The organism is Pseudomonas sp. 10S5 (assembly GCF_035019745.1).
GTDB lineage: Bacteria > Pseudomonadota > Gammaproteobacteria > Pseudomonadales > Pseudomonadaceae > Aquipseudomonas.
Genome location: NZ_JASJVL010000006.1, coordinates 57,672 through 115,342 on the forward strand (window position 1 = coordinate 57,672; position 57,671 = coordinate 115,342).

Genomic DNA, 57,671 nt, shown 5'->3' on the forward strand with positions numbered 1-57,671 from the left:
AGGCTTTGGCGATAGACAACTTTGTAGGCTCGGCGTAGCGCGTGGATAGCCTCTTCACTGAACCCACGACGACGCATACCTTCGAAGTTCATGCTACGTGCCTGCGCAGGGTTGCCGAACACAGTCACGAACGCGGGGACATCCTTGCCAATCGCGGTGCCCATACCTGAAAAACTGTGGGCACCGATATGGCAAAACTGATGCACAAGCGTGAAACCAGACAGAATCGCCCAATCATTAACATGCACATGACCCGCCAACGCAGTGTTGTTGACCAGAATGCAATGATTGCCGATGACGCTGTCGTGGCCGATATGCACATAGGCCATGATCAAGTTGTGATCACCTAACGTGGTCTCCGCTCGATCTTGAATAGTTCCGCGATGGATTGTTACACCTTCGCGAATGACATTGTGATCGCCGATGACCAAGCGCGTCTCTTCGCCTTTATATTTGAGATCAGGCGTGTCCTCACCTATCGATGAAAACTGATAGATATGGTTGTGTTTGCCGATCTTCGTAGGGCCTTTGAGAATCACATGTGGCCCAACGATTGTACCCTCGCCAATTTCCACACCAGGTCCGACGATCGACCAAGGGCCGATCTCTACGTCGTCGGCCAGAATGGCCGTCGGATCGATGATTGCGCGAGAGTCAATCAAACTCATAGTTTACGTTCCGCGCAGATGATTTCTGCGGAGCAAACCGGCTTGCCGTCGACCGAAGCCTGGCATTGAAATTTCCAGATCTGACGCTTGCAGCTAATAAACGTAGCTTCAAGAATCAACTGATCGCCGGGCAAGACTGGCTGCCGGAACCGCAATTTGTCAGAGCCCACGAAATAATAAAGCGTGCCGTCGGATGGCTTCACATCGAGCATTTTAAAACCAAGGATGCCGGCAGCTTGAGCCATTGCTTCAATGATCAATACACCCGGCATAATAGGATGCTGGGGAAAGTGACCGTTGAAAAAAGGCTCATTAATGCTGACATTCTTATAGGCACGAATGCTTTTGGCCTCGACATTCAACTCGACTACCCGATCCACCAGCAGGAACGGGTAACGGTGAGGCAGGTATTCGCGAATCTCGTTGATGTCCATCATTTCGGGGGAAGCCTGTAGTAAAGATGGGGAGTGCGCGGATAACGCGCGGCACTCCTCTTGCAAATCAAGGAGGCAGTTTATCGGCTGTGCACGCTTGATATAAAAAAGTTATCAGCCATCAGATGTAGCTTTACCGCCCGAGGTCACTGCCTCAACAACCTTTTCCAGATGCTGCAAGCGCCGCGACATGTCATCCAACTGACGAATACGCGCCGCGCTCTTGCGCCATTCCGCAGCAGGCTGCATCGCAGTCCCCGAAGAATAAGCGCCGGGTTCGGTGATCGAACGGGTCACCATGGTCATCCCCGTGACAAATACCCCATCACAGACTTCGATGTGCCCAACCATGCCTACACCGCCGGCAATGGTGCAATGCTTACCAATTTTCGTGCTTCCCGAGATTCCGACACATGCCGCCATGGCCGTGTGATCGCCAACTTGCACGTTATGGGCGATCTGGATCTGGTTATCCAGCTTGACGCCATTGCCGATAACCGTGTCGGCCAGGGCACCCCGATCGACAGCGGTATTTACGCCGATCTCAACGTCATCACCGATCAAAACACCGCCGACCTGCGCGATTTTCTGCCAAATGCCTTTGTCATTGGCAAAGCCGAAGCCTTCACCACCCAGTACTGCGCCAGACTGAATTACAACTCGCTTGCCTATGCGTACATCGTGATAGAGCGTGACCCGTGGTGCTAACCACCCGCCTTCGCCTATTTCGCTGCGAACGCCGACAAAACAGTGGGCCCCTACAGTTACGTCTGCGGCGATACGGGCACCACTTTCGATAACGGCGAACGCACCGATACTGGCGGTAGGATCAACCTGAGCATCCGCAGCAATCACTGCGGACGAATGAACCCCCGGCATAGCCTTGGGTTTCGGGTCGAATAAATGGGATATCTTTGCGTAAGCCAGATAAGGATCTGGCACCAGTAACGCATCACCTGCAAAACCCTCTGCATCAGCCGGTTTAAGCAACAGGGCGGCTGCATGGGTAACAGCAAGGAATTTTCGGTATTGAGGATTGGCCAAAAAACTTACCTGACCAGGGCCAGCCTCTTGCAAAGTGGCTAGCCCGGTGATGTCCCTATCCGCAGAGCCACGTAACGTGGCGCCGAGGAACTCGGCCAATTGGCCGAGTTTGATGGTTACGGTCATGATTACTTCAGCTGATTCATGCGCTCGATGACTTGCCGAGTGACGTCGTACTGAGGTTTGACATCAATCACGGCACCGCGCTCGAACACCAGATCAAAGGCTCCTTTCTTGATAACCTCTTCTACCGCCTGATCAAGCTTTGGCTTCAATTGCTTGAGCATTTCGCGGTCAGCAACGGCCTTGGCTTCGTTAAGCTCTTTGGATTGAAACTGAAAATCTCGAGCCTTTTGCTTGAATTCAAGCTCAAGGCGCTCGCGCTCAGGTTGCGCCATCTTGTCACCGCCGCTAACAAGGCGATCCTGAATACCCTTGGCACTGCTCTCAAGGCTTTTCAGCTTGGTCAGTTGTGGACCGAATTTCTTCTCGGCATCCACAGCATATTTCTTTGCAGCGTCTGACTCGAGCAATGCCATTTGATAATTCAGAACAGCAATTTTCATTTCAGCGAATGCTGGGGTCGCTATCAAGGCGGTAGCCAAAAGAACCAGTTGGGTCAACTTACGCACGATGCACTCCTACAAAATCTGTTGTCATTATCATTGATCAGACGATTAAAAGGTCTGACCGAGGGAAAATTGGAAAATCTGGGTGTCTGCGTTATTCGGTGTCTTGACCGGAACAGCCAAGGCGAAACTCAACGGACCCAGCGCGGTTACCCACGTGACGCCTACACCGACAGAACTTGCCAAGCCAGCGAGGCCGACGCTGTCGCATTTAGTTTTCACATTTGAGGCTGCGATAGTGTTGCTGCCAGACGAACCACAGTTTGTATCGAATACGTTACCTACGTCCCAGAATAGCGACGTACGCAACGACTTCTGATCCTTGATAAATGGCAGAGGGAACATCACCTCTACGCCCCCCTGAACCAGCAAGTTACCGCCGAAAGGAAGCGCCTTCCCATCTGGATCAACCTGGGTTCCGGCGTTGCCGGTCACAGATTCACCACGACTCGGGGTGCTGCGAGGACCGAGACTGCTGTCCTTGAAACCGCGCACCGAGTTGAAACCACCACCGTAGTAGTTCTCATAGAATGGAAGACCGGAGGTCGAACCAAAACCGTCGCCATACCCCAGTTCCGTGTGCAGACGCAGGGTGTAGTTGTCAGTCAGCGGGTGAAAATACTGAGCTCGGTAATCCAGTTTAAAGAAAGACAGATCGCTGCCTGGCGTGGTTGTTTCAAAGACCAGACTTTGAGAATGCCCGCGGGTAGCCAAGACACCTTTGTTTAGGGTTGACTCGGACCAGCCAGCGGATGCCTTGAAGTTAAGGTATTTGTTGCCCTGCCGGTTAACGAAATCGAAAATCTCGTCAACGGTATAAACACCCGTCTTGATTTCGTCCTGTTGCACGGTCAAGCCGAACGTCAGACGCGACGTTTCGTCAATTGGGTAGCCAAGACTGACACCTGCACCCAGGCTGTCTACCGCATAGCTGGCGACATCTACGCTGAGGTTTTTGTAGTCGGTGGTGCGATAAAATGCGTTATAGCCCAAGCTAACGCCATCGGGGGTGAAATAGGGGTTGACGTAACCGAAGTTATAACGTGTTTGGTATTGGCTTTTCGTCAGACCGATGCTGACTTTGTTGCCTGTACCTAGGAAGTTGTTCTGACTGATTGAGCCGCCCAGGATTAAACCCGCGCTTTGAGCGAAACCGACGCTCGCCGTCACTGAGCCGGAAGCCTGCTCTTCAACGGCGTAGTTAACGTCAACTTGATCATCAGTGCCCGGTACTGCCGGCGTTTCCACGTTTACTTCTTTAAAGAAGCCGAGGCGATTCAAGCGGGTTTTCGATTGGTCGATCAGGTAGGTCGAAGCCCAGCCGCCTTCCATCTGACGCATTTCACGTCGCAGCACTTCATCCGCGGATTTGGTGTTACCACGGAAGTTGATACGGTTGACGTAAGCTCGCTTGCCTGGATCGACGGCAAACAGAATGTCGACGGTGTGATCTTCGTTGTTCGGGGTCGGTACGCCGTTAACGTTAGCGAACGTATAGCCTTCGTTACCCAAGCGACGAGTGATCAGCTCGGACGTTGTGGTCATGACCTTGCGCGAGAACACCTGACCAGGTTTGACCAGCAACAGCGCCTTGACCTGATCTTCAGGCACTTTCAGGTCACCGCTCAGTTTGACTGACTTGACCGTATATTTTTCGCCTTCGTTCACGTTAACCGTGATGTACACGCTCTTTTTGTCAGGCGTGATAGAAACCTGCGTCGAAGCGATATCCATATTGATATAGCCGCGATCGAGATAATACGAACGCAGACGCTCCAAGTCGCCAGAAAGCTTTTCCCTAGCGTATTTGTCGTCGTTTTTGAAGAATGACAGCCAATTGGTAGTCTTAAGCTCGAAAAGCCCGATCAAGTCTTCGTCAGGGAAGACGCTATTGCCGACGACGTTGATGTGCTGAATCGCAGCAACCGCGCCTTCATTGATGTTGATCTTCAGGCCCACTCGGTTACGAGGTTGAGGTACGACTTCGGTAGAAACTTCTGCCGAGTAACGACCCTGGGCAACGTATTGACGTTGTAGTTCGTTACGTACGCCCTCAAGCGTCGCACGCTGAAAGATTTCTCCTTCGGCCAGACCGGACTGTTTAAGCCCTTTCATCAGGTCTTCAGTGGTAATCGCCTTGTTGCCGTCGATTTCGATACTCGAAACAGACGGCCGCTCGACCACCGTGATGACCAGAACATTGCCGTCACGGCCCAGTTGGATATCTTGAAAGAACCCGGTTTTGAACAACGCACGAGTAGCATCCACCAGACGACGATCATCCGCAGACTCGCCGACGTTCAGCGGCAAGGCGCCAAAGACGCTGCCAGCGGAGACCCGCTGGAGGCCATTGACACGGATATCGGAGATAGTGAAGGACTCGGCGTGAACTTCGGCGATCATCAGTACGGCAAGAACCGCAGTTAGCAGCAGACGTTTCATGAAGTCCTTTCTTATTCCAACTGGCAATAAACAAACTGCCGCAAAATGCGGCAGATTCGCAACACAGCGAAGCTTTATAGTCGACCCAGATCGTTGACCAAGGCGAGTAGCATTACCCCGACCACTAAGCTAATCCCGATCTGAACCCCCCAACCCTGCACCCGATCAGACAATGGGCGACCCCGCGCCCACTCGACCAGGTAGAACAATAGATGCCCCCCATCCAATACTGGAATAGGCAACAAATTGAGAACCCCTAGGCTAATGCTCAGATAGGCGAGGAAATTTATAAAATCACCTACCCCCGACTGGGCCGAAGCGCCCGCCACTTTAGCAATGGTTATCGGTCCGCTCAAGTTTTTTACAGATAGCTCGCCGAACAACATTTTTCTCAGCGAATCAAGGGTCAACACGCTCATGGTCCAAGTGCGCCTGACGCCCTCACCAATAGCGGCCACAGGCCCGAATCTAACCTCACGCAACATCTCCGGTGGCCAATCGACACCTTTGACGCCAGCCCCGAGATAGCCGGTCGTAGCCTTACCGTCGCCTTTAGTAGCCAGCGTCACAGGTAGTTCTAATTGCGCACCATCACGTTCAATACGCAGGGAAATCTTTCCCTCCGGTTTCAGACGAACCGAATCAACCACTTGCTGCCAATCACTCACAGGTTGCTCGTCGATCGCCAGGAGAAGGTCGCCAGTCTTCAGACCAGCGGCTTGCGCCGGGCCTTTCGGATCCAACTCCGCCAACACCGGCGCCAACGCTGGACGCCAAGGTCGAATACCCAACGAACGAATCGGGTCCGGCTCATCGGCACCTTTAAGCCAATTATTTAGCGTCAATTGGTGCGGAGAATCAACGGTCGAGCCCTGCTCGTGTACTTGCAAAGCGATAACTCCGCTTTCACCCAGGCGCCGCACCAGCTGTAGATTAACGGCAGCCCAGCCCGAGGTCGGCTCGCCATCGACCGCAACGATTTCTTGCCCCGAACTCAAACCAGCTTTGTCCGCAAGACTGCCTGACTCAACCCCGCCGATGACCGGACGTACTTGCTGGCTACCAAGCATTGCCAAAAACCAGAAAAACACAATAGCCAACAAAAAGTTCGCAGCCGGCCCGGCAATAACGATGGCAATACGCTGATAAACGGTTTTACGATTGAACGATTGGTGGACTAAATCCGGGGGCACTTCGCCTTCGCGCTCATCGAGCATTTTTACATAGCCGCCCAAGGGAATGGCAGCTAACACATATTCAGTGCCTTTACGGTCATGCCAACGAAGAAGCGGCATGCCAAATCCTACCGAGAAACGCAAAACTTTGACGCCACAACGCCGGGCTACCCAAAAGTGGCCAAATTCGTGAAAGGTCACCAGCACGCCTAGTGCGACCAGGGTGCCAACAATCATATAGAGCGCGCTCATCAACTTCCTCCGTGCCGAACTGTACCTGTAGCCAATTGCCTTTATCGCCCGCTACGAGTGAGCCAATGCTCAGCCAAAGCGCGAGCTTTCGAATTAATCTCGAACACTTCATCCAATTCTGAAACTGCGATGACGGGTTCAAGATTCAAAACCTCGTCAATGATACTCGCGATCTCGGGGTAGCGGATGCGTCGATCAAGAAATGCTTCCACTGCAACTTCATTGGCTGCGTTTAGCACAGCCGGCGCGCTATTACCGGCATCTGCCGCTTGCCTGGCTAAACGAAGACACGGAAATCGATCTTCATCCGGCGCTTGAAAATCCAAACGCGCGATGCTGAATAGATTAAGCGGCGCCACACCTGAATCAATCCGCTGCGGCCAAGCCAAAGCATGGGCAATCGGCGTGCGCATGTCAGGGTTGCCCAACTGAGCCAACACCGAACCATCCACATAATCAACCATGGAGTGGATGACACTTTGCGGATGGATCACTACTTCAATCTGGCTAGGCCGGGCATCGAACAACCAACAGGCCTCAATCAATTCGAGCCCTTTGTTCATCATGGTTGCGGAGTCTACAGAAATCTTGCGCCCCATCGACCAATTTGGATGAGCACACGCCTGCTCAGGTGAAACGCTCATCAGCTCTGCCAGAGGCGTTTCACGAAAAGGACCACCAGATGCGGTCAGTAGGATACGGCGTACGCCGACCGCGCCCAAACCACTGGAACAGTCAGCAGGCAAGCATTGAAAAATAGCGTTGTGTTCACTGTCTATCGGCAACAGCACGGCGCCGCTACGACGCACCGCCTGCATGAACAGAGCACCAGACATAACCAAGGCTTCTTTGTTAGCGAGTAAAACCTTCTTGCCCGTCTCTACCGCTGCCAACGTCGGACGCAACCCAGCTGCGCCAACAATGGCTGCCAGCACCGTATCAACTTGTGGGTGAGCTGCGACCTCACAGAGACCATCCTCTCCCACCAGCACTCGTGTATCGAGACCAGCTGCCGCTAAGGCATCCTGTAGCCCGCGTGCCAAGTGCAACTGCGGGACCACAGCAAACCGTGGAGAATGGAGCACGCACAGCGCAAGCAGCTCTTTCAATCGGCTGAAGCCTGTTAGAGCGAACACCTGATAGAGATCCGGATGGCGAGCAATAACGTCCAGCGTGCTAAGGCCCACCGAGCCGGTGGCACCCAGCACGGTGATCTGTTGAAGCTTTTTCACATCACACCCCAGTTAGCGGACCAGAGCAGCACCGCAAAAACTGGAATAGCGGCCGTCAAACTGTCAATTCGATCCAGTACCCCGCCGTGGCCGGGAAGCAGGTTACTGCTGTCTTTGACCCCGGACTGACGCTTGAACATGCTTTCGGTCAAATCACCGACCACCGAAATCAGTACCACTACGGCAGCGCCAAGCAAACCAAGGGCAAACTGCGAGCCGGACCAACCGCGAAAGATACCAACGACAGTGGTGATCAATAAACTGGCAAGTAAGCCGCCAAACAATCCCTCCCAACTCTTGCCTGGGCTGACTTTCGCCGCTAGCTTGCGCTTGCCGAAGGCCTTGCCTGAAAAATACGCACCGATATCTGCGCCCCAGACCAGTACCATGACTGACAGGATCAACCAGTTACCCAGTTCCCACTGCTTGATCAGTACCAGTCCCTGCCAGGCCGGCAGCAGTATCAATAAACCGATCACCAACTTGCAGGCCGCGCTAGACCAATGACGACTGGTCTCAGGGAAGGTCAACACAAGGAACGTTGCCAATAGCCACCATAGAACTGCAGCACCCAGAACCCAAGGCGCCAGATCCGGCAATACGTACATAAGCCATAACAATGCAGCGATCAAAGCCGCGTAAATGATTCGAGCGACCTGAGCGGTAAACCCTGCCAAACGTGCCCATTCCCAAGCACCCAGTGTCACAACCACACCGATGAACACCGCAAAACTCGTACCTTCGAGGAGAAAAAAGCCAAACAAGGCAATAGGCAATAGGATCAGCGCTGTGATTATTCGTTGTTTCAACATTAAGCCCGGGCTCCAGCTTCTATTTGCTCACTCGTTTTACCGAAGCGACGTTGGCGGGAAGCAAAATCTGCCAGTGCCGTGCGCATGGCATCGTGCTTGAAGTCCGGCCAAAACAGGTCGGAGAAATACAGTTCTGAGTAGGCAAGCTGCCAAAGTAAAAAATTGCTGATGCGATGTTCGCCACCGGTACGGATGCATAAATCCGGCAACGGCAAATCGCCGGTTGCCAAACAGGTTTGCAACAGTTCCGGCGTGATGTCTTGCGGCTGAAGATGCCCGGCTTGAACCTCGCGAGCAAGGCGCTGCGCCGCCTGAGCGATATCCCATTGCCCACCGTAATTGGCCGCAATTTGCAGCACAAAACGATCGTTGCCGGCAGTCTGCAATTCAGCTTCGCGCATAGCAGCCTGCAGCTCGGGGTGGAACCGAGAACGATCTCCGATAATTCGCAGGCTGATGGAGTTATCGTTCAGGCGCCGTGTCTCACGGCGCAAGGCGGTGAAAAAAAGCTCCATCAAAGCCCCGACTTCTTCGGCCGGGCGCTGCCAGTTCTCACTGGAAAAAGCGAACAAGGTCAATACTTCGACCTTGGCTTCAGCGCAAACCTCAATGACCGCACGAACGGCGTCTACGCCAGCTTTGTGCCCGGCGATACCGGGTAAAAGACGCTTCTTCGCCCAACGATTATTACCATCCATGATAATCGCGACATGTCGCGGTATCGATGACAGTAAAGCCTGTTTGGTCTTATCCATAAAAACGCACTGACCCTTTATACGGCCATCAGGTCCGCTTCTTTTTGTTTCACAGCGGTTTCGATATCCGCCACAAACTTGTCGGTCAACTTTTGGATGTCATCAGCGGCACGACGTTCTTCGTCTTCGCTGATTTCTTTCTCTTTAATAAGATCCTTGAACTGACTCAGCGAATCTCGACGAATGTTGCGCACCGCCACCCGAGCATCTTCCGCTGCATCGCGTGCTTGCTTGGTGAAACCCTTGCGGGTCTCTTCGGTCAGGGCAGGCATGGAGATCAGCAACAACTCGCCCAGGTTCGTTGGGTTGAAACCTAACCCTGAACTTTGAATCGCTTTGTCAACGGCTCCCAACATGTTGCGTTCAAACGCAACGACTTGCAGGGTGCGTGAATCTTTGACCGTAACGTTCGCCACCTGATTCAGCGGAGTATCTGCACCGTAGTAAGGCACCATCACCCCACCGAGAATACTTGGGTGGGCCTGGCCAGTACGAATACGACTGAATGCATGAGCCAGAGACTCAAGGCTCTTCTGCATACGGGCTTGGGCATCTTTCTTGATTTCATTGATCATTGTTGGCCTTCCTCGATCAGAGTTCCCTCAGCGCCGCCGTGCACAATATTCAGCAGGGCGCCGGGCTTATTCATGTTAAATACGCGCAACGGCATCTTGTGGTCACGGCACAGGCATATGGCCGTCAGATCCATCACGCCCAGCTTACGATCCAGCACTTCATCGTAGGTCAGATGATCGAACTTCTCGGCATGCGGGTCTTTGAACGGATCTGCAGTGTAAACGCCATCGACCTTAGTCGCTTTGAGCACTACGTCTGCGTCAATTTCGATTGCTCGCAGACAGGCTGCCGAATCGGTAGTGAAAAAAGGGTTACCGGTACCGGCAGCAAAAATCACAACGTCTTTGGCATTGAGGTGGCGCATGGCTTTGCGACGATCGTAATGATCCGTCACGCCAACCATAGAAATAGCGGACATCACGATGGCTGAAATATTGGCACGTTCCAGCGCATCGCGCATGGCCAAAGCGTTCATCACAGTGGCCAGCATGCCCATGTGGTCCCCTGTGACTCGATCCATACCGGCAGCACTTAAGGCCGCCCCACGGAAAAGGTTACCGCCGCCAATTACGAGACCGACTTGCACGCCGATACCAACTAACTGGCCAACTTCAAGGGCCATGCGATCCAGGACTTTCGGGTCGATGCCGAACTCTTCCGAGCCCATCAGGGCCTCGCCGCTAAGCTTGAGTAGAATGCGTTTATAGCGAGCCTGATAACCACTGCCCTGCTGAGCCATTGCGAATCTCTCCTGCCGCGTTTTAAAAAAATTCTGTGCGGGCTGTTTTCAGCCTGTGCTAACTCTAGTTGACGCTGTGACAGCGTCAGAGGGGATGCAGCCTTGTAAGCCACTTCCTCAAGGAAAACAAATTCGTTTTACCTATTTGAAGAAGAGGCTGCGCGCGTAAGCGGGCAGCCTCTTCTTGGCGACAGTTAAAAGCCGCCTTACTTCTTGCTTGCAGCAACCTGTGCGGCAACTTCCTCAGCAAAGTTGTCAACTGGCTTCTCGATGCCTTCACCCACTGCAAAGCGAGTAAAGGAAACGATTTCAGCGCCGCCCTGCTTGGCCAATGCGCCAACGGTCAGCTCAGGGTTTTTCACGAATGGCTGATTGACCAAGCTGGCTTCAGCGAGGAACTTGCTGATACGACCGGCAACCATTTTTTCAACGATTTCAGGTGGCTTGCCTTTGATCTTGTCTTCGTTGAGGGTCATGAACACACCTTTCTCGCGTTCAATGGCTTCAGCGGACACTTCGGTAGGCAGCAAGAACTCGGGAGCACTCGCAGCAACATGCATGGCAATGTCTTTAGCCAGCTCGACGCTTCCGCCTTTCAAGGCAACAACAACACCGATCTTGTTGCCGTGCAGGTACGAACCTACAACATCACCTTCAATACGTGCCAGACGGCGAATGTTAACGTTCTCGCCTACTTTACCTACTAGTACCAAACGATCAGGCTCTTGAGCGGCGATCAGTGGAGCAACGTCAGTCAGTTTGTCAGTGAATGCTTTTTCTACACTGGCAGCGACGAACGCCTTGAAGTCGTCCTGTAGAGCGAGGAAGTCGGTCTGCGAGTTGACTTCAACGATAACAGCGGCTTTGCCGTCATCCTTGATGCTGATCGAGCCTTCAGCAGCGATGTTACCTGCCTTTTTGGCGGCTTTGATCGCACCGGATGCGCGCATGTCGTCGATGGCTTTTTCGATGTCGCCGTCAGCCTTAGTCAAGGCTTTTTTGCAATCCATCATGCCTTCGCCGGTGCGCTCGCGCAGTTCTTTAACCAACGCTGCAGTAACTTCTGCCATTTCAAAATTCCTCTTGGATAGGTCTTAAACCATTCCACCCGAACGGACGGGCGTTCAAATTCTTGAAAACTATTGCTGGCTGCGGCTCATGACTGCGGGCGGCGCCAACAGGGTTTTCGAGGTGGCAAAAAGGGGGCTAAGCCCCCTTTTCGCGTACTGAGTAAACGCTAGGCGTTTGCTACTCAGCCTTCTACTACTGCTGCTGCTGGAGCCTCTTCGACGAATACGTCGGTGCCGCCATTAGCATTGTTACGACCACGGATAACTGCATCAGCCATCGAGCCCATGTACAACTGAATAGCGCGAATCGCGTCATCGTTACCTGGGATGATGTAGTCAACACCTTCAGGGCTGCTGTTGGTGTCGACTACGCCGATAACCGGGATACCCAGTTTGTTGGCTTCGGTGATCGCGATGCGCTCGTGATCAACGTCGATGACGAACAGTGCGTCAGGAAGACCACCCATGTCCTTGATACCACCCAGGCTACGGTCCAGCTTTTCCAGATCGCGAGTACGCATCAGCGCCTCTTTCTTGGTCAGCTTGGTGAACGTGCCGTCTTCTGCCTGAATTTCAAGATCACGAAGACGCTTGATGGAGGCACGGATGGTTTTGAAGTTGGTCAGCATGCCGCCTAACCAGCGGTGATCCACATACGGCGAACCGCAACGGGCAGCTTCTTCAGCGACGATCTTGCCAGCGGAACGTTTGGTGCCGACAAACAGAATCTTGTTTTTGCCCGAAGCCAGTTTTTCAACAAAAGCCAAAGCTTCGTTGAACATAGGCAGTGTTTTTTCAAGGTTGATGATGTGGATCTTGTTACGTGCGCCGAAAATGTACTTACCCATTTTCGGATTCCAGTAACGGGTTTGGTGACCGAAGTGGACACCGGCTTTCAGCATATCGCGCATATTGACTTGGGACATGATAGTTCCTTGATAAGTCGGGTTAGGCCTCCACGTATCCCAATGACCAACCAACAGCTTCAAGCTGAGGGCACCCAGGTCATCGTGTCGACACGTGTGTGGGTTTAAGCTCTCGGGGCATACCCCGTAAAGCGGCGCATTTTATATCATAAAAGGCCGGACAACGAAACCCGAAATATACGCCGCGGAAAACGTGCTCTGCAGGGGCAGCCAGGCCGCTGCGACCGGCTCCTTTTTTAGGGTGAGGAAAAGCGATGATCACCTCGGACCTAGCGCTCTGTTAGAATCGCGTCTTTACCCGCTGAGCCGCGCTCTGTCGCGCCGAGAGAATTCTATGACTGTCACCATCAAAACTCACGAGGACATCGAAAAAATGCGCGTCGCCGGCCGCTTGGCTGCCGACGTACTGGAAATGATCGGTAACTATGTCAAACCTGGCGTGACCACCGACGAACTGGACCGCATTTGCCATGATTTTATCGTTAATGAGCAGAAGGCGATCCCGGCGCCCCTGAACTACAAAGGCTTTCCCAAATCCATTTGCACCTCGATCAACCACGTCGTATGCCACGGCATTCCTAATGAGAAGCCGCTCAAGGATGGCGATGTACTGAACATCGACATTACCGTTATCAAGGATGGCTACCACGGCGATACCAGCAAAATGTTCCACGTCGGCAAAGTGCCTGAATGGGCCGAGCGTCTGTCGAAGATCACCCAGGAATGCATGTACAAAGGCATTGAGGTAGTGCGTCCAGGTGCTCGTCTTGGCGACATTGGTGAAGTCATTCAGAAGCACGCTGAAAAGAACGGCTTTTCTGTGGTCCGTGAATACTGCGGCCACGGCATCGGCACGGTCTTCCATGAAGAACCGCAAGTATTGCATTATGGCCGCGCTGGCACCGGCATGGAACTAAAGGAAGGGATGACCTTCACCATTGAACCGATGATCAATCAAGGCCGCGCCGAAACACGGCTGCTGGGCGACGGCTGGACCGCGATAACCAAGGATCGCAAGCTGTCCGCTCAATGGGAACACACTATTTTGGTGACCGCCGACGGCTACGAAATCTTTACGCTGCGTAGCGATGACACTATCGCTCGAACATCGGCATTAGCGTAAATAACTCTTCTAAAGTTTGTCGATTGAACTGGCCAGATCAATATAAGGAAAGCTGCTCGATGCCGCAGGTGGATCCAGAGTTATTCGACCGCGGCCAGTTCCAGGCCGAACTGGCGTTGAAAGCAAGCCCCATTGCCGCTTTCAAAAAAGCCATTCGTCAGGCCCGCGAGGTACTTGACGCGCGCTTCCGTTCGGGTCGCGAGATTCGGCGCCTGATCGAGGACCGCGCCTGGTTCGTCGACAACATCCTGCAACAGGCTTGGGACCACTTCGACTGGAGCGAAGAAGCCGATATCGCGCTGCTGGCAGTGGGCGGTTACGGTCGCGGTGAGCTGCACCCGTATTCGGACATCGACCTGCTGATTTTGCTCGACAGCGCCGACCATGAAATTTTTCGCGAGCCAATAGAGCGCTTTCTTACGCTGCTGTGGGACATTGGTTTGGAAGTGGGCCAGAGCGTCCGCTCGGTAGACGAATGCGCCCAAGAAGCGCTGGCCGATCTAACCGTCATTACCAATCTGATGGAAAGCCGGACGATTGCCGGACCTGAACGCCTGCGTCGACGAATGCTAGAGGTCACCAGCCCCGAAAGAATGTGGCCGAGCAAAGAATTCTTTCTGGCCAAACGCGCCGAGCAGAAGACTCGCCATCACAAGTACAACGACACCGAATACAACCTCGAACCGAACGTCAAAGGTTCGCCCGGCGGCCTGCGTGATATTCAGACGATTCTTTGGGTAGCCCGCCGCCAGTACGGCACCTTGAATCTGCACGCGCTGGCAGGCGAAGGCTTTTTGCTGGAAAGCGAAAATAAATTGCTCGCCTCGTCCCAAGAATTCTTGTGGAAAGTACGTTACGCACTGCACATGCTAGCTGGGCGTTCAGAGGACCGGTTGCTGTTCGATCATCAAGGCAGTATCGCCGGTCTCCTCGGCTACGAAGACAGCGACGCCAAATTAGCCATCGAACGCTTCATGCAGCAGTATTACCGCGTGGTGATCAGCATCGCTCAACTCAGCGAGCTGATCATTCAGCACTTTGAAGAAGTCATTCTTTCGCCGGACGAAAGCGGCAATACCCAGCCGATCAACTCAAGATTCCAGTTGCACGACGGCTACATCGAAGCGACTCACCCGAACGTGTTCGCGCGCACGCCGTTTGCGATGATTGAAATCTTTGTGCTCTTGGCTCAACACCCGGATATAAAAGGGGTTCGCGCCGACACCATTCGCTTGTTGCGCGAAAACCGGTATTTGATTAACGACGAGTTCCGCCACGACATTCGCATCACTAGCCTTTTCATTGAGCTGTTCAAGTGTGAATTCGGTATCCACCGCAACCTTCGGCGGATGAACCGTTATGGCATTCTCGGCCTGTACCTGCCCGAGTTTGGCCATATTGTTGGCCAGATGCAGCACGACCTGTTCCACATCTATACGGTCGATGCCCACACCCTTAACCTGATCAAGCACTTGCGCAAGCTGCAATACACACAGTCCTCGGACAAGTTTCAGCTCGCTAGCAAAATCATGGGCAAACTGCCCAAACCCGAACTTATCTACTTGGCCGGTTTGTATCACGACATTGGCAAAGGCCGTGGCGGCGATCACTCGGAATTAGGTGCAGTGGACGCCCAAGCATTTGGTCAACGTCATCACCTGCCGGCCTGGGACACTCGCCTGATCGTCTGGTTGGTACAAAATCACTTGGTGATGTCTACCACCGCCCAACGCAAGGACTTGTCGGACCCGCAGGTCATTCATGACTTCGGGTTGCTTGTCAGTGATGAAGTTCACCTGGACTATTTGTACGTGTTGACCGTGGCCGACATCAACGCAACCAACCCCACACTCTGGAACTCTTGGCGCGCCAGCTTATTGCGCCAGCTTTACACCGAAACCAAGCGAGCCTTGCGTCGCGGCCTGGAAAATCCGGTCGACCGCGAAGAGCAGATCCGTCGCACCCAAAGTGCAGCCTTGGACATTCTGGTGCGCAGTGGCACAGACCCTGACGATGTTGAACAGCTCTGGTCTCAGCTAGGCGACGACTATTTCCTGCGCCATACCGCAGGCGATGTGGCCTGGCACAGCGATGCTATTTTGCAGCAGCCGGCAGACGGCGGTCCTCTGGTACTTATCCGGGAAACCACCCAACGCGAGTTCGAAGGCGGCACGCAGATTTTCATTTACGCCCCTGACCAACATGATTTCTTTGCGGTAACCGTGGCCGCCATGGACCAGCTCAACCTGAACATTCATGACGCCCGCGTTATCACTTCCAGCAGCCAGTTCACCCTCGACACCTACATCGTGCTCGACACCGACGGCGGCTCGATTGGGGATAACCCACAACGCATCAAAGAAATCCGTGAAGGCCTGACCGATGCCCTGCGCAACCCGGACGATTACCCGACCATCATCAAGCGCCGGGTTCCGCGCCAGCTCAAGCACTTTGCGTTTGCACCCCAGGTCACCATCCTTACCGACGCTCAGCGCCCGGTGACGATTCTGGAGTTGAGCGCGCCGGATCGACCCGGCTTGCTGGCACGGATCGGCAAGATCTTTCTGGATTTCGACCTGTCGTTGCAGAACGCCAAAATTGCCACGCTGGGTGAGCGGGTGGAAGACGTATTTTTTATTACAGACGCGAACAACCAACCATTGTCTGACCCGGAACTGTGCATCCGGTTGCAAGATGCCATCGTCGAGCAGCTCAACGTCAGTTACGAACCCCACGGCGAGATGCGCCTCAGTATCTGACTCCCGCCTTTATGATTCGACTCGACAGCGCCCCTTGGGCGCCACGCTTATGAGACCTTGCGCCCATGAATAACGCCCTACAGCAGCTTCAGCCCTACCCGTTCGAAAAGCTCCGCGTCCTGCTCGGCAGCGTGACTCCCAATCCCGACAAGCGCCCGGTTGCGCTGTCCATTGGCGAACCCAAACATCGCTCACCCACGTTCGTCGCCGAAGCGCTGGCGGCCAATCTCGATCAGATGGCAGTTTATCCGACCACGCTCGGCATCCCGGCGTTGCGCGAAGCAATCACGGCTTGGTGCGAACGACGCTTTGGCATACCTGCCGACTGGCTTGATCCAGCGCGCAACGTGTTGCCGGTCAGCGGTACCCGTGAAGCGTTGTTTGCATTCACTCAAACCGTTGTTAACCGCAGCGACGACGGCTTGGTGATCAGCCCCAACCCGTTCTACCAAATCTATGAGGGCGCAGCGTTCCTTGCCGGGGCCCAGCCGCACTATCTGCCGTGCCTGGCCGAGAACGGTTTCAACCCGGATTTCGACGCCGTTTCTGCGGATATCTGGAAGCGCTGCCAAATTCTGTTTCTGTGCTCGCCCGGCAATCCGACCGGGGCGCTGGTCCCGCTGGAGACACTGAAGAAACTGATCGCACTGGCTGACGAGCACGACTTCGTGATTGCCGCGGACGAGTGCTACAGCGAGTTATATTTCGACGAAGCGACACCGCCGGCTGGTCTATTGAGCGCTTGCGTGGCGCTGGGCCGCAAGGATTTCAAACGCTGCGTGGTGTTCCACAGCTTGTCTAAGCGTTCAAACCTGCCGGGGTTGCGCTCAGGCTTCGTGGCCGGTGATGCAGACATTCTTAAGGCATTTCTGCTGTATCGGACCTACCACGGCTGCGCGATGCCGGTGCAAACCCAATTGGCGAGCATTGCTGCCTGGAATGACGAGGAGCACGTTTGTGCCAACCGGGCGTTGTACCGCGAGAAGTTCGACGCGGTATTGGCGATACTTGCCCCTGTGCTTGATGTGCAACGCCCGGACGGAGGTTTCTACCTGTGGCCGAAGGTCGGGACTGACGATGCCGAGTTTTGCCGCGACCTGTTTGTCGCCGAACACGTGACCGTGGTGCCGGGCTCGTATCTGTCCCGGGAAGTGGACGGCTTTAACCCAGGCGCCGGCCGAGTGCGCATGGCATTGGTCGCTCCGCTGACTGAGTGCGTCGAAGCCGCCGAGCGGATTCGGGATTTTATCAAAGGTTGATTGTTGGACGGCGGTTTCAAAACCCTAAAACCAAGTCATTCGCAGGCTTGTCTGCGAATGCACCCCCTAGATCAATTCTCATCTACTTGACTGGCCCCAAATTAGCCTCACTCAAGTCCAGCTCCCCAAGCACCTGACGTAGCGTGTCGTCGCCAATTCAGTGATGGCGGCGCAAGCTGTAAAGCTCAAGACGCTGCGCCCGCAAGGCAAGCAAACGGAGCCGCTGTTCTCGGCAATGCCTACAAAACGGAAAAAATAGCTTTAAGTCGCTACCCGGAAACCTATTTTAACTATTGTTAAAACAACCTAACCGACGGTAGAACACTACACCCTAAAAGCTAAACGTCCTGTAATCTTGCGCGGACAGTTACTGTTCAGGTTCAAACTGTTAGTGTATGCGGAGGAAAACCACGAACAAAACACGCACATCTAGAACAAGGGCAATAGTAGACCCTCGTTTCCTTTAACCGATTTAAACCCGAAAAGCCCAATAAATACGGGGCCAATCAGGCGACACTTGTACGGTGCACGAAGGCCAGGAATGTAAACGCAATTTTCACCAGCGCCGAACTATGCTTCACTGCACCGATATTTTCGAGGGTCGGTTACCGCTATGGTTATTACAGCCTCGTTTTTCAACAAATAGACAGTTGACCACTGGGCATTGCGCACGGCTTGCATGTACGGCCGCAATGCCTTTCTGCACCAGAGGATCCCATGAATCAAAGTTTCCTTCCGTTTTCCCGTCCAAGTATTGGCGACGAGGAAATAGCCGCCGTAGAGCAGGTGCTACGCTCCGGATGGATTACCACCGGCCCAAAAAGTCAGGAACTTGAGCACCAGTTCGCCGAACGCGTGGGCAGCCGTCATGCTGTGGCGCTGTCGTCTGCCACCGGGGCGATGCACGTTACCCTGCTTGCGCTGGGCATTGGCCCAGGCGACGAAGTTATTACGCCGTCGCAAACATGGGTGTCGACCGCGAACATGATTTGCTTGCTGGGTGCTACGCCAGTTTTTGTCGATGTAGATCGCGATACGCTTATGAGTGATGTCTCAGCCATCGAGGCGGCCATTACGCCACGCACCAAAGCTATTATTCCGGTGCATTACGCTGGCGCTGCGTATGACCTTGATCCACTGTATGCCCTCGCTGATCGCCACGGCATCACCGTGATTGAAGACGCGGCCCACGCGGCAGGCACTGTTTATCGTGGTCGCCCGGTCGGCGCTAAAGGCACGGCGATCTTCTCGTTCCACGCCATCAAAAACATGACCTGCGCCGAAGGCGCGATGTTCGTCAGCGACGACGAAAAGCTTGCCAATCGGGTGCGCACGCTCAAGTTTCATGGCTTGGGCGTTGATGCCTATGACCGGATGACCCATGGCCGCAAACCGCAGGCAATGGTTATCGAGCCAGGCTTTAAGTACAATCTGGCCGACATGAATGCGGCTATCGCACTGGTCCAATTGCAGCGCCTTGACGAGATCAACGTCAAGCGTGAAGTGCTGGCTCAGGCCTACCTGAAACGCCTGTCTGGCTTGCCAGTGCAGCCGCTGAAGGTACCGCAGTACCCACAGCAACACGCTTGGCACTTGTTCATTCTGCGCATTGACGCTGAGAAGTGCGGTATTGACCGCGAAGCCTTCATGAAAGGCCTTCAGGAACAGAATATCGGCAGCGGCATTCATTTTATCGCCACCCACATGCACACCTATTACCGCCAACGTTTCCCGGATGTTCATTTGCCCAACACCGAGTGGAACTCCACACGTCTGTGCTCAATCCCGCTGTTCCCGGACATGAGCCTCGACGACGTCGAGCGAGTCGCCAGCGCCATTGAAACTACTCTGGAAAAAAGCCTTTGAGACCTTATCCGATTCAGTTCGTGTCAATCGTCATTCCGGTCTACAACGAAGAAGAAAGCTTGCCTGAACTGCTTCGTCGTACCGAGGCCGCTTGTGCCCAATTACCTTATGGGTTTGAGATTGTGCTGGTCGATGACGGCAGCCGCGACGAATCCGCGCAGATTCTGCAAGACGCCTCTGAGCGCGAAGGCAGCCATATCGTTGCCGTGATCCTAAATCGTAACTATGGCCAACACGCCGCGATTATGGCCGGCTTTGAACAGTGCAAGGGCGATGTAATCATCACTCTCGACGCTGACCTGCAAAACCCGCCGGAAGAAATTCCGCGCCTGGTAGAACAGGCAGCTCTGGGTTACGACGTAGTCGGTACTGTGCGCAGTAATCGTCAGGATTCTGCTTGGCGCCGTTGGCCCTCGCGACTGATTAACGTTGCGGTTCAACGCTCCACTGGCGTTGCCATGAGTGACTACGGCTGCATGCTGCGGGCTTATCGCCGGTCTGTTGTAGACGCCATGCTTGCCTGCCGCGAACGCAGCACCTTCATCCCGATTCTCGCCAACAGCTTCGCACGTCACACCACAGAAGTGGTTGTACAGCATGCAGAGCGTGAACACGGCGACTCGAAATACAGCACCATGCGCCTGATCAATCTGATGTTCGATTTGATCACCTGTATGACCACTACTCCCCTACGCTTGCTGAGCATTATCGGTTTCAGCATGGCAATACTGGGCGGCTTCTTTGCAATTATGCTGATCATCTTGCGCCTGTTGTTCGGCGCAGTCTGGGCCGGTGACGGCACCTTCGTATTGTTTGCGGTATTGTTCGTGTTTACCGGCGGCCAGTTCATCGGCATGGGCCTGCTGGGTGAATACCTAGGCCGCATGTATAGCGATGTTCGTGCCCGCCCGCGCTTTTTCATCGAAAAAGTGCTGCGCAGCCAACCGGTCACGTCTTCCGTTAGCGTTAGCGACTCAAAAGAATCTTCATCTTCTACTCAGGTCACGTTATGAATCCGAAAGTTGTCGTCTTTGCCTATCACGATATTGGCTGCACGGGCATTGAATCCCTGCTGAACGCAGGTTATGAAATCGCCGCCGTGTTTACCCATGCTGACGACCCGAAGGAAAACACCTTCTACGGTTCCGTTGCACAGTTGTGTGCACGCAAAGGCATTCCGGTTCACGCCCCTGAAGATGCCAACCACCCACTGTGGATCGAGCGCATCGCCAAGCTCAAACCGGACTTCATCTTTTCGTTTTACTACCGCAACCTGCTGAGCGACGAACTGCTAGCTTGTGCTGGCAAGGGCGCATTCAACCTTCACGGGTCGCTGCTGCCGCGCTATCGTGGTCGTGCGCCGGCTAACTGGGTCTTGGTCAATGGCGAAACCGAAACCGGCGTTACCTTGCACCGCATGGTCAAACGCGCTGACGCGGGCGGCATTCTGGCCCAGCAACGGGTTGCCATTGAGCGTTCCGACACCGCATTGAGCTTGCACAGCAAACTGCGCGAATCCGCTGCCAACTTAATGAACGAAGCTCTGCCACAACTGGCCAAGGGCACACTGAGCGAAACACCTCAGGACGAATCCAAAGCGACCTACTTCGGTCGTCGCACCCCAGCAGATGGCAAGCTGGTCTGGAAGCGTCCTGCTGAAGAATTGTTCAATCTGGTTCGCGCTGTCACTCAGCCATACCCAGGCGCTTTCTGCGCAGCTGGCGAGCACAAGCTGATCGTTTGGAGCGCCGACGTCATCAAGGGCAACGAAGGCCTGGCCCCAGGCCGGGTGATCAGCGTCGATCCATTGCGCATCGCGTGTGGTGAAGACTCGCTAGTGATCAAAGCCGGTCAGCGCAACGAAAACGGCCTTTATTTAAGCGGTCCGCAACTGGCTAACGAATTGGGCTTGGTGGACGGTTCTGTGCTGCGTGGTGCCGAGTCCGGCCGCGCCCCACGTCGTACCCGTGTGCTGATCCTCGGCGTTAACGGTTTCATTGGCAACCACTTGTCCGAGCGCCTGCTGCGTGACGACAAATACGATGTATACGGCCTGGACATCGGTTCTGACGCTGTAGAGCGCCTGCGCAGCCACCCTAACTTCCACTTCGTCGAAGGCGATATCAGCATCCACTCCGAGTGGATCGAATATCACATCAAGAAGTGCGATGTGGTTCTGCCGCTGGTGGCCATCGCTACGCCAATCGAATACACCCGCAACCCGTTGCGCGTCTTCGAACTGGATTTTGAAGAAAACCTGAAACTGGTTCGTTACTGCGTGAAGTACAACAAACGCGTGATCTTCCCTTCGACGTCTGAAGTCTATGGCATGTGCCAAGACCAGAATTTCGACGAAGACACCTCGAACCTGGTGGTCGGCCCGATCAACAAACAACGCTGGATCTACTCGGTCTCCAAGCAACTGCTTGACCGCGTGATCTGGGCTTACGGCCAGAAAGGCCTGAATTTCACCCTGTTCCGTCCGTTCAACTGGATGGGTCCGCGTCTGGACCGTCTGGATTCGGCACGTATCGGCAGTTCTCGCGCCATTACCCAGCTGATTCTGAATTTGGTAGAAGGCACGCCGATCCGCCTGTTCGACGGTGGTGAACAAAAACGCTGCTTCACCGACATCGCTGACGGTATCGAAGCTTTGGCACGCATCATCGACAACGAAAATGACGCTTGTAACGGTCAAATCATCAACATCGGCAACCCGGACAACGAAGCCAGCATTCGTCAGTTGGGCGAAGAACTGCTGCGTCAGTTCGAAGCTCACCCGTTGCGCGCAAACTTCCCTCCGTTTGCCGGTTTCCGCGATGTAGAAAGCAAAGCGTTCTACGGCACTGGCTACCAAGACGTTTCCCACCGCAAGCCAAGCATTCAAAACGCCAAGCGCCTGTTGAACTGGGAACCGACGGTAGAAATGAGTGAGACCATTGGCAACACCTTGGACTTCTTCCTGCGTGAAGCCATGGCCGAAATCGCGGATAAGCGCTGATGCAGGCAGGACTGCGAATCGATGTAGATACCTATCGCGGCACCCGAGAAGGTGTGCCGCGGTTATTGGAAATGCTCGATGAAGCACAGGTCAAGGCGACGTTTTTTTTCAGTGTCGGACCGGACAACATGGGGCGCCACTTGTGGCGCCTCATCCGTCCCCAATTCTTTTGGAAAATGCTTCGCTCCAAGGCGGCCAGTCTATATGGCTGGGATATTCTTCTGGCCGGCACTGCCTGGCCAGGGAAACCCATTGGTCGCAACCTGGGTCATCTGATGCGTCAAGCGGTCGACGCCGGGCATGAAGTCGGTTTGCATGCGTGGGATCACCACGGCTGGCAAGCCAATGCTGGGCGTTGGAGCGAAGTGCAACTGATTGAGCAAATTCGTCGCGGCGTGGAGTGCTTGAGTGACATCACCGGTCAACGCGTCGGCTGTTCAGCCACGGCTGGCTGGCGTGCCGATGAGCGCGTGGTGGAAGCTAAGGAACAGTTTGGCTTTCGCTACAACAGCGATTGTCGCGGCCATAGTCTGTTTCGCCCTACGCTTAAGGATGGCCGATTAGGCACACCACAGATTCCGGTGGATCTTCCAACCTTCGATGAAGTGGTGGGCCCAAACGTCAGCGCAAAAGACTTTAACTCATTTATTCTCGACCGTTTCAGCGCCGAGAAGCTGAACATTTATACGATTCACGCAGAAGTAGAAGGGATTCTAATGGCCGATGATTTTCGTCAATTACTGGCGCAGGCTAAATCGCGCGAGATCCAGTTTCAACCGCTCGGCAATCTATTGCCGACTGAGCTCAATACCCTGCCAGCAGGTCAGTTGATAAGAGGCACACTGAGCGGCCGCGAGGGCTGGCTGGGAGTGCAGCGCACATGACGGGGCGCTGGGCGTTACCTTTTTTGTTAATTGCGTTTTTCCTGGCTTTTCTTTTACCACTGGGTAGCCACGGCCTGTGGATTCCCGACGAAACCCGTTATGCGCAAATTAGTCAGGAGATGCTGCTCAGCGGCAATTGGGTGTCACCCCATTTCATGGGGCTGCGCTACTTCGAAAAACCTGTAGGCGGTTATTGGATGATCGCCATCGGCCAGGCGATTTTCGGCGACAATCTGTTTGGCGTACGCATCGCCTCGGCGCTCAGCGTCGGCCTCAGTGCGATGCTGACCTACGCCGTCGCACATCGATTATGGAATGACCGGCGCAAGAGTTTTATGTGCGCCCTGATTTTTTTAAGCTTTGGCCTCATCGCCGTGCAGGCGGGTTACGCCAATCTCGACCCGCAATTCACCCTATGGGTCAACCTGAGCATGGTCGGGTTGTGGCTCGCCGTTAATAGCACCGGCCGCGAACGAATTGCTGCATGGGTATTGGTGGGTTTCGCATGCGGTATGGGCTTCCTGACTAAGGGCTTTCTCGCCTTGCTGCTACCGGCGTTGATCGCCCTGCCGTATATGGTTTCGCAGAGACGCTTTCGCGAACTGTTGATATACGGCCCGCTGGCGGTTCTGATTGCGTTGCTGGTATGCCTGCCATGGGCATTGGCAGTGCAGCAGCGCGAACCAGACTTTTGGAACTTCTTCTTCTGGCACGAACACATTCGTCGCTTTGCCGGTGAAGACGCTCAGCATCTTCAACCATGGTGGTTTTACCTTCCTGTGATGGTCATGGCCAGTTTGCCGTGGGCCGCAATGTTGCCGACGACGTTCACACAGGCCTGGAAGTCCAAAGCCCAGCCAAATACGATCTTCATGCTTCTGTGGTTACTGTTGCCGCTGGCGTTTCTCAGCCTGAGCAGAGGCAAACTGCCAACGTACGTGATGCCGTGCATGCTGCCTTTGGCGCTGCTGATGGGAGAGGCGGTGATAGATCGACTCGAACGTGGCAGCGTCCGATCTCTACGTCTCAATGGGTTGCTAAACCTTGCACTCGGCTCGATCGTTCTGATCGCCGTGGCTTACATGCAATACAAAAAACCTGTCTATGAAAACGAGCCGCTGCACCTTGCAATGGCAGTGGTTGCAGTTGCGGGCTGGATCGTCGCTAACCTTGTTCAGGTATTCAGACCGCTGACCATGTGGATCATGCCGGCGCTGGGCGCGTGGTTGTTTGTGGCACTGATTCCGATGAGCCTACCTAACAGCGTGGTGCTCAACAAAACACCCGATCAGTTTATTGCCAAGCATGCAGCAGCGCTGAGCCAAAGCAAAACTCTGCTGAGTAACGACCTGGGCGCTGCCTCGGCGCTGTCATGGCGTATTCAGCGACCTGACGTTGCGCTATACAACACGGTGGGTGAAGTCAAATATGGTCTGACTTACACTGACGCCGCCGCGCGCAAAGTCGATTCTGCAAAAGTGCAACAGTGGATGGCCATAGCACGAAGCGAAGGGCAGGTCGGGGTGGTGATGCGAGTTAATAGTCAGGACGACCTCAATGAAATCGAGCTTTTACCAAAAGACGGTCAGCGATTCGAGGAAGGGAACATAGTGATTCTGATCTTCGCGCAATCCGCCTCATGACCCTGTTTTTGTTACTGGCCGCGTGTTTGTTGAGCTGTCTGGGCCAAGTCGCGCAAAAATTTGCCGTTGAGGGTTGGCGTGGGCAACACGTCGGCCTCGGCCTCGCGCTGCGCTCGCCTTGGTTATGGCTGGCATTGGCCAGCCTGGGTTTCGGACTATTGTTATGGCTGTTGGTGCTGCAGCGCGTTGAAGTCGGGATTGCTTACCCGATGCTTAGCTTGAACTTTGTCTTGATCACGCTAGTGGCGCACTTTTTGTTCAAAGAATCCGTCGACCGCCGCCACTGGTTCGGTGTAGTACTGGTGATCGGTGGCGTCATTTTGCTGGGCCAACACACATGAACCTGCGACGCGGCGTCACATTCGCCATGGGCAGCGTGTTGTTGGTCAGCGGTGCGCAACTGGGTATGCGTTGGAGCATGACGCGCTTGCCCTCGCCCACCCAATGGCTGGATACCCTGAATAACGGCAGTATCGACAGGCTGGCTATCAGCGTCGTCTCTGCGGCGATTCTGGCCTACGCCCTTTCGATGCTGTGTTGGTTGCTCGCATTGCGCGACCTGCCTCTAGGCCGAGCCTATTCTTTGCTCAGCATCAGTTACGCATTGGTTTATTTACTGGCAGCGAGCCTGCCGGTTTTCCAGGAACAGTTCAGCGCTTCCAAAACATTGGGTGTGACCTTGGTTATCCTCGGCGTCATCACCATTAACTCACAACGCAGCTCCGCGACACGGTCCAGGAATTCCGCATGAAAATTACAGTATTAGGTAGTGGCTACGTAGGCCTTGTGCAAGCGACAGTCCTGGCCGAAGTCGGCCATGATGTGATCTGCATGGACATCGATGCAGAAAAAGTGAAACAGCTTCAGCAGGGTCACGTGAGCATTTTCGAGCCCGGCTTGGCAACGCTGGTCCGGGAAAACCTGGAAAGTGGACGCCTGCGTTTCACTCACGACGAGAAGCTTGCCATTGAGCACGGCCAGGTGCTGTTTATCGCCGTCGGCACGCCCTCCAGCGATGACGGCTCAGCGGATTTAAAAGCAGTTTTCGCGGTAGGCGAAATGGTTGCACGTCATCGGGTTGAACCGCTGATTCTGGTCGAGAAATCCACCGTGCCCGTCGGCACTGGTGACGCATTGCGCCTGCATACCGAAGAGGCCCTGGCTGGTCGGCCGTTGGAGTTCGATATTGTCTCTAACCCTGAATTCCTGAAAGAAGGCTCGGCAGTTTCCGACTGCCGCCGCCCGGACCGGATCGTAATTGGTTGCGAGCGCGACGAAGTGCGTGAAGTCATGCGTGACTTGTATGCACCGTTCAACCGCAATCATGACCGCATCATTTTCATGGACCTGCGCAGCGCCGAGCTGACCAAATACGCCGCCAACTGCATGCTGGCCACTAAGATCAGCTTCATCAACCAAATTGCTGAGCTGGCTGAGCACTTGGGCGCTGACATCGAGTCCGTGCGTTTGGGCATCGGTGCTGATTCACGCATTGGTTACCACTTTATCTATCCGGGCGCCGGTTACGGCGGTTCGTGCTTCCCTAAAGACATGCGCGCTTTAATTCATAGCGCTCAGGAAGCCCAGTGCTCCAGCGATTTGCTGCAGGCGGTAGAAGCCATTAACGAACGGCAGAAAACCAAACTGTTCGAACGCGTCAATGCGTTCTACAAAGGTGATTTACGCGGAAAAATCTTTGCGCTATGGGGCTTGGCCTTCAAGCCAAACACCGATGACATGCGCGATGCGCCGAGCCGAGTGTTAATGGAAGCCTTGTGGGCGGCGGGCGCAACCGTACGTGCGTTCGACCCCGAAGCTATGCAGGAAACCCAGCGTATCTATGGCAATCACCCAGGCCTGAGCTTGATGGGCACCCCCGAATCCGTGCTGGGTGGTGCCGATGCGTTGATCGTCTGCACCGAATGGCAACAGTTCAAGGCTCCGGATTTCAAACTGATGCAGGAACGTCTTAAAGCGCCGGTAATTTTTGACGGACGCAACTTGTACGACACCGAACGCATGACGCGAAAGGGCTTCACGTATTTCCCAATGGGCCGTGGCGACTCTCGCAGCCTGCCAATCCCGTTTCAGCAATGGCATGCGAACAGCGCTACTGAAGCGAACGCACAGTAATCATTAGGGGTCAGTGCCTGCAGCCAGTATCTGGTTCGCGGGTACTGACCCTTTGTGCGTCCGGTGCCCGTTAGAGTTCAAGCTGAAGCGCAGCAACGTTTTGCTATATGGAGATACCCTTTGCCGTTTCTACCTCAGACTCAGCCCTCATCGGCCTCTTTGGCAACAGTGCGCTGCCAGTCCATTATCTTGGGGGGGCTGGCACTCCTGCTATTTGTCGTGGGTAACTATGAACAAGCCACGATCGGATTCGACTCGCGCTTTGTAATTTTTGCTCAAGAAATGTTGCGTCACGGCCCAAGTTTTTTTCCCACAACCTATGGCGAGCCTTATCCAGACTATTCCGCCACATCAACTTTCTTTATCTACCTGCTCTCGCTGCCGTTTGGCCGAGTGATAAGCCTCACCGCATGGCTTCCGACCGCGATCGCATCGGCGATTTTGGTTGCGCTTATTTATCGCTTGGTGGCCGCGCACTCTCGGTCTTGGGCACTGGTCAGCGTAGCCCTGCTGCTGCTGAGCAATACCTTTATCACCGAGACCCGCGCCATATCCCTGGACCAAATGCTCGCGACCGTATCGTTCGCCGTATTTTATCTGGGCTATGCTGCCGATCACTTTGGTGCGCGTCGGCGCATAGGTCTGATTCTCGCGCTTATAGTGCTGGGCTTTGCTATTCGCGGCCCCATCGGGCTGGTCGTTCCTACCGGCATGCTGTGCAGTTACTACGTGCTGAATGGACAATGGCGACGAATGCTCATATTCGGTCTGCAAGCGGCGGTATTGCTGGCGATCTGCATGGGAATGCTACTGCTGTTTGCCAAGATCAGCGGCGGTCAACAGTTCCTTGATGAAGTGGTGCGCATGCAATTCACTTCACGTATGGACGGTACTGAAGGCACCAGCAGTACTTTCTATTACTTCAGCAGTTCGATGGGCAACTATGCGCTGGCATACCCAATGGCGATTTTGGTGCTAGCGGCCATCATCGTTCGTGGTCGGCAGCCCCTTACACCAGCGCTGCGACTGGTAATGCTTTGCACTGCAGCCGGACTGATTGTCATGATTGGCCTTTCAATTCCGCAGGCGAAAAAAGCTCGCTACATGCTGCCGATGGTGCCAATGGCAGCGATCGTCGCAGCTTATCCGTTTCAAATGACCCAAGGGCGCCTGCTCGCCTTGTTACGGGGGTTGCTCCAGATACTTTGGCTGCTGATGCCGAGTGCGTTGATTGCAGGATTGTTGGTGGCTCGCCATCGTTTCGCCGACCAGCTGACATCGATTAGTGGAATCACTTCAGTGCTTGTGGTGCTGCAAGTGATTGCGTTAGCCGCCTTGTTCAAAGCCCGGTGGCGTGTTGCAAGTCTGGCAACGTGCGCGGTACTGGCGGTGTGGATGAGTTTTATCTGGGTTTATGAACCCGTTCAGCGTGCAGCCTACGACACGCAAGGCTTTAGCGTAGCGGTTCATGACCTGATCCAGCATGATCCTGCGCCGCTCGCCCTATATGGAATGCCCAAGGATGGAAAGGCCATCAAGTTCGTGGTCAACATCCCCGACGGCCTGAAGCCGATCTTCATTGCTTCTCCGGATGAATTGGCGGCGGTGAAAGGACCGGTTTACGTGGTGATCGCCAAAGATATATATCAAGCGCTGCCGGATAGCCGCCTGACGGCCTTGCCGATTTTGCTTAGCAGTCAATTTGATAAGGATGACTACCTGCTGTTTCGTCTACCTTGAATGTTTATAAACGGCGTATTTGTTCCGTGGCAGCGCGGCATTGGAATAGGCCCGCATTTCTTGGGGCGCTCAAGCTATAACTATCGCGGCCGCAGCCGTCGCCGCAGCGCGGACCCAGATCGCCGCGACCAGTGCCTCATTACAAAGCGCTTCCGGAGCCCTGCTAAGAGCGTTGACCGAAGAGGGTTCAAGCATCGCCGGCCAGATGGTTAGCACCAAGGCATGAGGCGCAGGCAGCACGATGGGTGAATAACCCAGTCACAGTGAAAAGCCCGGCAACCCCCGCCGGGCTTTTCACTGTTCGATGTGCGCCCCGCACCTTACCGAGACAGCCAAGGCACTGAATGGAACGACGTGGCATAATCATTCGCTGATTTTTTGGGCAAAGTGGGGAGTTTCGAGGATGGACAATTCCTCCAGTAATAATAAAGGCGTACACCTTTATGGAATCAAGGCCTGCGACACCATGAAAAAGGCGCGCACCTGGCTTGATGATAACGCCGTCAGTTACGACTTTCATGACTACAAAACGGTCGGCATCGACCGTGAGCACCTGACTCAGTGGTGCGATGAGCATGGCTGGCAAGTGGTTTTAAACCGGGCAGGAACGACCTTCCGCAAACTCGACGACGGACAAAAAGCCGATCTCGATCAAGCAAAGGCGATCGAACTGATGCTCGCACAACCGTCAATGATCAAGCGCCCGGTGCTCGATCTTGCCGACAAAACCCTGGTTGGCTTCAAGCCCGATGTATACGGGGTGGCCTTCAAGTAAGCCAAAGCGCTGCTTGAGCCCCCTTTCCAATAAGTTAGAGGTATTCACATGTCTACTACCCTGTTCAGCCTGGCCTTTGGGGTCGGCACTCAAAATCGTAAAGGCGCCTGGCTTGAAGTGTTCTACGCCCAGCCGTTGATTAATCCGTCTGCCGACCTGATCGCTGCCATTGCACCCGCACTGGGCTACACCGGTGGCAATCAGGCCGTCGCCTTCAACACCACCCAGGCCTCGCAACTGGCCGAAACGCTAAAGAATATCGATGCAGGCCAAGCGGCCTTACTGACTCGCCTGGCCGAAAGTCACAAGCCATTGGTCGTCACCTTTCTGGCTGAAGACACAGCATTGACCTCGACGCCTGAGGCTTACCTCAAGCTACATTTGTTGTCACATCGCTTGATCAAGCCACACGGCCTGAATCTGGCTGGCATTTTCCCATTGCTACCCAACGTCGCCTGGACCAACCAAGGCGCTGTGGACTTGGCTGAATTGGCTGAGCGTCAACTGGAGGCGCGCCTCAAGGGCGAGTTCCTGGAAGTGTTCTCGGTGGACAAATTCCCGAAAATGACTGACTACGTGGTGCCAACCGGCGTGCGTATCGCTGACAGCGCGCGGGTACGCCTGGGTGCTTACATCGGCGAAGGCACCACCGTGATGCACGAAGGTTTCGTCAATTTCAATGGTGGCACCGAAGGTCCGGGCATGATCGAAGGCCGCGTCTCGGCCGGGGTATTTGTCGGTAAGGGTTCGGACCTGGGCGGCGGTTGCTCGACAATGGGCACCTTGTCGGGCGGCGGCAACGTAGTGATCAAGGTCGGCGAAGGCTGCCTGATTGGCGCCAATGCAGGAATTGGCTTTCCATTGGGCGACCGCAACACCGTGGAAGCCGGTCTGTACGTAACAGCCGGAACCAAAGTCGCACTGCTTGATGATAAGAACGAGCTGGTCAAAGTGGTCAAGGCCCGTGAGCTGTCGGGTCAACCGGACCTGTTGTTCCGTCGTAACTCACAAACGGGCGCCGTGGAATGCAAATCCCATAAATCAGCCATCGAACTGAACGAAGCGCTGCACGCTCACAACTGATCTAATGTCGTATTCAGGGTCAACACCGCGCAAGTGAGTTAGGCCCTGATCCTTCGAGCTGAATAACCATGCTTTTGCCCTCTCCTTGGCGCGCTGACTTTCCAGCCATCGCCGCACTGCAACAGCAAGGCCAGACCTATCTGGACAACGCCGCTACAACGCAAAAACCTCAGGCGCTGCTCGACGCGCTGAATCATTACTACGTCAACGGCGCCGCCAATGTGCATCGGGCACAGCACCTGCCGGGGGCGGCTGCCACGCAAGCGTTTGAAAACAGCCGGCGCAAAGTTGCCCAATGGTTGAACGCCGGCGATGACGCACAGATTATTTTTACCCACGGCGCGACGTCGGCATTGAATCTGCTGGCCTACGGGCTTGAGCATCGCTTTGAAACCGGCGATGAGATCGTTGTCTCTGCGCTGGAGCATCACGCCAACCTGCTGCCTTGGCAGCAACTGGCACAGCGTCAAGGGCTTGAACTGGTGATTTTGCCCCTCAATGCTCAGGGGCTTATTGATTTGGTTGCCGCCGCCGAACTGATCGGCCCCCGCACCCGCTTGTTGGCGACCAGCCAATTTTCCAACGTGCTCGGAGCTTGGCAACCACTGCCAGAATTACTGAGCATGGCCAAGGCTCACGGCGCGTTGACCGTCGTCGACGGCGCACAGGGTGTGGTGCATGGCCGACACGACTTGCAGGCCCTAGGCTGCGACTTCTACGTATTTTCAAGCCACAAACTCTATGGCCCGGACGGTGTTGGCGTCTTATACGGCCGCGATGAGGCTTTGACGCAGTTGCGTCATTGGCAATTGGGCGGCGAAATGGTGCTGACCACGGACTACCACAGCGCAACCTTTCGCCCTGCGCCGCTGGGTTTTGAAGCGGGCACTCCGCCGATTGCCGGAGTCATCGGGCTTGGCGCGACCCTCGACTATTTGAGCAGCCTCGACCACGGTGCAGTGCTGGCCCATGAAGCCGCGCTGCACCGGTTATTGCTGGAGGGTTTGAACAGACGCCAGGGCGTGCGGGTGCTGGGTGATCCACACATGGCGTTGGTCAGCTTCGTGGTCGACGGCATCCACAATGCCGATCTGGCGCACCTGTTGACCGAGCAAGGCATTGCAGTCCGAGCCGGGCACCATTGCGCGATGCCTTTAATCAAAAGCCTTGGCCTGACCGGCGCGATTCGCGCCTCTCTGGCGCTGTATAACGATTCCAACGACGTGCAGCGCTTTTTCGATGCGCTGGATCAAGCATTGGAGTTGCTGCGATGAACCTTCCACCCGAGGCCCAATTAGCCCTGGACACCTTCAATCAACCGCAAAGCTGGGAACAACGCGCGCGGCTCTTGATGCAATGGGGTGAACGTTTGCCTGGGTTGAGCGACGACGAAAAGATCGAAGAGCACCGCGTACACGGCTGCGAAAGCCAAGTGTGGTTGTTGGGCACCCTCACAAGCGGTCGCTGGCAATTCCGTGCCGCCAGCGATGCGCGTTTGATTCGGGGCTTGGTGGTCCTGTTATTGGCGCGGGTCAATAACCTGCCGACAGAGGACTTGCAGCAGGTTGATTTAGCGGACTGGTTCAAGCAACTGGGGTTGAGCCGCCACTTGTCACCGTCACGCAGCAATGGGTTGAACGCAGTGTTGCAACGGATGCGTCAGCTGGCTTGCGTCACGGCCTGAATCGGCTTTATCCGTTCCGACGGGCGTCTTACCCCGGCAACAATCTTGTCCACTGCTTTGGTTGCCGCGACCATACCGAACGTCGCCGTGACCATCATCACCGCGCCGAACCCGCCGGAACAGTCGAGCTTCACGCCGTCGCCGACGAAGCTTTTTTGCAGGCAAATACTGCCATCGGGTTTCGGGTAACGCAGCTGCTCGGTGGAGAACACGCACGGCACACTGTAGTGGCGAGTCATAGTCCGCGAGAAACCGTAATCCCGGCGCAGGGTCGAGCGCACTTTGGACGCCAGTGGGTCATTGAACGTGCGATTGAGGTCGCAGACCTGGATCAGCGTCGGATCGATCTGCCCTCCCGCACCGCCAGTAGTAATGATCTGAATCTTGCGGCGCTTGCACCAAGCGATCAGCGCCGCCTTGGCGTTGACGCTGTCGATGCAATCGAGCACGCAATCGATGTTCGGCGTGATGTACTCGGCCATGGTTTCGCGGGTCACGAAATCACCGACGGCATGAACCACGCAATCGGGGTTGATCGCACGCAAGCGCTCGGCCATGACCTCGACCTTGGCCCGACCGACCGTGCCCGCCAGTGCATGCAGCTGGCGGTTGCTGTTGCTGAGGCAAACGTCGTCCATATCGAACAAAGAGATTTCGCCGACCCCGCAACGGGCAATCGCTTCCGCCGCCCACGAACCGACTCCGCCGACGCCAACGATGGCTACATGCGCCGCACGTAACCGCTCCAGGCCATCGATGCCATACAGACGGGCGACGCCGGCAAACCGCGGATCTTCTGTGTTCATGACCATAACCCCAAAACCGGCGCGCATTATAGGGCGGTATACCCGGGAGAGCATCTTTATCCGGACAAACCGCAATCTGTAACCGCGCCGCCCGCTGTAGAAGCCAACCTGTTGGCGAGGCGTCGTGCCTGACACGCCGCAGTGTCTGGTTCTCGCCAACACGTTGGTTCCTACAGATCCGTCCTCCAGCCGAAATTCGCGAAGACGCGCGCCCCCCTCCCCTGCTTTAATAGGCGCAACACACTTAGTTACATTGCAATCTTTGGAACCAGACGTATTTATGTCATCGCGTAAATTTGGACTCAACTTGGTGGTTGTCGTTGCAATTGCCGCGCTGTTCACCGGTTTCTGGGCGCTAATCAACCGCCCGGTCACTACTCCTGACTGGCCTGAGCAAATTTCAGGCTTCTCTTACTCTCCGTTCCGACCGGGGCAAAGCCCACAGGAAGGCATCTACCCGTCCGACGATGAAATGCGTCAAGACCTGGAGTTGATAAGCAAGCAGACTGACAGTATCCGCACCTATTCGGTGGACGGTTCCCTTGAGGATATTCCTAAGCTGGCGGAAGAATTTGGCCTACGCGTAACCTTGGGCATCTGGATCAGCCCCGACGAGCAGCGTAACGAGCGCGAAATTACCCGGGCCATCGAACTGGCGAACACGTCGCGCAGTGTAGTTCGCGTGGTGGTGGGTAACGAAGCCCTGTTCCGCCGTGAAATCACCGTCAAGCAACTCAGCGTGCTGCTGGACAGGGTTCGTGCGGCGGTTAAGGTGCCGGTAACGACGTCGGAGCAATGGCACATTTGGGAGAAATACCCGGAGCTGGGCAAACACGTTGACTTGATCGCCGCGCACATTCTGCCCTACTGGGAATTCATCCCGGTGGACAAGGCGGGTCAGTTCGTCCTCGACCGCGCTCGTGAACTGAAAAAGATGTTCCCGAAAAAACCGCTGTTACTTTCTGAGGTTGGCTGGCCGAGTAACGGCCGTATGCGCGGCGGTTCCGACGCGACCCCAGCAGATCAAGCGATTTATCTGCGTACGCTGGTCAACAAGCTGAACCGTCAAGGCTACAACTACTTTGTGATCGAAGCGTTCGATCAGCCGTGGAAAGCCAGTGATGAAGGTTCGGTGGGCGCGTATTGGGGCGTGTACAACGCCGACCGCCAACAGAAATTCAACTTCACCGGACCCGTTGTCGCAATCCCTCAGTGGCGAGTTCTAGCCATCGGATCGGGGGTATTGGCATTATTGTCGCTAGCGCTATTGCTGATCGACGGTTCGGCGTTGCGCCAACGCGGTCGAACCTTCCTGACCTTCACCGCGTTCCTCTGTGGATCAGTGTTGGTGTGGATCGGTTACGACTACAGCCAGCAATACAGCACCTGGTTTAGCCTGACGGTTGGCTTCTTGCTGGCGCTCGGCGCACTGGGCGTGTTCATCGTATTGATGGCCGAAGCGCATGAACTGGCCGAAGCCGTCTGGACCCATAAGCGTCGCCGTGAATTCTTGCCGGTGGAAACCGACAACGCGTACCGACCCAAAGTCTCGGTCCATGTGCCCTGTTACAACGAGCCGCCAGAGATGGTCAAACAGACCCTCAACGCTTTGGCGGCCCTCGATTATCCGGATTTCGAAGTCCTGCTCATCGACAACAACACGAAGGACCCTGCGGTCTGGGAACCGATCAAGGCGCATTGCGAACTGCTCGGTCCACGCTTTAAGTTTTTCCACGTGGCACCTCTGGCCGGCTTCAAAGGCGGCGCGCTGAATTACCTGATTCCGCATACCGCGCCAGATGCCGAAGTCATTGCCGTGATCGACTCCGATTATTGTGTCGATCGCAACTGGCTCAAGCACATGGTGCCGCACTTCGCCGATCCGAAAATCGCCGTGGTGCAGTCGCCGCAGGACTACCGCGACCAAAACGAAAGCACCTTCAAGAAGCTTTGCTACTCGGAATACAAAGGCTTCTTTCATATCGGCATGATCACCCGTAACGACCGCGATGCGATCATCCAGCACGGCACCATGACCATGACCCGCCGATCGGTGCTTGAGGAACTGGGCTGGGCTGATTGGTGCATCTGTGAAGACGCCGAACTGGGTCTGCGGGTGTTCGAAAAAGGCCTGTCTGCGGCCTACGCCCATAACAGCTATGGCAAGGGCCTGATGCCGGACACGTTCATCGACTTCAAGAAACAACGTTTCCGTTGGGCCTATGGCGCAATTCAAATCATCAAGCGCCACACGTCAAGCCTGCTGCGCGGCAAAAACACACAGCTGACTCGCGGTCAGCGTTATCACTTCCTCGCGGGCTGGTTGCCGTGGGTGGCAGACGGCATGAATATTTTCTTCACCTTCGGTGCCTTGTTGTGGTCTGGAGCGATGATAATCGTGCCGCAACGGGTCGATCCACCGCTGCTGATCTTCGCGATTCCGCCACTGGCACTGTTCGTGTTCAAGGTCGGCAAGATCATTTTCCTTTACCGCCGCGCGGTGGGCGTCAACCTTAAGGATGCATTTGCCGCAGCCCTGGCAGGCCTTGCCTTGTCGCATACCATCGCCAAAGCGGTCTTGTATGGGTTCTTCACCACCAGCATTCCATTCTTCCGCACACCGAAGAACGTCGACAGCCACGGCCTCTGGGTAGCGATTTCCGAAGCACGGGAAGAATTGTTCATCATGCTGCTGTTGTGGGGCGCCGCGCTGGGTATCTGCTTGGTCCAAGGCCTGCCAAGCGCCGATATGCGTTTTTGGGTGACCATGCTGTTGGTGCAATCGCTGCCGTATCTGGCCGCATTGATCATGGCCTTCCTTTCATCCCTGCCTAAACCGACACAGGTGGTAGAGCCTACGTCGGCCTGAGATTAATACGGGCGGTATTAAACGGCGGCCTTCGGGCCGCCGTTTTGCTTTAAGCTATGCGCCTTTTAAGCACCCTAAAAAACCTAGGTTTACTGCGCTTTAACCGGAGTTTTGTACATGACGGCCCCAGCCGAACTTTCGCCCACCCTTCAACTCGCTTGCGACTTGATCCGTCGTCCATCGGTGACCCCGATCGACGCGGACTGCCAGACCGTGATGATGCAGCGCCTGGGCAATGCCGGCTTCGCGCTGGAACCCATGCGTATCGAAGATGTGGATAATTTTTGGGCCACCCACGGCCATCAGGACGGCCCGGTATTGTGCTTCGCTGGGCACACCGACGTGGTGCCGACCGGCCCGGTTAAAGCGTGGCAAAACGATCCGTTCAATGCCTTGATCGACGAACACGGCATGCTCTGTGGACGTGGCGCAGCTGATATGAAAGGCAGCCTTGCATCAATGCTGGTGGCAACAGAACGCTTTGTCGGCGAATACCCGAACCATAAAGGCAAGGTTGCCTTCCTGATCACCAGCGACGAGGAAGGCCCAGCGCATCACGGCACTAAGGCAGTGATCGAGCGCCTGGTGGCGCGCAAAGAACGCATGGACTGGTGCATCGTCGGCGAACCGTCGAGTACCACCTTGGTCGGCGATGTCGTGAAAAACGGCCGACGCGGTTCGTTGGGCGCCACGCTGACAGTACGCGGGGTACAGGGCCATGTTGCCTACCCGCATTTGGCAAAGAACCCGATTCATCTGGTGGCTCCGGCTTTGGCCGATCTGGTGGCTGAGCACTGGGACAACGGCAATGCATTCTTTCCGCCGACCAGTTTTCAAATTTCTAACCTGAACGCCGGCACCGGCGCGACCAACGTCATTCCTGGCGATCTGGTTGCAGTGTTCAACTTCCGCTTCTCTACCGAATCCACCGTCGAAGGCTTGCAGCAACGGGTTGCGGTCCTGCTCGACAAGCACGGTCTGGACTATCACGTGGAATGGGCGCTGTCCGGCTTGCCATTCCTGACCGAACCGGGCGATCTGTTGGATGCGGTCTCGGCCAGCATCAAGGCCGTCACCGGTCGCGAGACCAAAGCCTCCACCAGCGGCGGCACCTCCGATGGACGTTTTATCGCGACCATGGGGACTCAGGTGGTCGAACTGGGGCCGGTCAACGCCACGATTCATCAGGTCAATGAGCGCGTACTGGCCGCCGACCTCGACGTGTTGACCGAGATCTACTTCCAAACGCTGGTCAAATTACTCGCATGATGCTCACCTGCCCGATTTGCTCAGCAGCCCTTAGCGACGCCGATAACGGCGTCGTTTGCCCCGCCGGTCACCGCTTTGACCGCGCACGCCAGGGTTATCTGAATCTGCTACCGGTGCAGCATAAAAACAGTCGTGACCCTGGCGATAACCAAGCCATGGTCGAAGCCCGTCGCGACTTTCTCAACGCTGGGCATTACACACCGGTGGCCAAGCGTTTGGCCGAACTGGCAGCGGAGCAGGTTCCAGCGCGTTGGCTGGACATCGGCTGCGGCGAAGGCTATTACACCGCGCAAATCGCCACGGCGCTGCCCGAGGCCGACGGTTACGCACTGGACATTTCCCGTGAAGCGGTCAAGCGTGCATGCCGCCGCGATCCCTCACTGACGTGGTTGATCGCCAGCATGGCGCGAGTGCCACTGCCGGATGACAGCTGCCAGTTGCTGATCAGCGTGTTCAGCCCTTTGGACTGGAATGAAGCCAAGCGCCTCATGACACCGGGCGGCGGGCTGATACGGGTTGGCCCAACCAGCGGACATCTGATGGAGCTGCGCGAGCGTCTATACGACGAAGTACGCAATTACGCCGATGACAAGCATTTGGCCCTGATCCCGGAAGGCATGCAGTTGCACCACAGCGAAACACTGGAATTCAAGCTGACCCTGGTTGACGGTCAGTCACGCGCCAACCTGCTGGCGATGACGCCTCATGGCTGGCGAGCCAGTGCCGAACGCCGGGCCAATGTGATTGATCAACCAGAGCCGTTCGAAGTGACGGTCTCCATGCGCTACGATTATTTCGTGCTTGAGCCCTTAGCTCATCTACAAGCACCGAACACGACACCCTGAATCCGCGAATGGATTTTTTTCAATTTTTGACGAGGCATCCATGCGCCAACCTGATATCGAAATTTATCTCAAAGACCACGACGTCGATTACAAAGCTGTAGCCGCCTGGCTGAGTGGTGCCATCGGCCCGTGCAGCGAGTGGGAAAAGAAAGGCCAAACCTACAAATGCATCGCGGGCGACATTGCAGTGACCTGGCTGCCTAAAGCCGTCGGTAAGTGGAACAGCCTTTACCTGGAAAGCGACCAGACCCCGTGGGAAGACGACATCGCCTGCGCCCGTGCCGCCTTTGCCGCACTGAGCGTCGAAGTGCGTTGCGCACCAGGCACTTGGATCGAAGAAGAAAGCGACGAAACCGCCGACCGCTGGATCCGCATCAGCAGCGACGGCGAAGAAAAAATTGTTTGGCACACCGCTTGATCTGGTGATGCTCATGACTTCTTGCAAATATCTTTAGCGAACCTGTTGACGAGGCATTTTCACAGTAAAATCGCGTCGTCCGCTTCGTCAACACGTTGTTACTTAACGGGTCCGGACTAACGACCCTCTTTTGCCCATCCCGACCATATACGGCACACTGTCCGCCTCGTTTTTACTATGCAGCAGATACCGTATGACCCGCTCTCCGCTCCGCCGTCTTGTGTTTGGCACCTTGCGCCGATTGTTGTACCTCTGGGTTCGCTCGGAAACTATTAATCAATCGTCGTTCACCCTCAACCTCGACCGCAGCCGACCGGTGTTCTATGTTCTGCAATCACCGTCCCTGAGTGATCTCGCGGTGGTCGACACCGAGTGCCGCAAAGCCGGCCTGCCTCGGCCGATCCTGCCGGTAGCCGTGGGCAACTTGCTGGAGCCTGCTGCGTTTTTCTACCTGACCCCCGAGCCTGACTGGCTTGGCCGTCAAGACAAACGCGGCGCACCGCCTACCTTGGAACGGTTGGTCAGCACCATCACCCAGAACGCCATAGAGGATGCTCAGATCATCCCGGTCAGTGTGTTTTGGGGCCAGTCGCCGGACAGCGAATCCAGCCCATGGAAGTTATTATTCGCCGACAGTTGGGCGGTTACCGGGCGTCTGCGCCGATTGGTCAGCATCCTGATTTTAGGGCGCAAAACCCGCGTACAGTTTTCGGCACCGGTTCACCTGCGCGAGCTGATCGACGAAAACAAAGGTTACGAACGCACATTGCGCATGGCCCAGCGCATTTTTCGGGTGCATTTCCGCAACCTTAAAACCGCTGTAATCGGCCCCGATTTGTCCCACCGCCGGACGCTGGTGCGTGGCCTGTTGGACGAACCGCTGGTGAAGCAAGCGATTCTCGAAGAGGCCGAACGGTCTAACATCACAGAAGCCAAAGCCCAAACGCAAGCGCTGCGTTATGGCAACGAAATCGCTTCCGACTACAGCTACTCCGTCATTCGCTTCATGGAAGTGGTGCTGAGCTGGTTCTGGAACAAGATCTACGACGGGATCAAGGTCAGCCACATCGAAGGTGTACAAGCAGTGGCTCCAGGCCATGAGGTCATTTATGTCCCGTGCCATCGCAGCCACATCGATTACCTGCTGCTGTCGTACCTGCTGTTTCGCAACGGTCTGACGCCACCCCATGTGGCTGCCGGTATCAACTTGAACATGCCAGGCATCGGCGGCCTGTTAAGACGCGGTGGCGCCTTTTTCATGCGCCGTACCTTCAAGGGCAATCCTTTGTACAGCTCGGTATTCAACGAATACCTGCACACGCTGTTCACCAAAGGATTTCCGGTCGAGTATTTCGTTGAAGGCGGTCGTTCGCGAACCGGGCGCATGCTGCAGCCTAAAACCGGCATGTTAGCGATCACCCTGCGCAGCTTCCTGCGCAACTCGCGAATGCCAATTGTGTTTGTGCCGGTTTACATCGGCTATGAACGCGTACTAGAAGGCCGCACGTATTTGGGCGAGTTGCGCGGTGCGAGCAAAAAGAAAGAATCCATTTTCGATATCTTCAAAGTCATTGGTGCGCTGAAGAAACAACGCTTCGGCCAAGTGTCGGTCAACTTTGGCGAGCCGATCAAACTGGCTGAATTCCTTGACCATGAACAACCCAATTGGCGTGACCAAGAACTTGGCCCGCTCTACCGACCTGCCTGGTTGAACGAAACCACTCACCGTCTCGGCCAGCGCGTGGCGCAGCACCTGAACGAAGCCGCCGCAATTAATCCGGTCAATCTGGTGGCGCTGGCATTGTTGTCTACCAACAAACTGGCGCTCGATGATCAGGCCATGACCCGGGTGCTGGACCTGTACCTGACGCTGCTGCGCCGAGTGCCTTATTCGCCGCACACCACTTTGCCGGAGGGCGATGGCAAGGCGCTGATCAGCTATGTAAAGGGCATGAACTTGTTGTCGGAACAAGCCGACGCGCTGGGCAAAATTCTATATTTGGATGAACAAAACGCAGTTCTGATGACCTACTACCGCAACAATGTGTTGCACATCTTCGCCCTACCCTCCCTGTTGGCGAGCTTTTTCCAAAGCGCGTCGCGCATGAGCCGCGAACAAATCCTGCGCTACGCCCGCGCGCTGTACCCGTATTTGCAGTCTGAGTTATTCATTCGCTGGCCGCTAAACGAGCTGGACGCGGTCGTTGATCAATGGCTCGAAGCCTTGGTAGAGCAAGGTCTGTTGCGCTTGGAAAATGAAGTTTACTTGCGTCCGGCGCCGAGTTCGCGGCAGTTCGTGCAGCTGACGTTACTGTCACGCGCCATTGCCCAGACGTTGCAACGCTTCTACATGGCAATCTCACTGCTGCTCAACGGCGGTCAAAACAGCCTCAGCGCCGAAGAACTGGAAGACCTGTGTACAGTCATGGCGCAACGGCTGTCGATTTTGCATGGGCTCAATGCACCAGAGTTCTTCGATAAAAGCCTGTTTCGGCACTTTATTCAGAACCTGCTCGACTTGGGGGTGCTGCGCAAAGACACCGCAGGCAAGCTCAGTTATCACCCGTTATTGGGAGAACTGGCGGAGGGCGCAGCCAAGCGCGTACTGCCCGCCGAAATCCGTTTATCGATTCGCCAAGTGGCACTACACCGCAGTGAAGATGTTTCAGAGGCTGACCCTGCCGGATAAATCCGTTAGATTCCTGTCGGTGGCGTCAGGCTTCTTCTGCCGCCACTCGTATGGAGATTGCGATGAAAAAACTTTTACTCGTATTGATAACCACCGTGCTCGGCGCCTGTGCCCAGCAGCAACCCATGAATCAAGCCAGCCTTAATGGCGAGGTTTTTTACTTGCAACGCATTGCCTTGCCACCAGCCGCAACCATGACCGTGAGCCTGCAGGACATTTCCCGGGCCGATGCGCCGGTGGTGATTCTGGCCCGACAAACGGCCCCGGTAAAAGGCCAGGTACCGCTGCCCTTTTCCCTGGCTTACGATCCAAAGCACGTTCAACCCGGCCACCGTTATTCGGTCAGCGCGCACATTGAACTCGATGGCAAGTTGCTGTTCATCAGTACCGAGCAGCATGGCGTACGATTGGATGGACAAGATCCAAAGCCGCTGCGGATTCGTCTGGACTCAGTTCAGTAACACCTTGGCGTTGGCCCACGAGTCCGCGCCGTTTGCTTAAATCGATTTTTTAAAAGGATATTTGCATGCTCCGCCCTTCCGTTGTCTACGCAGGCCTGTTCGCGTGCGTACTGTTTTCGGCCAATGTCCTCGCCGTGGCGTTGACCGATCTGTCACAGTCGGATGCCGGCGGCGGTCTAAAAGACGCACTGACCCAAGGCGCACAAATCGCCGTCAAGGAGCTCGGTGTTCCCGGTGGCTTCAGTAACAACAAAGAGGTGCGTATCGAGTTGCCGGGTGCTCTCGGCAAAGTCGCAAAGAAGATGAAGCAATTCGGCATGGGGGCACAAGTTGATCAACTGGAAGCCAGTATGAACCAGGCTGCTGAAGCTGCCATGCCTCAAGCACAGGCGTTATTGGTAGATGCCGTGAAAAAGATGAGCATGTCCGATGCCAAGGGCATCCTTAGCGGCGGCAGTGACTCAGCCACCCAATACCTGAGCAAGACCAGCCGCGATCAGATCCGAGCCAAGTTCCTGCCTATCGTCAAACAAGCGACGGACAAAGTCGGCGTGGCGCAGAAGTACAACTCTTTTGCAGGACAAGCTGCCGCATTGGGTGTCGTCGACGCTAAAGATGCCAACATCGAAGGCTACGTGACCGAACAGGCGCTCAATGGCCTGTTTAAAATGATCGGCGAGCAAGAAGCCAGCATCCGCAAAAACCCGGCCGCGGCGGCGACCAGTTTGGCGAAGAAAGTGTTTGGCGCGCTGTAACTCAACGTTGCCTTAAATTGAGCTTGGCGGCTTTGGCAACCCCTAGCGCTTGCTGGGTAACAGCGGATCGTCACACCTCCACCTTTTTTACCCTGAACCACGCGGCATACAGCGCGGGCAGGAACAGCAGCGTGAGTGCGGTGGCGACGATCAGGCCGCCCATGATTGCTACCGCCATGGGGCCGAAGAATACGCTGCGTGACAGCGGGATCATGGCCAACACCGCCGCGAGAGCGGTGAGAACAATAGGCCGGAAACGGCGGACGGTGGCTTCGATGATAGCGTGCCAAGGCTCCAGCCCAGCAGTGATATCCTGTTCGATCTGATCCACCAGGATCACCGAGTTGCGCATGATCATCCCCGACAAAGCGATGGTGCCTAACATCGCGACAAAGCCGAAGGGCTGGTGAAACACCAGCAAAAATGACGTCACGCCAATCAAGCCCAGCGGCGCGGTCAAGAACACCATGGCTACCCGCGAGAAGCTGCGCAGTTGCAACATCAACAAGGTCAGGACCACGACGATGAACAACGGCACACCGGCGTTGACTGAGCGCTGGCCACGTTCAGACTCTTCAACCGTACCGCCGACCTCCAGCAGGTAACCGTCTGGCAGCTCAGCTCGCACTGTGTCCAGCGTCGGCAGGATTTGTTGAATCAGCGTGGCCGGTTGTTCCTTGCCGTAGATGTCCGCGCGCACCGTCACGGTGGGCAATCGGTTGCGGTGCCAAATAATGCCTTCTTCAAAGCCATATTCAAGCGTCGCAACTTGCGAAAGCACAATACTGGTGCCGTTAGCGGTGGGAATCGCCAAGCTGGCCAGCGAGGCGAGGTCTTTGCGGGCATCGGCGGTTCCACGCACCAAAATTTCGATCAATTCATCGTCTTCACGGTATTGGCTGACGCTAGAGCCGGTCAATGAACTCTGCAAAAAGCGCGACAAGTCCGCCGTGGTCACGCCAAGCGCTCTCGCTCGGTCTTGATCGACATTGAGGTGTACAACTTTGCTCGGCTCTTCCCAATCCAGATGGACGTTAGACACGCGCGGGTTTTCCCGAACCTTGTCCGCTACCTTGCGCGCTAAAGCACGAACCTCGTCGATGTGTTCACCCGAGACCCTGAACTGCACGGGATAGCCCACGGGAGGACCATTTTCCAGGCGTGTCACCCGAGGTCTCAGGGTTGGGAATTGATCGTTGAGGGTGTTGATCAACCACGTGCGCACCGCCTCGCGGTCTTCGATGGTTTTTGCCAGCACCACGAATTGAGCAAAACTGGCAGCCGGCAGTTGCTGGTCTAACGGCAGGTAAAAGCGTGGCGAGCCGGTGCCTATATACGCCACATAACTGTCGACGCCCGCGTGATCTTTAAGCAGCTGCTCCAGCCGCGTAACTTGTGCCGCAGTGTTAGTGAGGGAGGCACCCTCCGCCAGTTTCAAATCGACCATCAATTCAAGCCGCACGGACGCGGGGAAAAACTGCTGCGGGACGAAACGGAACATCACCACCGACAACACGAACAAGCAGACAGTTAACACCAATACGGTTTTACGCCGTCGCACGCACCAGCCCACCAAGCGTCGCACGCGCTGATAGAACGCTGTGCCGTAAGGGTCCGGTGCATGTGAACCATGTTTATCCGCATGAATTTTTGCCAAGTCCGGCAACAACCGATCGCCCAAGTAAGGTACGAACACCACTGCAGCGATCCAAGATGCCAATAACGCGATAGTTACTACCTGAAAAATAGAGCGGGTGTACTCACCCGTGGTCGATTGCGCGGTGGCAATTGGCAAGAAACCGGCAGCAGTAATCAATGTGCCGGTGAGCATCGGGAATGCGGTACTGGTCCAGGCGAAACTAGCGGCCTTGAGCCGGTCGTAACCCTGTTCCATTTTGATCGCCATCATCTCCACGGCAATGATTGCATCGTCCACCAACAAGCCCAGTGCCAATACCAGCGCGCCAAGGGAAATTTTGTTTAGGCCCACGCCCAAGTAATACATGCAGGCGAAGGTCATCGCCAACACCAGCGGGATGGTCAGGGCAACCACCAAACCGGTACGCATACCAAGGGAGAAGAAGCTCACCAGCAGTACAATGCCCAACGCCTCGGCCAGCACATGGACGAACTCACCGACCCCAGTTTTAACCGCCGCTGGTTGGTCCGACACCTTGCGCAGTTGCATGCCGGCCGGGAGGTTTTGTTGTATGTGGGCAAACTCAGTCTCTAGCGCATGACCGAGAGAGAGAATATCGCCGCCTTCCTTCATCGCCACAGCCAGGCCGATGGCGTCCTCGCCCATAAAACGCATGCGCGGCGCGGGTGGATCATTGAAGCCGCGATGAACCTCGGCGAAATCGCTGATGCGAAATGTACGACCCGCCACGCGAATCGGGAAATTCTTTATCTCCTCAACAGATTGGAACCGTCCGGTGACTCGCAGTTGAATGCGATCGCTGGGCGTTTCAAAAAAACTGGCAGCCGAAACCGTGTTCTGAGCCTCAAGGGCCTGCTGGACCGCCTCCAATGACAAGCCCAAGGTCGCGAGTTTCAGGTTCGACAGCTCAATCCAGATTTTTTCGTCCTGCAACCCCAACAGCTCTATCTTGCCGACGTCCTTGACCCGTTGCAGCTGAATTTGTACACGGTCGGCATAGTGTTTAAGCACTGCATAGTTAAAACCGTCACCGGTCAACGCGTAGATATTGCCGAACGTGGTACCAAATTCATCGTTAAAAAACGGCCCTTGAATACCGGACGGCAAAGTTTGCCGGATGTCGCCAATTTTTTTGCGCACCTGATACCACAGTTCAGGCACTTGTTTTGACGACATGGCATCGCGGGCAAAGAACGTGACCTGGGATTCTCCCGGCCGCGAGAACGAGAGGATACGTTCGTACTCACCGGTCTCCATCAACTTCTTCTCAATGCGGTCGGTCACTTGCCGACCCACTTCCTCGGCACTGGCGCCTGGCCAAAGCGTGCGGATAACCATGGCTTTGAAGGTAAACGGCGGGTCTTCACTTTGCCCGAGCTTGGTGTAGGACAAAGCGCCGACCACGGCCAAAAGCAACATACAAAACAAAACGATCTGGCGATTGCGCAACGCCCATTCGGAAAGGTTGAAACGCATCCTTGCTTACTCCTTGGCCGCCAGTTTCACTTCCCGATTGTTGCGATCCACCGGGCGTATTTTTTCGCCCTCATGAAGCACGTGCACGCCGGCCGCTACGATCCAATCAGTGGCGCTGAGGCCCTCCAGAACCGGCACCGTATCTTGACCATAGGCCGCGACGCGAACCGGGGTGCGCTTTATCCTGTTCTCTGCGTCGATACGCCAGACATACGTCGCGCCGTTTTCGGCAGTCAATGCAGACAATGGCACCGACAAGGCTGCGGTTTGCCCCGTCTGAAAAAAAACCCGAGCACTCTGCCCCAGTTCGGCCGGCACTTTGCCACCGACAAACGCGATGCGGGCAGCAAAGGTCCGTGAGCGCGGATCAGCGGCTGGCGAAAGTTCTCTGATTCGGCCCACAAAACGCTGATCGCCTTGTGCCCACAATTCGACGGCTATTGCTTGACCGATTTTGAAGCGGCTGAAACTTTGTTCCGGCACGCTGATCAACACTTCGCGTTCGCCATCGGCAGCCAGGGTAAATACCGTCTGCCCGGCGGAGACAACTTGCCCAACTTCCACCAGACGTCGAGCAATCACGCCATCTTGAGAAGCGCGCAGTACGGCATAACCGGCTTGATTATCGGCCACCGTAAATTCGGCTTTCATCTGTTTGAGCCGCGCCTCACCTGAGCGGAACAAGTTTTCGGCATTGTCGAATTGCGAATGGCTGACCATCTGCCGGTCCATCAGGGTTTTGTAGCGATCACGCTCAGCGCGGACCAGTTGCAAGTTGGCTTCAGCTGCTGCCACCTGAGCGCGGCTCGCTTCCAATTGCAGGCGCATATCCTGGGGGTCCAGTTCGGCCAACGGCTGGTTGGCTTTGACGCGGTCCCCCTCTTCCACCAAGCGCTTGATGACCTTGCCAGGAACCCGAAACGCCAAGTCAGGTTCAAGCCGAGCACGGACTTCGCCGGGATAGCTGTCCATCGACAGCGACGCAATCTGTGGCTGGACGACCATGGCAGGGCGAATGGTGACTGGAGGAGACTCTTCATGACCGCAGCCAGCCATTAGCAGAGCTAGGCTGATGGACAGAGTAAGGGACAAGGCATCGCGAAACATGGTGATGGACCTTTGGAGTAGGATGCTTTAATTGTTGTACTGCCGCGCATAGTAAGAAATACCAAACTCACCAGTCCACTATTAAAACGAAGATGCCTGATAATTCATTAATTGCTTCTGGCCCCGGTCGCCCTAAAGACCTGGCAAAACGCCAGGCTATCCTTGATGCTGCGAAAAATCTGTTTATTAGCAATGGGTTTGTCGGCACCAGCATGGACGCTGTGGCAGCCGAAGCGGGGGTCTCAAAACTGACGGTTTACAACCATTTCACCGACAAAGAGACCTTATTTTCGGCAGCTCTGGTGGCACGTTGCGAAGAACAACTGCCTGAACTCTTTTTCGAGATGCCTGAGGGCGCGCCAGTAGAGAAAGTGCTGAGCGATATCGGACAGGGCTTTCATGCGCTGATCAATAGTCCGGATTCAATTGAGCTGCATCGGCTAATGGTGGCGTTGGGTACTCAAGATCCCAAGATGTCACAGATATTTTTCGAGGCTGGACCTGAACGTATTCTGCAAGAGATGGAGCGGCTATTGATTCAAATGGACAACAGCGGCAGCCTGAAGATCGACAAACCGCGCCTCGCCGCCGAACATTTTCTGTGCTTGCTCAAAGGCACGTGCAACTTTCGCCTGCTGATTGGCTGCAACGATGCGCCCGACGAGGCGGCGGACGACGAGCATGTGCGCGAAGTAGTCAGCGTGTTCATGCGCGCATATCGCGCCTGAACCACGAGCCGCGCTGTTAAGTTCGCAGACAGGCCTGCAGCCACAGGTTGACGGCCAGACGCAGTTCAAAGGGTTAACTTTTCAATGCCTTTTTCGGGTAAATGTCGTATCGGCTCGATTTTCCATCCAACGCATAACCGGGCTTTGGACCATCGATACTGGGCGCTTTGCGCGGGCGTTTAACCACTACTCGGTGGGTGGCCAGCGACAACGCGGCTTCGAGCAGCGCCGGTGCGTCCATGTCGTCGCCCACCAAAGGCCGGAACAGGCGCATTTCCTTCTTCACAAGTGCGGTTTTTTCCCGGTGGGGAAACATTGGGTCTAGATAAATCACCTGCGGGGGCTCGCCCTCCCAAGAACGAATCAACTCAATTGAGTTGCCAGTCAGCAAACGCATCTGCGCGATAATTGGCCCGATTTCGCGATCTCTTAGCCCACGGATCAAACCGTCTTCAAGCAGCGCCGCAATGATTGGCTGACGTTCTATCAGGCTTATTTCACATCCCAGACTGGCGAGCACGAACGCGTCTTTGCCCAATCCCGCCGTTGCATCCAGTACTCGGGGTCTTACCCCTGGCTGGATACCCACGGCCTTTGCAATCATTTGCCCGCTGCCGCCGCCGAATAACCGCCGATGCGCAGCAGAGCCTTCGACAAAATCCACTCGCACCGGCCCAGCGGTGTCCGCGCCCAACTGCTGCAACTGCAAACCGTCATCTGTCACCTGCAAGGCGAATTCGGCTTGGGTATCTTCCAATGGCAGGCCGAGACGTTGCGCCCAGTGTTCCGCTTGCGACTGTCCGTTGCTGATCAGGGTCTCGACGCGAATGCGGCTGCCCGGTTGTTGCTCACTCATTTGCCCACGCGCTCAACTATTTTTAAATGATCGGCGAAAGTGGCCGATAACGAGAATATCCAGCATTTTGCCAGAGCCAGACGAACAACGAGCGCTATGTCTGACATTGAATCCGCATCGATAGGCTATTTGTCGCACACAGGCGACTACAGTCTTCGCAATTCCAGAATCCTAAGCGGTGTTACCCAGCTCTGGTCGGATGCGTTCGCTCGCGCAATGGCAGAGCAAACCGCAGACAAAACCAGCGTTTCAGTGGCGCCAACCGTAGCCGCGACCGACCCGGCCACCGGCGAACCAACGGGCGGGACCAACGCCCTCGGGCAAATCGTTGATCAGCGCGAACTCCCGGTAGACGATGTGCAGCGTCGCCCACCTGTCCCGTTGCATTTGCCGATTGCCGAGTTCGAACTGCACCTGCTGCCCAAGCCTGCGCAACCGTTCAGCGTTGCGGATATGATCGAACAACAACGGCATTTGAATTTCGACAGTGGCTGGGTTCGGCCTTTGGTACTCGATCCACATCAAGCGGTTGCAAATCCCGGACCCGGACCAGTGGCGCGGCCATTGCATCTGCCCATCGCCGAGTTTGAATGGGATTTGGCCAACAAACCTGCCCTACCGCTTGCACCTGAAACTGTCGAAGAGCAGCAGCGTCATCTTGACTTCGACAACGGTTGGGCACGGCCAATCATTTTGCAAAACCTGCGCATGGCCGCCTGATCGCGGCCGATCGTTACAGCAACCCCAATTGCTGCTGTACGTCAGGTGCTTCTCTGGGAACAACCGCCAACGGCGACAATCCAGGCAGAAGTATCATCAATTGCTCATGGAAGCGACGCGCCAAATCAGGCGCCTGAAGGTTGTCGGGCGTGTGCATGAATACATACGGTGCGCGCCCTTCTTCGATCCAGCCCGCGACTTTTTTGACCCACGGCGCCAGAAACGGATCATTGGCCTCCAACTGCGGATGCCCAATAAAGCGCACTTGAGGATGTTGCGTCAGGGCTGCGGGGCGCGGGGGGACTTTCGGTTTTTTCGACTGTGCATGCAGCACCGCTGGATCTGTGGACTGACAACTGAACAGCGCTCGCGAATCAAGACAGATTCGCTCTACACCACGGTCCAGCAACACTCGATTAAGCATGCGCTCTTCATCCCCTTTGGCGAAAAAAGCAGGATGCCGAACCTCTAGCGCCAACGGACGCTCAACGGCATCGATAAAACTCACCAGCTCCGCCAGTCGTAGCGGCCCGAAACTCGCGGGCAATTGCAGCCACAAAGGCGAGATACGCTGGCCCAGTGGCGCAAGTAGCTGAATGAAATCGTCAGCCGCGTGCAATTGTTGATGCAGGTCGCCACTGTGGCTGATGTCACGGTGGAATTTTGCAGTGATTCGAAAGTGCTCCGGCAGCGTCTGAGCCCATCGTTCAACAATCACCGGTGAAGGTCTGGCGTAAAACGTAGTATTGCCTTCAACCGCGTTGAACACCTGCGAGTACAAGCCAAGGAACTCATTGGGTCGGGCATCTTCCGGGTACAGGGAGTCACGCCAGGCGCTTTCACTCCAAGATGGACAACCAAGATAATAAGGGGGGCGTGAAGAGTTCAAACGTGAAGATCAAGTCCCAGCACTTCCATGTCCCAATCGACATAACTGGCGGTAGTGAGGTAACTGGACAGCGCCTGAGCGACGCGATTGCTGACAGAACGAGGAAAAATCATGTCTTGCTGACGAGCAGGGACATTCGCGGTCGATCCTGCTTGTGATGTTTGCGGTCGGCCGGTGCGAGCGGGAAGTTGCGGGGGAACTTCAACCTCGCCGTCCACTTCTTCAAACCCGTCATCAAGCGTCGCAGCGCCTTTGCGAGGCTTGCGCTTTATGGGGTATGAGCGTGGTGAGGGTCCGTCTATGCGCATCAATGCGTACTCGGCGTCTTGTAGTGGCAATCTAGCAGTACGGACACGGCTTCACAAATATCCGAACGATAACTAGACCACAGTTTATGCCGAAGGTTTAAAAACACCGATGAAGTGTCGCATTTAGGTCAACTAACGCCTATCCAACCTTCTCGGCGGAACAGGACTCGCGGATACCCTTCCGGAATCAAACCGGCCGCGCCTTGGGGGTCGCGACTTTATCCCGCAGGTAAACCGGTTGCGCCTGATCAGCGACAACGGCTTCGCCACGTTCCCAGGCGAAGGTGGCCAAGGTCAACAAGTCCTGTGCATGGGGCAGCAACTGAGCATCAGATCCGGCAACCTTTACTGCGATCCGCTGGGCATATCCCCAGCCCGTGCCCGCCCCGAACCATTCGCCCGTCGCATCATCCGGTAATGCGACCTGCTCTGGCGGCAATACCGCTTCGATCCCAGCAAGGCGCATTTCACCGCCTGTTTCGCGATAGCAGCCCCAGTAGACCTCATCCATACGCGCATCGATAGCCGAGGCGATCTGGCGTGCACCGCGTTCGCGCCAGGCACGTTGCGCCAACACGGCCAGATTAGACACCGGCAATACCGGGCGTTCCAGGGCGAACGCCAGGCCTTGAACCACGCCGATAGCGATCCGCACGCCGGTAAATGCACCCGGCCCGCGACCAAAAGCAATGGCGTCTACTGCGGACAAAGTAATCCCTGCCTCGGCCAGGAGATCCTTGATCATAGGTAACAAGCGCTGTGCGTGCAGACGCGGGATGACCTCGTAGTGACTCAGCACTTTGCCATCGTGCAGCAAAGCGACAGAGCAAGCTTCAGTGGCGGTATCCAGGGCCAGCAACGTGGTCATCGGTGTGTCCATTTGAAAAAAGTGCGTAAAAAAGTGCCGCATTATAAACAACTACGGCCCGCAAGCGGGCCGTAGTTCATGACCGCAATCAGGTGTCAGCTAAACGCAGCCAGCACCTTGGCAGTGATGTCATCGACAGAACCGATGCCCTCGATATGACTAAACTTTGGTTTACCGTTTTGAGTGGCCAGATTCTGGTAAAACGTCACCAGTGGCTTGGTCTGAGCGTGGTAAACCTCAAGACGATGACGCACGGTGGCTTCGACGTCATCTTTACGCTGAACCAGCGCCTCACCGGTGACATCATCCAGACCTGCAACCTTGGGCGGGTTGTAGATCAGGTGATAAACGCGGCCAGAACCTTCGTGTACCCGACGACCGGAGATACGCTTCACGATTTCTTCGTCATCTACTGCGATTTCGACAACATTGTCGATTTCCAAACCGGCGTTCAGCAACGCTTCAGCTTGGGGAATCGTGCGAGGAAAACCGTCGAATAGCACGCCATTAGCGCAATCTGGTTGAGACAGACGGTCTTTGATAAGCCCGATAATCAGGTCGTCGGAGACCAAACCGCCGCTGTCCATGACACTTTTGGCTTTCAAGCCCAGGTCAGTGCCGGCCTTGACGGCTGCGCGCAGCATGTCACCCGTGGAAATTTGCGGGATACCGAATTTTTCGGTAATGAATTTTGCCTGAGTACCTTTACCGGCCCCGGGAGCTCCCAGCAGAATCACGCGCATCGATGTGCTCCTAAATTTTTATATGGATATCGTCAGACTCGCCTCTTTGGGCCAATCTCAAAAAAAGTTCAGCCAATCGGCCAAAGGCTGATCAAGATACACAGCAGGCTATCCCCACACAAGCAGCCGAAAGTCGCAGTAACCAAGGACTCACTGGCATCCAAAAGCACTATTCTCTACAGGTATGACTTGGCGCAACCTTGTAAAAATGCGTCTTTAACGGTCGATGGATTGCCGTTTTTGTGAAGCGCGCTACCTTGTCTGGCAGCGCTATACACCCAACAGCTTTCAACCAGTATTACGTAGCCCAGCGGCGATGCCTGCCACAGATACTAGCAATGCCTGTTCCAAAGGGCTGTCCTGCGCCGCTTCGCGCTTACGCGAGCGGGCTAATAATTCGGCCTGCAAAAGGTGCAAAGGGTCAAGATAGGTGTTGCGTAAACTAATGAACTCAAGTGTCTCAGGGCTATGTGCCAGTAGCTGCGATTGTCCCGTCAGGCCCAGTACCACTTGGCACGCCTGCGACAATAAGTCGCGTAAATGAGTACCTAAATGTTGCAGATGTGGCTCGACCAAACGTTCGTCGTACAAGCGAGCGATATCACTGTCAGCCTTGGCCAATACCATTTCTAGCATGTCGATACGTGTCCGAAAAAACGGCCACTGCTCACGCATTTGCGCCAATAAGTCGCCTTCGCCCCGCTCAAGCGCCTTGCTTAAGGCGGTTTCCCAACCGAGCCACGCGGGCAGCATCAAGCGGGTTTGGGTCCAGGCAAAAATCCACGGAATAGCACGCAAACTTTCAACGCCGCCTTCACGACGCTTGGCTGGCCGACTGCCCAACGGCAGGCGCCCCAGCTCTTGCTCCGGCGTGGCCTGACGGAAATACTCGACGAATTCTGGATTGTCGCGCACCACGGCACGGTATGCGTCAACGCCATCAGCGGCCAGGTGGTCCATCATTTCACGCCACGCCGGTTCAGGCCGAGGGGGCGGCTGTAATGTGGCTTCGAGTACTGCCGCCAGATATAGGTTGAGGTTCTGCTCGGCGATGTCTGGCAGACCGAACTTGAAACGAATCATCTCGCCCTGTTCAGTGGTGCGAAAGCGTCCCGCCACTGACCCCGGTGGCTGCGACAGAATCGCCGCGTGGGCAGGGCCACCACCGCGGCCGACAGTGCCTCCGCGACCATGAAACAACAGCAGTTCGACTTGCCGTTCGCGACAGATATCCACCAACTGCTCTTGAGCTCGGTACTGCGCCCACGCCGCTGCGGTGGTGCCGGCGTCCTTGGCTGAGTCGGAATAACCGATCATTACCTCCTGGGGACCATGAAGACTCAAACGATAGCCCGGCAAGCTAAGCAACTGTTCGATGGCAGGCCCAGCGTTGTTCAGGTCAGACAACGTTTCGAACAACGGCACCACACGCATGGGCCGTTGCAGACCGGTTTCCTTGAGCAGTAATTGCACCGCTAGCACATCAGAAGCCGCGCCCGCCATTGAGATCACGTAAGAACCCAGTGAAGCGGCCGGGGCCGCCGACACTTCGCGGCAGGTGGCGAGCACTTCAGCGGTGTCGGCCGCCGGTTTGAAATGTCCGGGTAACAACGGACGACGGTTTTTCAGCTCGCGCAGCAAGAATTTGATCCGGGCATCTTCGTCCCACTCCTCGTAACGACCCAAGCCTAGATAGTCAGTAATTTCAGTCATGGCCGCCGTGTGGCGACTGGCGTCTTGGCGTACGTCCAGGCGCACCAAAAACAGCCCGAATGTAACCGCACGTCGCAAGCAATCCAGCAACGGTCCATCGGCAATCACACCCATGCCACATTCATGCAGCGACTGAAAACACAGGTTTAGCGGCTCAAACAGATCACGATTGTTATGAAGGACACTGTCGGGCGCTGGTTGCGTAACGGCCAATGAAGATTGAGCCCATTTGCGCGTCGCGCGCAGGCGATCACGTAACCGTTTGAGGATGGCTCGATAAGGTTCGGCGCTGTCCCCGGCGGCGGCACGCAAGGCGTCACTGGCTTCTTGCATCGACAGTTCGGAAGCTAATTGATCGACGTCGCGCAAGTACAGATCCGCCGCCATCCAGCGCGCCAACAGCAGAACCTCTCGAGTAACCGCAGCGGTAACGTTAGGGTTGCCGTCCCGGTCGCCGCCCATCCACGAAGCAAAGCGTATGGGTGCCGCCTCCAGCGGCAAGCGCAGTCCGGTAGCGGCATGCAGCGCATGATCGGCCTTGCGCAAGTAGTTGGGAATCGCCTGCCACAGGGAATGCTCGATCACCGCAAAGCCCCATTTAGCCTCGTCAATCGGCGTCGGACGGGTGCGGCGGATTTCTTCAGTGTGCCAAGCTTCGGCAATCAGCCGCTGCAGGCGCACGGTGATGTCTTCGCGCTCAGCAGCGCTGAGATCGCGATGGTCGAGCGCAGCTAATTGCGAGGCGATAGCGTCGTATTTTTGAATCAGGGTCCGGCGCGCCACTTCGGTGGGGTGTGCAGTCAATACCAGTTCAATTTCCAGCTTGCCCAGCTGCCGCGCCAACGCCTCCGGGGAGTGGCCGGTGTTTTTTAAGCGCTCCAGCAGCTCAGGCAACACAAGGGATTCAAAGGACTGCGGCAACGGATCTTCACGGCGGTGGATAAGTTGATATTGCTCGGCAATGTTCGCTAGGTTCAAAAACTGATTGAACGCTCGCGTCATCGGTAATAACTCATCCTCGCTAAGCTCATCAACGCTGGTGCTCAGTTGTTCGGTGCCTGCCGCCGATCCGCGACGCCCGGCTTTGGCGCCTTTGCGAATTCGCTCGATTTTTTCGAGAAACTCAGGCCCTCGTTGCTCACGGATGGTATTGCCCAACAACTCACCCAATAGGTGAACGTCTTCGCGTAAACGTGCGTCGATATCGGCCATTGCCCTACTCTCCAGCGTTTCTTGACGGGTGCCGCTCAGTGATTAAAGGACAGGACTGAACAAGCGCGCAAAAATCTGATCCATAAGAGTGCACAGCGCGGCGGGTTCTGACAAGCACACCTCTGTCTAGCTCATACATTTCAAGGGGATGAGCTAATCTGTAAGGGAAGTTGTACCGCGACTCGCTTACACAATGTGCCGGCCACAAGCGGTTAACCATGAGGTTCCATATGAAAATTCGCGAACTTGCCAAGCACTGGGAACACAATGCCAAGGGCCGTCTGAGTAAAACTGGCTATACGATTCATCTGGATATGGAAGCTGCCGCCCGACTGGCAGCCATTGCCGAGATGTACCCTAAACGCCATCCGGAGGACCTACTCGGTGAATTGATCGGGGCAGCGCTGGAAGAACTTGAGGCCAGCTTTCCTTATGTCAAAGGCAACCATATCGTGGCCACGGATGAAGAAGGTGACCCGCTCTACGAGGACATCGGCCCGACTCCTCGGTTTCTGGCCCTGTCGCGGCAACATTTACATGAGCTGGACGAAAAATCTGACGCTTAACCAGGCTTCGGCCCGCGATATTTAAATCCTCCTAACGACATACGCCCTGCCGTTTTTACGGCGGGCATGCTCGTGCGCGACCGCTAAGTCACGTGCTAGAGCCTTCGACCTGTTAATTTATTTTTCATCCGGCTTAAAAACCTGACTGAACTATTCAAAAATGCCAAGGGTCACAGCCATTAACCATCGCAGCAAACCTGATAGCAGTTGGCGTGAACGCTATGTCCGGCTTCAGGCATGACTGTCATGGAAAATCTGGTTAAGAGAAACATCCAATGGAGTTGAACACGATGAAAATCAATACTGCCACTACCTCGTTTAGCCGCTTTCGCGGATTGAAACTGGCTGTTTTGGCACTCGGCAGCAGCGCTGTACTGGCCGGGTGTGCCGGTAACCCACCGACGGCGCAATACGCGGTCACCCAATCTGCCGTTAACAGTGCCGTCAGCGCTGGCGGTACTGAGTACGCCGCCGTTGAGATGAAGTCGGCTCAGGACAAGCTCAAAGCAGCGGAAATGGCGATGCATGACAAAAAATACGATGAAGCGAAAATGCTCGCAGAGCAGTCGGAATGGGATGCCAGGGTCGCTGAACGTACCGCTCAAGCGGCAAAGGCTCAAAAAGCTGTCCAGGATGCCCGTCAGGGTGCTGATGAACTGCGGCAGGACGGCATGAAGACCACGCAATAAAAGCGGCCAAAACCCTCCCGTGTATTCGTATTGCCTAGATTGACATTGATTTAAAGGACGAAAATATCATGCGTAAACAATTGATGGTTCCTGCTCTTATCGCGCTGAGCGTTGGTTTGGCAGCTTGCGCAACGCCACCTAATCCAAGCCTTGAACAAGCCCGGACAAACTTCAGCGCGCTACAAGCCAATCCGCAATCGAGCCAGGTTGCCGCGTTGGAAACCAAAGACGCGAGTGAGTGGTTAGACAAGGCTGACATGGCCTATCGAAATAAAGAAGATGCAAAAAAGGTTGATCAACTGTCATACCTGACCATTCAACGGATTGAATTGGCCAAGCAGACCATTAACCTGCGCACCGCAGAAGATCAATTGAAAAACGCCGCAGCGATGCGAGCACAAGCGCGTCTGGCGGCTCGTGATGCACAGATCAAACAGCTTCAGGACAGCCTGAACGCCAAGCAGACTGCTCGCGGTACGTTGGTGACCTTCGGTGACGTGTTGTTTGATCTGAACAAAGCTGAGCTTAAGTCGTCCGGCATGATGGACGTCAACAAGCTTGCGCAGTTCTTGCAACAAAATCCCGATCGCAAAGTAGTGGTCGAGGGCTACACCGATGCCAGCGGCTCTTCGTCTTACAACCAGTCGTTATCGGAGCGCCGGGCCAATTCGGTACGCGCCGCCCTGGTAAAAATGGGCGTTGACCCTACTCGCATCGTGACTCAGGGCTACGGCAAAGAATATCCCGTTGCAGATAACAGCAGCAACTCGGGTCGTGCGCAAAACCGCCGTGTAGAAGTGACTATTTCCAATGACAACCAGCCGGTTGCGCCGCGCTCGTCGATGCAATCGACTAATTGACGCACAACAAAACGCCCCGTCTGCTTGAGCAGGCGGGGCGTTTGTTATCGCCCGTCAAAGTTTTACTTTAAGGCTGCAATTGCTGCGGGGTTTCTTGGCCCATGCAATGCACGGCTTGTTTGTTGCCATTAACTAAGACGCCGCTCAAGCCTTTCTGTGCGGTGTCGAACAAGACCAATACGCCGTCAATGCACTGTGCGACTTCGGTAGCAGGATCCACGGAAATTTTGTAATCCTCACCTGGCACGGTCTTGAGCATGGTGAATTCACTCAACAACAACGCATCTTCGGGCTTGGCAAAATGCAAATAGCCGTAATACCAGAGACAACCGACGGTGCCGAGGATGCAGCCAATGCCGGTAAGGATCAGGGGGATTGCGTTACGTTCTTCGCTCATTGCGGACTCTCTGAATGTTCGATTTCTAAATGCTGAGTTGCGGGTTGCACAACGGGGGTCTCC

General features: G+C 55.4%; 52 protein-coding genes (2 of these 52 cut by a window edge). 28 read left to right on the top strand and 24 right to left on the bottom strand.

Annotated elements, in window-relative coordinates; translation table 11 throughout:
- The 13 genes from lpxA to rpsB all read right to left on the bottom strand — a co-directional run.
- On the bottom strand, window positions 1–668 hold the 5' portion of the coding sequence (gene lpxA, locus QN378_RS07900; protein ID WP_322201706.1) for an acyl-ACP--UDP-N-acetylglucosamine O-acyltransferase. It extends 109 nt beyond the left edge of the window; only the first 668 of its 777 coding nucleotides appear in the window; the start codon lies at window positions 666–668; its stop codon lies off the left edge, out of view.
- Window positions 665–1,105, bottom strand: coding sequence for a 3-hydroxyacyl-ACP dehydratase FabZ (gene fabZ / locus QN378_RS07905; protein ID WP_322168082.1), 441 nt, complete (start codon window positions 1,103–1,105; stop codon window positions 665–667). Before fabZ ends, lpxA begins: the two co-directional genes overlap by 4 nt.
- A 111-nt stretch (window positions 1,106–1,216) precedes the next feature.
- Window positions 1,217–2,272 (bottom strand): UDP-3-O-(3-hydroxymyristoyl)glucosamine N-acyltransferase, encoded by a 1,056-nt coding sequence (gene lpxD, locus QN378_RS07910; RefSeq protein WP_322201704.1) that lies wholly within the window; start codon window positions 2,270–2,272, stop codon window positions 1,217–1,219.
- Between the two features lie 2 nt (window positions 2,273–2,274).
- A complete protein-coding gene (locus QN378_RS07915; protein WP_322201702.1) occupies window positions 2,275–2,778 on the bottom strand; it encodes an OmpH family outer membrane protein in 504 nt (167 codons plus the stop codon).
- Window positions 2,779–2,823: 45 nt separating this feature from the next.
- A complete protein-coding gene (bamA, locus tag QN378_RS07920) occupies window positions 2,824–5,217 on the bottom strand; it encodes an outer membrane protein assembly factor BamA (RefSeq protein WP_322201700.1) in 2,394 nt (797 codons plus the stop codon).
- A 74-nt stretch (window positions 5,218–5,291) separates the two neighbouring features.
- A complete protein-coding gene (gene rseP / locus QN378_RS07925; protein ID WP_323549426.1) occupies window positions 5,292–6,644 on the bottom strand; it encodes an RIP metalloprotease RseP in 1,353 nt (450 codons plus the stop codon).
- 41 nt (window positions 6,645–6,685) lie between these two features.
- On the bottom strand, window positions 6,686–7,876 hold the full coding sequence (gene ispC / locus QN378_RS07930; RefSeq protein WP_323549425.1) for a 1-deoxy-D-xylulose-5-phosphate reductoisomerase: 1,191 nt from the start codon (window positions 7,874–7,876) through the stop codon (window positions 6,686–6,688).
- Complete coding sequence (locus QN378_RS07935; protein WP_323549424.1) at window positions 7,873–8,688, bottom strand: phosphatidate cytidylyltransferase; 816 nt, start codon at window positions 8,686–8,688, stop codon at window positions 7,873–7,875. Before QN378_RS07935 ends, ispC begins: the two co-directional genes overlap by 4 nt.
- Window positions 8,688–9,443, bottom strand: coding sequence for a polyprenyl diphosphate synthase (gene uppS / locus QN378_RS07940; RefSeq protein ID WP_322201692.1), 756 nt, complete (start codon window positions 9,441–9,443; stop codon window positions 8,688–8,690). Before uppS ends, QN378_RS07935 begins: the two co-directional genes overlap by 1 nt.
- A gap of 17 nt (window positions 9,444–9,460) precedes the next feature.
- Window positions 9,461–10,018, bottom strand: coding sequence for a ribosome recycling factor (gene frr, locus QN378_RS07945; protein ID WP_322201690.1), 558 nt, complete (start codon window positions 10,016–10,018; stop codon window positions 9,461–9,463).
- Window positions 10,015–10,758, bottom strand: coding sequence for a UMP kinase (gene pyrH, locus QN378_RS07950; RefSeq protein ID WP_003440426.1), 744 nt, complete (start codon window positions 10,756–10,758; stop codon window positions 10,015–10,017). Before pyrH ends, frr begins: the two co-directional genes overlap by 4 nt.
- Before the next feature lie 206 nt (window positions 10,759–10,964).
- The gene (gene tsf, locus QN378_RS07955; RefSeq protein ID WP_322201688.1) at window positions 10,965–11,828 is read right to left on the bottom strand and encodes a translation elongation factor Ts; all 864 of its coding nucleotides are present in this window, start codon (window positions 11,826–11,828) and stop codon (window positions 10,965–10,967) included.
- A 182-nt stretch (window positions 11,829–12,010) separates the two neighbouring features.
- Window positions 12,011–12,754 (bottom strand): 30S ribosomal protein S2, encoded by a 744-nt coding sequence (gene rpsB, locus QN378_RS07960; RefSeq protein ID WP_322201686.1) that lies wholly within the window; start codon window positions 12,752–12,754, stop codon window positions 12,011–12,013.
- Between the two features lie 334 nt (window positions 12,755–13,088).
- Between rpsB and map the strand changes: the two genes are divergently transcribed.
- The 16 genes from map to QN378_RS08040 all read left to right on the top strand — a co-directional run bounded on the left by map (window position 13,089) and on the right by QN378_RS08040 (window position 32,704).
- A complete protein-coding gene (map, locus tag QN378_RS07965; RefSeq protein WP_322201684.1) occupies window positions 13,089–13,877 on the top strand; it encodes a type I methionyl aminopeptidase in 789 nt (262 codons plus the stop codon).
- 59 nt (window positions 13,878–13,936) lie between these two features.
- The gene (locus tag QN378_RS07970; protein ID WP_322201682.1) at window positions 13,937–16,636 is read left to right on the top strand and encodes a [protein-PII] uridylyltransferase; all 2,700 of its coding nucleotides are present in this window, start codon (window positions 13,937–13,939) and stop codon (window positions 16,634–16,636) included.
- A gap of 65 nt (window positions 16,637–16,701) precedes the next feature.
- The gene (gene dapC / locus QN378_RS07975; RefSeq protein ID WP_322201680.1) at window positions 16,702–17,895 is read left to right on the top strand and encodes a succinyldiaminopimelate transaminase; all 1,194 of its coding nucleotides are present in this window, start codon (window positions 16,702–16,704) and stop codon (window positions 17,893–17,895) included.
- A gap of 717 nt (window positions 17,896–18,612) precedes the next feature.
- Window positions 18,613–19,761 (top strand): UDP-4-amino-4-deoxy-L-arabinose aminotransferase, encoded by a 1,149-nt coding sequence (arnB, locus tag QN378_RS07980; protein ID WP_322201678.1) that lies wholly within the window; start codon window positions 18,613–18,615, stop codon window positions 19,759–19,761.
- The gene (gene arnC, locus QN378_RS07985) at window positions 19,758–20,774 is read left to right on the top strand and encodes an undecaprenyl-phosphate 4-deoxy-4-formamido-L-arabinose transferase (RefSeq protein ID WP_322201676.1); all 1,017 of its coding nucleotides are present in this window, start codon (window positions 19,758–19,760) and stop codon (window positions 20,772–20,774) included. Before arnB ends, arnC begins: the two co-directional genes overlap by 4 nt.
- Window positions 20,771–22,762, top strand: a complete 1,992-nt coding sequence (arnA, locus tag QN378_RS07990; protein ID WP_322201674.1) for a bifunctional UDP-4-amino-4-deoxy-L-arabinose formyltransferase/UDP-glucuronic acid oxidase ArnA — start codon at window positions 20,771–20,773, stop codon at window positions 22,760–22,762. Before arnC ends, arnA begins: the two co-directional genes overlap by 4 nt.
- On the top strand, window positions 22,762–23,646 hold the full coding sequence (gene arnD, locus QN378_RS07995) for a 4-deoxy-4-formamido-L-arabinose-phosphoundecaprenol deformylase (RefSeq protein WP_322201672.1): 885 nt from the start codon (window positions 22,762–22,764) through the stop codon (window positions 23,644–23,646). Before arnA ends, arnD begins: the two co-directional genes overlap by 1 nt.
- Complete coding sequence (gene arnT, locus QN378_RS08000; protein ID WP_323549423.1) at window positions 23,643–25,289, top strand: lipid IV(A) 4-amino-4-deoxy-L-arabinosyltransferase; 1,647 nt, start codon at window positions 23,643–23,645, stop codon at window positions 25,287–25,289. The genes arnD and arnT overlap by 4 nt, the downstream gene beginning before the upstream one ends.
- A complete protein-coding gene (gene arnE / locus QN378_RS08005; RefSeq protein WP_322201668.1) occupies window positions 25,286–25,630 on the top strand; it encodes a 4-amino-4-deoxy-L-arabinose-phosphoundecaprenol flippase subunit ArnE in 345 nt (114 codons plus the stop codon). Before arnT ends, arnE begins: the two co-directional genes overlap by 4 nt.
- Entirely contained in the window at window positions 25,627–26,040 is a 414-nt protein-coding gene (gene arnF, locus QN378_RS08010) for a 4-amino-4-deoxy-L-arabinose-phosphoundecaprenol flippase subunit ArnF (RefSeq protein WP_322201666.1), read from the top strand. Before arnE ends, arnF begins: the two co-directional genes overlap by 4 nt.
- On the top strand, window positions 26,037–27,422 hold the full coding sequence (locus tag QN378_RS08015; protein ID WP_322201664.1) for a UDP-glucose/GDP-mannose dehydrogenase family protein: 1,386 nt from the start codon (window positions 26,037–26,039) through the stop codon (window positions 27,420–27,422). The genes arnF and QN378_RS08015 overlap by 4 nt, the downstream gene beginning before the upstream one ends.
- Before the next feature lie 120 nt (window positions 27,423–27,542).
- Window positions 27,543–29,162, top strand: coding sequence for an ArnT family glycosyltransferase (locus QN378_RS08020; RefSeq protein WP_322201662.1), 1,620 nt, complete (start codon window positions 27,543–27,545; stop codon window positions 29,160–29,162).
- A gap of 403 nt (window positions 29,163–29,565) precedes the next feature.
- Window positions 29,566–29,937 (top strand): ArsC family reductase, encoded by a 372-nt coding sequence (locus QN378_RS08025; protein ID WP_323549422.1) that lies wholly within the window; start codon window positions 29,566–29,568, stop codon window positions 29,935–29,937.
- A gap of 48 nt (window positions 29,938–29,985) precedes the next feature.
- Window positions 29,986–31,020, top strand: a complete 1,035-nt coding sequence (gene dapD / locus QN378_RS08030; protein ID WP_323549421.1) for a 2,3,4,5-tetrahydropyridine-2,6-dicarboxylate N-succinyltransferase — start codon at window positions 29,986–29,988, stop codon at window positions 31,018–31,020.
- A gap of 68 nt (window positions 31,021–31,088) precedes the next feature.
- Window positions 31,089–32,294, top strand: a complete 1,206-nt coding sequence (locus QN378_RS08035; RefSeq protein ID WP_323549420.1) for a cysteine desulfurase — start codon at window positions 31,089–31,091, stop codon at window positions 32,292–32,294.
- Window positions 32,291–32,704 (top strand): SufE family protein, encoded by a 414-nt coding sequence (locus tag QN378_RS08040; RefSeq protein WP_323549419.1) that lies wholly within the window; start codon window positions 32,291–32,293, stop codon window positions 32,702–32,704. The genes QN378_RS08035 and QN378_RS08040 overlap by 4 nt, the downstream gene beginning before the upstream one ends.
- Here the strand turns inward: QN378_RS08040 and tcdA are convergent.
- Window positions 32,680–33,510, bottom strand: a complete 831-nt coding sequence (tcdA, locus tag QN378_RS08045) for a tRNA cyclic N6-threonylcarbamoyladenosine(37) synthase TcdA (RefSeq protein WP_416350628.1) — start codon at window positions 33,508–33,510, stop codon at window positions 32,680–32,682. The genes QN378_RS08040 and tcdA overlap by 25 nt on opposite strands.
- Window positions 33,511–33,790: 280 nt before the next feature.
- Here tcdA and QN378_RS08050 point away from each other — a divergent pair, with 280 nt between their 5' ends.
- The 7 genes from QN378_RS08050 to QN378_RS08080 all read left to right on the top strand — a co-directional run bounded on the left by QN378_RS08050 (window position 33,791) and on the right by QN378_RS08080 (window position 42,816).
- A complete protein-coding gene (locus QN378_RS08050) occupies window positions 33,791–36,379 on the top strand; it encodes a glycosyltransferase (RefSeq protein WP_323549417.1) in 2,589 nt (862 codons plus the stop codon).
- Between the two features lie 117 nt (window positions 36,380–36,496).
- Window positions 36,497–37,648 (top strand): succinyl-diaminopimelate desuccinylase, encoded by a 1,152-nt coding sequence (gene dapE / locus QN378_RS08055; RefSeq protein ID WP_322201648.1) that lies wholly within the window; start codon window positions 36,497–36,499, stop codon window positions 37,646–37,648.
- Window positions 37,648–38,493, top strand: a complete 846-nt coding sequence (locus QN378_RS08060) for a putative RNA methyltransferase (RefSeq protein ID WP_323549428.1) — start codon at window positions 37,648–37,650, stop codon at window positions 38,491–38,493. Before dapE ends, QN378_RS08060 begins: the two co-directional genes overlap by 1 nt.
- Window positions 38,494–38,533: 40 nt before the next feature.
- Window positions 38,534–38,911, top strand: a complete 378-nt coding sequence (locus QN378_RS08065; RefSeq protein ID WP_323549416.1) for a hypothetical protein — start codon at window positions 38,534–38,536, stop codon at window positions 38,909–38,911.
- Window positions 38,912–39,104: 193 nt separating this feature from the next.
- Window positions 39,105–41,600 carry a glycerol-3-phosphate 1-O-acyltransferase PlsB gene (gene plsB, locus QN378_RS08070; RefSeq protein WP_322201644.1) on the top strand — a complete coding sequence of 832 codons (2,496 nt, stop codon included), beginning with the start codon at window positions 39,105–39,107 and terminating at the stop codon, window positions 41,598–41,600.
- A gap of 62 nt (window positions 41,601–41,662) precedes the next feature.
- Entirely contained in the window at window positions 41,663–42,061 is a 399-nt protein-coding gene (locus QN378_RS08075; RefSeq protein WP_322201642.1) for a YbaY family lipoprotein, read from the top strand.
- 65 nt (window positions 42,062–42,126) lie between these two features.
- Entirely contained in the window at window positions 42,127–42,816 is a 690-nt protein-coding gene (locus QN378_RS08080) for a DUF4197 domain-containing protein (RefSeq protein ID WP_322201640.1), read from the top strand.
- A 70-nt stretch (window positions 42,817–42,886) separates the two neighbouring features.
- On the opposite strand, the gene QN378_RS08085 is transcribed toward QN378_RS08080, so the two are convergent.
- Together QN378_RS08085 and QN378_RS08090 are read right to left on the bottom strand one after the other, a co-directional pair.
- Complete coding sequence (locus QN378_RS08085) at window positions 42,887–45,952, bottom strand: efflux RND transporter permease subunit (RefSeq protein WP_322201638.1); 3,066 nt, start codon at window positions 45,950–45,952, stop codon at window positions 42,887–42,889.
- Between the two features lie 6 nt (window positions 45,953–45,958).
- A complete protein-coding gene (locus tag QN378_RS08090) occupies window positions 45,959–47,059 on the bottom strand; it encodes an efflux RND transporter periplasmic adaptor subunit (protein ID WP_323549415.1) in 1,101 nt (366 codons plus the stop codon).
- A 92-nt stretch (window positions 47,060–47,151) separates the two neighbouring features.
- Between QN378_RS08090 and QN378_RS08095 the strand changes: the two genes are divergently transcribed.
- On the top strand, window positions 47,152–47,787 hold the full coding sequence (locus QN378_RS08095) for a TetR/AcrR family transcriptional regulator (protein ID WP_322201635.1): 636 nt from the start codon (window positions 47,152–47,154) through the stop codon (window positions 47,785–47,787).
- 73 nt (window positions 47,788–47,860) lie between these two features.
- Here QN378_RS08095 and QN378_RS08100 read toward each other — a convergent pair whose 3' ends face one another.
- On the bottom strand, window positions 47,861–48,643 hold the full coding sequence (locus tag QN378_RS08100) for a class I SAM-dependent methyltransferase (protein WP_322201633.1): 783 nt from the start codon (window positions 48,641–48,643) through the stop codon (window positions 47,861–47,863).
- A 96-nt stretch (window positions 48,644–48,739) separates the two neighbouring features.
- Here QN378_RS08100 and QN378_RS08105 point away from each other — a divergent pair, with 96 nt between their 5' ends.
- The gene (locus QN378_RS08105) at window positions 48,740–49,363 is read left to right on the top strand and encodes an energy transducer TonB (protein WP_323549414.1); all 624 of its coding nucleotides are present in this window, start codon (window positions 48,740–48,742) and stop codon (window positions 49,361–49,363) included.
- Window positions 49,364–49,376: 13 nt separating this feature from the next.
- Here QN378_RS08105 and QN378_RS08110 read toward each other — a convergent pair whose 3' ends face one another.
- The 5 genes from QN378_RS08110 to ppc form a co-directional block, all read right to left on the bottom strand.
- On the bottom strand, window positions 49,377–50,252 hold the full coding sequence (locus QN378_RS08110) for a DUF72 domain-containing protein (RefSeq protein WP_323549413.1): 876 nt from the start codon (window positions 50,250–50,252) through the stop codon (window positions 49,377–49,379).
- Complete coding sequence (locus tag QN378_RS08115) at window positions 50,249–50,560, bottom strand: hypothetical protein (protein ID WP_323549412.1); 312 nt, start codon at window positions 50,558–50,560, stop codon at window positions 50,249–50,251. Before QN378_RS08115 ends, QN378_RS08110 begins: the two co-directional genes overlap by 4 nt.
- Window positions 50,561–50,747: 187 nt before the next feature.
- Window positions 50,748–51,428 carry a tRNA (adenosine(37)-N6)-threonylcarbamoyltransferase complex dimerization subunit type 1 TsaB gene (gene tsaB, locus QN378_RS08120; RefSeq protein ID WP_322201626.1) on the bottom strand — a complete coding sequence of 227 codons (681 nt, stop codon included), beginning with the start codon at window positions 51,426–51,428 and terminating at the stop codon, window positions 50,748–50,750.
- A gap of 95 nt (window positions 51,429–51,523) precedes the next feature.
- The gene (gene adk, locus QN378_RS08125; protein WP_322201624.1) at window positions 51,524–52,171 is read right to left on the bottom strand and encodes an adenylate kinase; all 648 of its coding nucleotides are present in this window, start codon (window positions 52,169–52,171) and stop codon (window positions 51,524–51,526) included.
- Between the two features lie 288 nt (window positions 52,172–52,459).
- Window positions 52,460–55,096: a phosphoenolpyruvate carboxylase gene (gene ppc, locus QN378_RS08130; protein ID WP_323549411.1), complete on the bottom strand. Its 2,637-nt coding sequence runs from the start codon at window positions 55,094–55,096 to the stop codon at window positions 52,460–52,462.
- Window positions 55,097–55,326: 230 nt separating this feature from the next.
- Here ppc and QN378_RS08135 point away from each other — a divergent pair, with 230 nt between their 5' ends.
- The 3 genes from QN378_RS08135 (at window position 55,327) to QN378_RS08145 (ending at window position 57,211) form a co-directional block, all read left to right on the top strand.
- Entirely contained in the window at window positions 55,327–55,662 is a 336-nt protein-coding gene (locus QN378_RS08135; RefSeq protein ID WP_322201620.1) for a pilin assembly protein, read from the top strand.
- A 275-nt stretch (window positions 55,663–55,937) separates the two neighbouring features.
- Window positions 55,938–56,351, top strand: coding sequence for a DUF4398 domain-containing protein (locus tag QN378_RS08140; protein WP_323549410.1), 414 nt, complete (start codon window positions 55,938–55,940; stop codon window positions 56,349–56,351).
- A gap of 68 nt (window positions 56,352–56,419) precedes the next feature.
- The gene (locus QN378_RS08145; RefSeq protein ID WP_322201616.1) at window positions 56,420–57,211 is read left to right on the top strand and encodes an OmpA family protein; all 792 of its coding nucleotides are present in this window, start codon (window positions 56,420–56,422) and stop codon (window positions 57,209–57,211) included.
- A gap of 67 nt (window positions 57,212–57,278) precedes the next feature.
- Here QN378_RS08145 and QN378_RS08150 read toward each other — a convergent pair whose 3' ends face one another.
- Together QN378_RS08150 and QN378_RS08155 are read right to left on the bottom strand one after the other, a co-directional pair.
- The gene (locus tag QN378_RS08150; protein ID WP_322201614.1) at window positions 57,279–57,608 is read right to left on the bottom strand and encodes a hypothetical protein; all 330 of its coding nucleotides are present in this window, start codon (window positions 57,606–57,608) and stop codon (window positions 57,279–57,281) included.
- Window positions 57,605–57,671: the end of an alpha/beta hydrolase gene (locus QN378_RS08155; RefSeq protein ID WP_322206824.1), read on the bottom strand. Its footprint extends 842 nt past the window's final position; the window shows 67 of its 909 coding nt (coding positions 843–909); its start codon lies beyond the right edge, outside the window — the gene reads right to left on this strand; its stop codon occupies window positions 57,605–57,607. The genes QN378_RS08150 and QN378_RS08155 overlap by 4 nt, the downstream gene beginning before the upstream one ends.

Excerpts from the sequence above, each read along its gene's own strand:
- fabZ (WP_322168082.1), bottom strand. The coding sequence starts at position 1,105 with ATGATGGACATCAACGAGATTCGCGAATACCTGCCTCACCGTTACCCG.
- lpxD (WP_322201704.1), bottom strand. The coding sequence starts at position 2,272 with ATGACCGTAACCATCAAACTCGGCCAATTGGCCGAGTTCCTCGGCGCC.
- bamA (WP_322201700.1), bottom strand. The coding sequence starts at position 5,217 with ATGAAACGTCTGCTGCTAACTGCGGTTCTTGCCGTACTGATGATCGCC.
- rseP (WP_323549426.1), bottom strand. The coding sequence starts at position 6,644 with ATGAGCGCGCTCTATATGATTGTTGGCACCCTGGTCGCACTAGGCGTG.
- QN378_RS07935 (WP_323549424.1), bottom strand. The coding sequence starts at position 8,688 with ATGTTGAAACAACGAATAATCACAGCGCTGATCCTATTGCCTATTGCC.
- uppS (WP_322201692.1), bottom strand. The coding sequence starts at position 9,443 with ATGGATAAGACCAAACAGGCTTTACTGTCATCGATACCGCGACATGTC.
- frr (WP_322201690.1), bottom strand. The coding sequence starts at position 10,018 with ATGATCAATGAAATCAAGAAAGATGCCCAAGCCCGTATGCAGAAGAGC.
- pyrH (WP_003440426.1), bottom strand. The coding sequence starts at position 10,758 with ATGGCTCAGCAGGGCAGTGGTTATCAGGCTCGCTATAAACGCATTCTA.
- tsf (WP_322201688.1), bottom strand. The coding sequence starts at position 11,828 with ATGGCAGAAGTTACTGCAGCGTTGGTTAAAGAACTGCGCGAGCGCACC.
- rpsB (WP_322201686.1), bottom strand. The coding sequence starts at position 12,754 with ATGTCCCAAGTCAATATGCGCGATATGCTGAAAGCCGGTGTCCACTTC.
- map (WP_322201684.1), top strand. The coding sequence starts at position 13,089 with ATGACTGTCACCATCAAAACTCACGAGGACATCGAAAAAATGCGCGTC.
- QN378_RS07970 (WP_322201682.1), top strand. The coding sequence starts at position 13,937 with ATGCCGCAGGTGGATCCAGAGTTATTCGACCGCGGCCAGTTCCAGGCC.
- dapC (WP_322201680.1), top strand. The coding sequence starts at position 16,702 with ATGAATAACGCCCTACAGCAGCTTCAGCCCTACCCGTTCGAAAAGCTC.
- arnB (WP_322201678.1), top strand. The coding sequence starts at position 18,613 with ATGAATCAAAGTTTCCTTCCGTTTTCCCGTCCAAGTATTGGCGACGAG.
- arnA (WP_322201674.1), top strand. The coding sequence starts at position 20,771 with ATGAATCCGAAAGTTGTCGTCTTTGCCTATCACGATATTGGCTGCACG.
- arnD (WP_322201672.1), top strand. The coding sequence starts at position 22,762 with ATGCAGGCAGGACTGCGAATCGATGTAGATACCTATCGCGGCACCCGA.
- arnT (WP_323549423.1), top strand. The coding sequence starts at position 23,643 with ATGACGGGGCGCTGGGCGTTACCTTTTTTGTTAATTGCGTTTTTCCTG.
- arnE (WP_322201668.1), top strand. The coding sequence starts at position 25,286 with ATGACCCTGTTTTTGTTACTGGCCGCGTGTTTGTTGAGCTGTCTGGGC.
- arnF (WP_322201666.1), top strand. The coding sequence starts at position 25,627 with ATGAACCTGCGACGCGGCGTCACATTCGCCATGGGCAGCGTGTTGTTG.
- QN378_RS08015 (WP_322201664.1), top strand. The coding sequence starts at position 26,037 with ATGAAAATTACAGTATTAGGTAGTGGCTACGTAGGCCTTGTGCAAGCG.
- QN378_RS08025 (WP_323549422.1), top strand. The coding sequence starts at position 29,566 with ATGGACAATTCCTCCAGTAATAATAAAGGCGTACACCTTTATGGAATC.
- dapD (WP_323549421.1), top strand. The coding sequence starts at position 29,986 with ATGTCTACTACCCTGTTCAGCCTGGCCTTTGGGGTCGGCACTCAAAAT.
- QN378_RS08035 (WP_323549420.1), top strand. The coding sequence starts at position 31,089 with ATGCTTTTGCCCTCTCCTTGGCGCGCTGACTTTCCAGCCATCGCCGCA.
- QN378_RS08040 (WP_323549419.1), top strand. The coding sequence starts at position 32,291 with ATGAACCTTCCACCCGAGGCCCAATTAGCCCTGGACACCTTCAATCAA.
- tcdA (WP_416350628.1), bottom strand. The coding sequence starts at position 33,510 with ATGAACACAGAAGATCCGCGGTTTGCCGGCGTCGCCCGTCTGTATGGC.
- QN378_RS08050 (WP_323549417.1), top strand. The coding sequence starts at position 33,791 with ATGTCATCGCGTAAATTTGGACTCAACTTGGTGGTTGTCGTTGCAATT.
- dapE (WP_322201648.1), top strand. The coding sequence starts at position 36,497 with ATGACGGCCCCAGCCGAACTTTCGCCCACCCTTCAACTCGCTTGCGAC.
- QN378_RS08060 (WP_323549428.1), top strand. The coding sequence starts at position 37,648 with ATGCTCACCTGCCCGATTTGCTCAGCAGCCCTTAGCGACGCCGATAAC.
- QN378_RS08065 (WP_323549416.1), top strand. The coding sequence starts at position 38,534 with ATGCGCCAACCTGATATCGAAATTTATCTCAAAGACCACGACGTCGAT.
- plsB (WP_322201644.1), top strand. The coding sequence starts at position 39,105 with ATGACCCGCTCTCCGCTCCGCCGTCTTGTGTTTGGCACCTTGCGCCGA.
- QN378_RS08075 (WP_322201642.1), top strand. The coding sequence starts at position 41,663 with ATGAAAAAACTTTTACTCGTATTGATAACCACCGTGCTCGGCGCCTGT.
- QN378_RS08080 (WP_322201640.1), top strand. The coding sequence starts at position 42,127 with ATGCTCCGCCCTTCCGTTGTCTACGCAGGCCTGTTCGCGTGCGTACTG.
- QN378_RS08085 (WP_322201638.1), bottom strand. The coding sequence starts at position 45,952 with ATGCGTTTCAACCTTTCCGAATGGGCGTTGCGCAATCGCCAGATCGTT.
- QN378_RS08090 (WP_323549415.1), bottom strand. The coding sequence starts at position 47,059 with ATGTTTCGCGATGCCTTGTCCCTTACTCTGTCCATCAGCCTAGCTCTG.
- QN378_RS08095 (WP_322201635.1), top strand. The coding sequence starts at position 47,152 with ATGCCTGATAATTCATTAATTGCTTCTGGCCCCGGTCGCCCTAAAGAC.
- QN378_RS08100 (WP_322201633.1), bottom strand. The coding sequence starts at position 48,643 with ATGAGTGAGCAACAACCGGGCAGCCGCATTCGCGTCGAGACCCTGATC.
- QN378_RS08105 (WP_323549414.1), top strand. The coding sequence starts at position 48,740 with ATGTCTGACATTGAATCCGCATCGATAGGCTATTTGTCGCACACAGGC.
- QN378_RS08115 (WP_323549412.1), bottom strand. The coding sequence starts at position 50,560 with ATGCGCATAGACGGACCCTCACCACGCTCATACCCCATAAAGCGCAAG.
- tsaB (WP_322201626.1), bottom strand. The coding sequence starts at position 51,428 with ATGACCACGTTGCTGGCCCTGGATACCGCCACTGAAGCTTGCTCTGTC.
- adk (WP_322201624.1), bottom strand. The coding sequence starts at position 52,171 with ATGCGCGTGATTCTGCTGGGAGCTCCCGGGGCCGGTAAAGGTACTCAG.
- ppc (WP_323549411.1), bottom strand. The coding sequence starts at position 55,096 with ATGGCCGATATCGACGCACGTTTACGCGAAGACGTTCACCTATTGGGT.
- QN378_RS08135 (WP_322201620.1), top strand. The coding sequence starts at position 55,327 with ATGAAAATTCGCGAACTTGCCAAGCACTGGGAACACAATGCCAAGGGC.
- QN378_RS08140 (WP_323549410.1), top strand. The coding sequence starts at position 55,938 with ATGGAGTTGAACACGATGAAAATCAATACTGCCACTACCTCGTTTAGC.
- QN378_RS08145 (WP_322201616.1), top strand. The coding sequence starts at position 56,420 with ATGCGTAAACAATTGATGGTTCCTGCTCTTATCGCGCTGAGCGTTGGT.
- QN378_RS08150 (WP_322201614.1), bottom strand. The coding sequence starts at position 57,608 with ATGAGCGAAGAACGTAACGCAATCCCCCTGATCCTTACCGGCATTGGC.